Raw genomic sequence first — 57,671 nt, 5'->3', positions numbered from 1 at the left:
GTAAAACACACCAACAAGCTTTAAAAAACCAAAATTCTTCTGTTATAGATGAACAAAACCATATCGGTCCGGAAAAGATTGATTGGGATAACATACAGGTCAAGCTTGACACGAATCAAACGAAACAGTTTGTTACACTGTACAAAAATTTAATGGATTTTAATGATCGGGAAATTCAACATAAACTAGTTTTTCCGAGATTGGCATTTGCCGGGGAAAAAGACACTATTGTTTTTGGAGAAAACTTCGGCAATGTAACAGTTGATATTGTCGGTATTCTTCAAAAAAACAAACAGGAATTAGAGCACCTTGGATGGGATATAGAAATCTTAAAAGGACATGATATGGATCACACAAAAGCTATGCAGCCTGTAACGGTCCTGTCATTGATAAGGCCCTGGTTGATTAAAAATTTGAATATAACCCGTTAAAAATAAATAAATCAGCAATTCAAAAGGCGCTTATAAAAACGTTTTGAGAGCCGTAGACAACTGGCAAGATACTTTCGACAAAAGGCCGGCTGACGCTTATACAGAGTTCATAAACAGCATTATTAGGCAAGTTGAACGAATGGGTAGAGGATATTCATTTGCAGTCTTACGGGCCAAGATACTGTTTAATGAGAATCTCCGTAAGAAACGCAAGCCACGATTTTCAAATGCCTTCAACAAAACTATGTTCGATACTTTCAATTGGCATGAAGTAGCAGACCACGTTATAACAAACAACTTTGGTGTCGATTTTTCTATATTTATTAAGAAATTGGAGAAGAGTGTCTTATCAGCTCTTTTCCGCCATTAAAATCCGAATACCCATATTTAACAAGCAGATCGGAGACCTCCTCCGGTCAGCAGAATCTGAAGCTTTTACTGATCCTCAAAATTGCCGATACAAGGCGATTTTTGAGGACTTTACTTTATTATCAGGCATTCTTGCAGAGTAAACACCGGGCAACGGGCTTTCAGGATTGGAAGCCGGACAGATCAAAAGGTAATTTCGTATAGCTGGCCTCAGCGGTTCAGCGACTAGTCAAAACTTCGAGGCCATACTCTGGGGGGCTTTTAGAAATTGGTGAAAATGTAGTACAATAGCAACGGTTGTGTGAAGATTACATAGTGCATGCCTGTGTATGAGTGCTCATCTTTAAACGAATCACGAAGATTCGCAGAGGGTTGTGAACTGTGAGAGGCAGTTTTTTGGAAAGAAAAAATAACGGTCACGAAGACCGATTGACTCTTTTATTTGCTTCAGGAGTTAGTTGGCATTCGTGACTTTTTATTTTAGTTGCGATTAACATTTGCAATCGATTGTGTTGCCATTAATGGCAGCGGTAAATCGACATTGATGAAGATCATCAGCAGATTTATGCTTCAGGTCAGGGTCTGTTCGGCTGATTAATACTGAAGGAGACTGAGAGATCGGCATTTTTGGCGATCGTTTCAACACGCCGGTTTTGTTTTTCAAAATGCAGAATTTCAGTTCTTCTGCGATAGCACGGCATGAGGTATGTACAGAAGCAGCTAAAAAAGAAGGAAGGCGGGCCCGATTTCGCAGAGAAAAGGGTCCGTTTGCAAAGGAGAAGACGATCGGTTGGCTACAAAAAATAAAGTTTTAAGTCAGAAATCATTCATCTTGTTATTCATCGGTATTTTGCTTATTTCGGCGAATCTGAGAGCTCCGATTACGGCTGTCGGCCCTCTGTCAAAAATTCTTAATCAGGAAATGAATCTGTCAAACGCCTGGGTCGGGATGCTGACAACACTTCCGCTGCTCGCTTTTGCGGTTATTTCACCGTTAGTAGCGAGCGTGGCCGGAAAGTTCGGAAACGAAAGGACGCTGTTTGCCAGCATGCTTTTTCTTACTCTCGGCATTGCTTTACGATCTTATCGGGCAAATGATGGCTGTTTATTTATCGGTACCCTGATCATTGGCGTGGCGGTTGCCTTTGGGAACGTCCTTCTCCCCAGTTTCATCAAAGAGCGTTTGCCTGAAAAGATAGGAGTGATGACAGGAGCCTATACGGTTGTGATGAGCCTGTTTGCCGGTTTGGGTTCGGGCCTGAGCATTCCGATTGAAAGAGGGACAAGTTTCGGGTGGAGAGGCTCTCTGATGGTGTGGGGCTTATTATCGCTGGCGGCCGTAATTGTTATGCTGCCTTTGCTGCATGCGAAACAGCGGCAGCCTGCGCCTGCAGGCGGGCAGAGACGCCCGACGCTGTTTTTTTCGAAAAAGCTGCTGACTTCTCCTTTGGCCTGGTACGTGACTCTGTTTATGGGACTGCAGTCGCTTCTTTTCTACGTGCTGATGGCCTGGCTGCCGTCTATTCTGGTAAGTGACGGCTATAGGGCGTCCCAAGGCGGATGGATGATCCTCGTTTTGCAGATTATTTCTCTGCCCGCTTCATTTCTGGCGCCCGTTCTGGCTTCCCGCCGCCAAAGCCAGACGGGATTGGCTGTTTTCGCCTCCGTACTTTATGTGATCGGCTTTGCCGGGATGCTTTCGGGAAAATGGATGATCCTCTGGATCATCTTCCTTGCTTTGGCAGGCGGCGCATTAATCAGTCTGGCGCTTTTATTTTTTACGTTAAGGACACATACGGCTCAGCAAGCTGCCGAACTCTCGGGAATGGGGCAGTCCGGCGGTTATTTGCTGGCAGCGCTGGGACCGGTTTTCTTAGGGTTTCTGCATGATTTGACAGGCGGCTGGCTGGTTCCGGAAATCATTTTAACTTTTCTCTCCCTTATTATGCTTGTCGCCGGAAGCCGGGCGGGAAAAAATAAATACGTCGAATCGCATTGAAAAAAGGGCGGGTTCTCATCTTTTTGCTGAGCGGTTCCGTGGCGATTCTATCATTTTTTCCATGTTTCCCGGCGCATGTTCGGATGATCGCCTTGGCAACTTTTTAAATTTCTTAATAAGTCACCGGTCATAGTAGAAGCCGGCTTCAGGGAAATCGTCTTAAAGACGAAATAAAAAATGGCGGTTTTAACGTTTCGGGGAGCCCTAAAAGGGATAAACTAGCAGCACTGCAAATCGAATGACCTGACGTTAAAACGATCATTGACCGGTTGAAGAGAGGAAGGATCACAGGTGGATAAGGGCATCAGACGCTGGCTGATCATGGCGGTCTTTATTGCGACGTTCATGACTTCAGTTGAAATAACGATTGTGACCACGGCGCTGCCTGCTATTATCAGCTCCTTGCATGGACTAGCCTACCAAAGCTGGATTATGAGCGCCTATTTGCTGACCACGGCGATTACGACGCCAATTTACGGTAAATTGGCAGATGCGATGGGCAGAAAGCGGATTTTCCTATGGGGAGTGTTGCTATTTATTTTAGGTTCCGGCTTATGCGGCGTTTCCCCCTCTATTTTATTATTGATTTTATCGCGGGCACTGCAAGGAATCGGTGCCGGGGCCGTCATGCCGCTGACCTTTACGATTATTGCCGATAGCTACAGCTTTGATGAACGGCCGCGAGTGATGGCGTTCAACAATACCGCCTGGGGGATCTCGGCGCTGGTTGGCCCGCTGATCGGCGGCTTTCTTGTGCAGTATCTGAACTGGCACTGGGTGTTTTTTGTCAATGTACCTTTGGGCATCATCGTGTTTTTCCTCACCCCGGTCGGTTACCGCGAATCGGCCGGAAACCGCCGGAATTTAAAAATCGACCGGGCCGGCATCGTCTGGCTGGCCGCCGGACTGATCAGCCTGCTTCTGGCCGTTCAGCTATTGGACAGTTCTCAGAAACGTTTGTTATGGATCTCGGCCGGCCTGCTCCTTGCCGCCGCCGGTGCCTGCGGGCTGCTGGTCCGTCGGGAAAGACACTTCAGCGATCCGTTAATTGCGCCGTCCCTGTTTGCCCGTCCGACCTTTACCGTACAAATCATCACGGCGCTATTGCTGAGCGGCATTTTAATCGGCTATCAGATTTATTTTCCGATCTGGCTGCAATCGCTCTATCGCTTGCCGGCGACGATTGCCGGCCTGGTAGTAACATCCAGTTCAGTCATGTGGCTCCTGATGTCATTTGCCGTCGGTCCGCTCATTACCCGCTTTGCCCCTAAAAAAATTACACTTTGCGTGGTGACCCTCCAGATGCTGGCTTATCTGCCGCTGATCTTTGCCGGGCGCCAATTTCCATCATGGGCGTTTTATGTCATTGCTGCCATTTCCGGATCCGGCATGGGAATAGTGATTAGTATGAACACCATTTTATGCCAGCATCTGGTGGGGAAAAATCAGATCGGCAGTGCGACTTCATTATTGACGTTAGGACGGACGCTGGGTCAGACGATCATGACCGGAATCTTTGGCGCCCTGTTTAATTTCAGTATCCGTTCGCAATTGCAGGGCATCCCGTTCAGCTGGGTCAATAACGTCATCAGTTCAAAAAACGGGGACTCGTACGTGGCCCGCCGCAGTTTTATTGACGGTATCATTTTAAATTCTCTGCACATGATTTTCTTATCTGCCATCCTGCTGTTCCTTGTGGTGCTGATCGTTAATTGGCGCGATCCGAATAATAAAATCGTGAAATGACTATCCCGCCGGCCGCAGTACTTGTAAATTTCTTTATACCGGCGGTTCGCAGTCAGGATGGCAATGAGTGGTACGCCGTCTATCGAATGGTGCTGCAGGAGATGATCCACTGCTTGGAAATGTTAAATGCTGCTGAACGATTGCCGTACATAGGATTCATCCTCCTTTTTCAAATTCGTTTTACTATTGCGTGCTTATAAATCTATTTCATTTTAACCGGAACTTATAAGTGTCGGCGAACAGATCGCCGGTTATCTTAAATTTTCGGGATGCCGGAGCCGTAAAACCGCATCGGTTTTTCCTTTAGCTTTTCTTTTAAATGGAAGCCGCTTCGCTCCAATTCTTCCAAAATAAATATATAATTGAACTGTATTAAAAAATAGATGGCAGGAATGAAAGGGATAGCTTTCTTGTCACTGTTCATGACTGCGGTACCGATGATTATTAGAGCCGGGTTTTAATTTTCCCATTGATGACAGTGTAAATTGATTTTCATCAAATGATATAGGACAGGACGTGGTTGGATGTATGATCCTAGCGGTACGACAAGTATCAGTCAAATGAGCCCACAGGAAAAAGCTTTATTCGCCGCCTATGCTCAGCTGACGGTTGGTAACCGGGTTCAGGCTGAAATTGATGGGCTTCCCGTAAATAATTCAGGCGATCAGTTGACATTTACAGATTTTGAAAGAGATATGAGTGATCATAAAGTTATTGATCAAAAACTGGCAAGAAATGTTTCGAGCCAAGTACAAAACGAATTGACACGCGATCAGACGATGACGGGCAATCCGTTCTATGGAACGATACTTAATCTTGTACAGAAAGCCTATCAGCTTGGTCTTGTTGACCAGAACAATCAGCTTGTTTCAAGAAGTCAGGTTCTGTCGGATTATCAAAATTCAGTATGACTTTACTTTAATGAAGAAGATAGAGCAGTTCTTTGCGTAAGCGTTGGGCCGGCTCTTTTTTATCGGCAGTTAACGATGAAGAAGGGCAGGACCGCAGCCAAGTATCCGGATTATCTTCTTGACAGAGAAAAATAGCTATAATACAATAGTCTTTACCGACGGTCATAAGGATTCATTCTCCGTGGTACATAATTAATACCCTTGATCAAGCACTCGGGAATAGCCATAAAGGGGCATTCCCGGGTGTTTTATATTTTATGGGCAAGGCCGGGATAGGTATAGGAAACTTGAAAGATTGAGGCCGTCAATCGTAAAACATATCCTATTGATTGCACTTTAAAGAAGCATCGGCCTCCTGTAACAAATGATCGAAAGCGAAGAATCCGCACCATTTTTTTAACGAAGGGCTGCTGCGGAGAATAGAGAGGCGTATTATCAAAAGGGGATAAGAATAACGAACTAATGAAAGGAGGATTCGGATCGCTTGGAAAAGCCGGCAGAAGCGTCCCGCCCGGAAGGAGCAGGACGATCGATGGCGGCGATATCAGCCGTGCCGTATTCATGGGAGCAGATAAATGCCCTCTTTCTCAGCTGCGGCGCGTAGGTCCGAAAATCGATCAGCAAAGAGATCGCCGCTTTCAAATTTTCTTCAGCTGATTGTATTGCATCATTTTTACCGTTCCGGTGGGTTTTCAATGAAGCATACCCTCTTAAAATGGTTGACAAATAGCAGACCCTTTCGATTATACTGAGATTGATAAGTCTGAAATGATAAAGGTGAAAAGTTTGTTACATAAAATCGCATTGCTGGCCGATGTTCATGGGAATACAACGGCATTGGAAGCAGTTGTCGCAGATGCATTTCGCGAAGGGGCTACCGAATACTGGTTTCTGGGGGATTTAATCATTCCCGGACCGGGATCGGCCAATTTATTGGCCATCCTGAAGAAATTAAAGGTATCGGTTTTTGTCAGAGGAAACTGGGAAGATTGTTTTCTTGACGCGCTGAACGGCCACATCGATCTTAATGACCCGACGGATGTCTATATTGCAAGGCAGGCTCAGTATCAATACGAACATTTAAGCAGTTCCGAAATCGCGTTTATGGAGGGGTTGCCTTTATATCTCACTAAGCAAATTAATGGGATGAAAATGGGTATCTCACACCATCTGCCCGATAGAAACTGCGGCGGTGACCTTGCAACGGATCAGGATCAGCAAAATTTCGATCGCCTTTTTAGTAAAGATCCTTCTGATCTTGCTGTTTATGCACATATTCATCATCCGATCATGAGGTACAGCAGCGCAGATCAGCTCATCATCAATCCCGGTTCTATCGGACAGCCTTTTTCTAATTGGACGGGGCACCGTCCCGATCTGCGGCCGGAGTATGCCATTATCGAGATCGACGAAACCGGTCTGCTGCAAACGCTATTTAAACGGGTAAGCTATGATCGGGACAAAGAAATTCAGGAAGCAAAGAGACAGCATCTTCCTTATTTTGAGCTCTATCAGGAACTCTTGATGACCGGTCGCATCCATACGCATGATAAACAGCGGCTCGCAGAGATCAATCGTCGCTATGGTTACAAGAAAGAAGTCATCGAGTTTTTAAAAAAGACGCCGTTTAACACGAGGAAGCGCTAAGAATAGGCTTTTCTGTTGTTATGGCGTGCGTACTGGATCAATAGGGCAAGCTGCTGCTTTCCAGCCTGGTAACGGGCCTGGCGATCGGTTCAGCCCGGTGCATGCCGGTGCTATGAGTCAGCTTGACGGGGCCGCCTGACCGCCGGGGACATCCCTCAGCCGGTTTCTAAAAACGTTCAGGGAAAATCGTGACCGATGGCCTTGGAGATAGCGGGCCATCTGAGCCAGGGATTGATCAGGATCCCTCATACTTGTATATCGTGTGCCGTTCTGTGCCAAGATAAAAATATCCCCCCATGAGCGATACCCCTGTCTTTGGCTGTGCGGCAGCGCCATGGTGCAGGAATCATTCGCAGTTTTTATCTTTCTTCGTCGTTGCAAGTCACTTTCAATCTCTGATAACAAATGTCCCCCTTGAATGTTCCGATTGGTTATCTCTTTTGCCGGTTTGCATCGTTTCTCCGGTTCAGTTTATGAGCCGATGCCTGCAGCTGAGAACAAAACGCTCAAAATTTTTGACGACAGGTTTTTCTTTCGGGTCATTCGGCAAAACCATCATCAGTGTTCTTTTGATTTTCGGAGTCAAACGAATGATTTGTATATTTTCCCACTTTATATGGGTAACCTCTACTAAAGGAATCATTGCGATTCCTGCCCCTTCTGCAACAAGTCCGAGTGTTGTATCCAGTCTGTGGGCGCTGAATTGGCTGAATTTAGGAGTAAATCCGGCTTTTGCGCAAGCTTCAATGGTTTCTTGCTGTAAGCTGGTAAAAGGAATAAACGTTTCATCTGCCGTTTCTTTTAAATGGATCGTTTTTTGTTCAGCCAGTGTGTGGCCGGAACGGGTAACGATGACGAATTCATCATCAATCAACGGACAGGATTTGAGCTTTACGCCTTTTGGCTTCATTTGATCATACAAGGTCAGTATCGCCGTATCAATTTCCTCTTCATAAAGCATTGGGTATAAATCAAAATATTCCGCTTCGCGAATTTCCAATGAAACGTTAGGATACTTCTCGATAAAACACTGAATAAGAGAGGTTATTCCATATTCATTCAAAACGGGGATGGTTCCGATAACAAGATGGCCGGTCGTTCCATCGACAAACTTTTTCATTTGTTTATTTATTTCAGCCACTTCATTCAGAATGTATTGTCCGCCCTCGACAAACTTTACACCTGCCCACGTCAGGCAGACGCTCCGTGTCGTGCGTATGAACAATTTAACTCCCAGTTCCTCTTCAATTCGTTTAATTTGACGCGAAAGCGTGGTTGGGGTAATGTGCAGCATGGAAGATGCTTTATGAAAACTTTTTACCTTGGCGACCATTAAAACACACTTGATTTGGCTAAGTTCCATTGATTTCACTCTTTTCAGTCATTCTTGATCCGTCGCGTACAAGTAAATACGCTTACAAAAAATTTTTAAAAAATCTTCTCGATATTCATTAGTGTAAATCATGTTGCTTCATAAAGAGATATAAAACGGATCAGTGTCAAACAAAGTACAATATTTGAAGAGATGCTTTCCGTTTAATCAAAAAAACGTTGTGCCCTGAAGACACAGCGTTATAATTTTAGAAACATGAGTTTTACTGCTTTTATCAGATAACACTTTGACCCATCTCCAGAGTCTCCTTAAAAGCCTGTATACGGGTGCGGGCTTGTTCGGCATCCGCTTGCTGCTGATCGATTTCCAGGTAAAGCGTCGGAATATGCCGGGCTTCAAATTGTTCTTTCAATATCGGATAGTCGAATTCTTCTTCACAGCAGAATTTAAAGAGCGCGAAAATGATCCCGTCTGCTTTATTCTCTTTCACGAGATCGAGAACCATCTGTCCTCTTTTCTTTTCCGGATCGTAGGCAACGGACAGGCCTTCAATATTAGCGAACATTAGTGCAAGACGATGTATGGCATCCCTTCCCACCGCCGGGACATCCGTTGCGAACTGAATCGTTTCCTGGGCCAGATTATCACCGACAACAGACAGATTATTTTCTTCCAGGATTTGGAGAACGGAATCCGGTTCCGCCATAATTCCGGTTATGACCACTCTTTTACCTTTGAATTCAAATTTATCTGTTTCCTTCAGTCCGGCGATCAGGTCCTTAACAAGCTGTGCGTGTTTCGCCTTATCCATGAAGTAGGCGCTTTTGATGACTTTATGGCGAACAAGCGGGGTGACAATGTCCAAATGGTCATTTGCCGCCAGAACGAATTCGCGCATTGTTTGACGCCAGTCATTATAAACATCGATAGCCCCGGCGATCGCCTGATCCGTAATTTCATGTCCGGCGATTTGTTCCAGTTTTGTTTTCATTTTCTGATACTCTGTTTCCAGGAATCGGATTCCGGCTTCGATTTTACGATTAGCCGGAGGAACAATCTGAATAACCGGGAGGCTGGAGGCAACCATCATATCCTGACCGACACACTTCAACTGATCACACATGGAAGGAACAACAATGCCGGAAAGATTTTTATAGGTTCCGTTCATGTCGAATTCCATACACGCCATCAGCAGCGAGCAGGTAAAAGCGGGCAGATAATTTTTTGCATCGTTAATTTCCGTTTCTCCTCCCCAGCATCCGACCGGCAGCATACCGCCTGCGTAGATAATTTCTTCAGGAACAATTTCCGGAAGCCATCCGATCGCCTTCTTGCCTGTTTGATCAATAGAATCTTTCACTGCTTTTCCCGGATGATCGGCTGCTTCCGTTAATTGAAAAATAATACTGTTAACGACTTGGCTCATCTTTCTTTTCCCCCTCTGCGATTTAATTGGCCTTTTTGCTTTCCATGATTTCAGTCAGGCCCTGAATTCTTGTTTCAAATTGAGCTTTGGCAAAGTTGCGCGGATCCGATTGATCGCCGTCGAATCTTGCATAGGGAACACCCGTTTTCTTTTCCACTCTTCTGCCCAGTTCATACTGAAGAAAATCCATGATCTTGCAGCTTCTGTTCATATGATAGACGGCTCCGGCGCAGTTGAATTTCTTAATGACCTCGGCCCGGTCGTCGACCAGTCGATCAAGGTTAATGTTATTGAGCAGCGCACTGTATGCGCGGGCCATGCCGTCGAGATCGCCTGATTCATACTGAATGGCCCACGTATCCAGGTATGCACTGCCGACCATGTTAATTCCCTGGCTGATAAAATATTTCAGTTTGTAGCCCAGGTAATTCCAGCAGGGGATGCCGTCATACATGATTCGATGCTTTTCCTCTCCGCGGAAAGTGGTTGTTCCGTTTTTGAGGTTTTCCTTAAGTTCTTTAATCAGCTGTTCAAAGCAATCCACCGTTTCCTGTTTTCCGCGGGCACATACGATGATGGCCATATAGTTGAAAAGATCGAATCCGCCCAGCGGAGAGGGATTGTTTTGGGCGAGTGCCATGACTTCTTTCCACAGATCCCCGGCGTGCGAAGAAATATCCATTACTTTTTTGAATTTTGTTTCGTCGAATTTCTGTCCGGTGATTTTCTCCAGCTGATGAATGGCCTCTTCAAATTGGCCTTTGATGTAATCCACTGCTTCCTGGCTTACTTCGTACCCGGCATTATAAGGAGTATCGATCATAATCAGCGGAACGTTGTAATGAGCAGCCAGATTTTCATACCATTTCTTAACGGTGTTGCACAGATTGGTGCAGCAGAGAACGAAGTCCGGCGCGGGCATATTAACGCCGTCAATCGTTTCTTTATACATATAGCCAAGATTAACCCGTGCATAGGAACACAAATCGTTGGAGTATCCTTTCCCTTCGGCTTCCTGGCAGAGATCGAGCGAGCCGTGCCGGGCCGATACCGCCGCCGCATGGTTTTCGGGATAGACGATATCCAATCCGAAGGCTTCCGGAATTTCCTGAGGGAAGATGGACGTTGCCCATCCGACAAGCTTTCCGTTTTTCTTCGCCTCCAGAGCTCTTTCATAGCCGTCGTTGACTATTTTATTGCACATTTGCATTGATAAAGATTTTGGCATTCTCAACGTCCTTCTTTCTTTTTATGAATTGATTTCTTCAAGACTTGTAATCATGACTCCTTCAGGAAGCCTTTTCCCCGTATCCTGCTCCCAGGCATAGATTGCCGCTCCGATCGCCCCCATCAGCTGGGCATAAGGAGAGACTTTTATCGGAATGCCGCCAATCGCTTTCTCCATAAAACGGACCAGGTTCGAATTTCTGGCTACGCCTCCGGTCATTGTGACCTCTCTTTCGATGCCGATCCTTTTTGCCAGGCTGGACACTCGCTTGGAGATTGAACGATCGACGCCTGCGGCGATATCCTCAGGTTTCTTGCCGTCGGAGAGATGGGAAATGACTTCCGACTCGGCGAATACGGTGCAAGTGCTGCTGATGCTGACACTATTCTGCGATTGGTCGGCTAATTTAGATAATTCGGAAACGTCGACTTCCAGAACACGGGCCATGGCATCAAGAAAACGACCGGTTCCGGCGGCGCATTTGTCATTCATTGCAAAATCCATTAATTGCCCCTTACTGTCCAGCTTTAAAGCTTTGGCATCCTGTCCGCCGATATCAATGATGATCCGGACGTCGGGATAGATGTAATGCGCCCCTTTCGCATGGCAGCTTAACTCGCTGATTTGCTGATCCGCCTGATCAAAACGGAGCCTCCCGTAGCCGGTAACAACCGTTCTTGTTATATCTGTTTCTTTTAAATCCGATTGCTTAAATAGGCTTTCCAATGTCCGCTGCGGTCCCCGCGTGCCTGTGCCGGCAGCCACAATGCTGCTGGCGACGATCGAAGTGCCATCCTGCAAAATAACGCCCTTGGATGTCGTTGAGCCAATATCCATACCCATCGTGTACACGTTGCAACACATCCTTACCATTGTTGAAATTTCGGCTGTTGTCTTTTTAAATCCCGGAATCCATTCGTTCAGCCTTTAAACGTTAAGCTGCTGTCGGGAGGCAACCGATAATCAGACTTTTAAGCGCTGCATTCCGCCTATGGACTTCTCCAGCTTTAATTGTGTAATTTCCTCTTCCGAATAGCCGAGATCCTTCATGACTGCATCCGTATCGGCACCCAGTCTCGGAGCCGGTTTCAATTCAGGAAGCCCCATATCCTGAAATTTAATCGGAGAGTTGACCAGCACGCCCGTATGGCCGTTTTCATAATGGATTTCCCGAAGAATATCGTTTTCCCATGCCTGCGGATCATTCAGAATGTCGTCCCAGGACTGAATCTTTTCAAAAGCCAGATCGGCAGCGCGGAATCGAGTATTCCAATCATTGAAATCTTTTTTGGCAATTTCGTCCTGAATGATGGCGGTCATTTCCTGTGCATGTGCCGATGCATGCGTAACGTTGTCGAATTTTTCATTGGCAATGAGGTCTTCCCGCCCGATCGCTTTGCAGAACGGTACAAGGTAGCGATTGTATTCCTGAATACATATCTCCAGCCAGATTCCGTCTTTACACTTATAGGAATTAATCAAAGGGCTCGAAGGTGCTGTCCGGGTCATCGGCCATTTATCCTTGTCACTCAGATACTTGGTTGCCGCGACCATCAGATCCGAATCATAGACACCGGTATGGTAAAGGCTGACTGTTATGCGCTCCCCCATGCCTGTTTTTGCTTTTTTGTAAAGAGCTGCGCAAATGCCGGCAGTCAGGAACAGTCCGGCCTGGTTATCGCCAAAACCGACGGCCGGATTAATCGGCGAGGAACCCTTCTCCATTAACGGCCCCATGACGCCGCCTCTTGCAAAATAAGCGGTATAGTCGAAACCTGCTTTGCCGCGGTCTTTTCCATTCTCGCCGTATCCGAGAATATGACCGCAAATCAGGCCCGGAAATTTCTGTTTCAGAGTTTCATAATCCAGACCCTCTTTTTTTAATGAGGCACTGCGCACATTTGTAACAAAAACATCCGATTTTTCAAGAATTTTATAGAGTGCTTCTTTTCCCTTCGGGGTTTTAATATTGATGCAAATGCTTTTTTTATTGGCGTTATTCGTTTCGAACAGCGGGTTTTCCTCTTCCTCGGTGGGCGTTTTATAATTCTGGCCAAAGACGCGCCCGGCATCGCCTTTCAAAGATTCAATTTTAATGACGTCTGCGCCCCATTCTGCTAGGGTTCGCGCACAGCTGGGAGCGGCAACAAAGGTCGATAATTCGGCAACCTTGACGCCGTCCAGAATCTTTTTCGTATCCAAGTTTTACATCCTCTCTTTTTTTGTCCTTTCCATTTCGCTTCACAAATTTATAAAGGCAGGTGAATACAATAGGCATCGATTTTTGCGTCCATTCTTTTAAAAATAGTTAAATCTTTCACAATCATGCCGTCACAACTTTTGAAACGCCTGTCAAAGTCCCTCTGACGCTTCCGTTCGCCCGGGAAAAATCGGGATCATCTTCGGAATCGGTATCGGCTCGATGTCATCGTCTCCTTCCTTTTAAGCGTCTTCAATTTTCAGAAAAAGCGCTCCTTTCTGTATCCGCTGATCCGGTCAAACGCTGCTGCAGAACCTTCAGGGTATCGGAAAACCGTAAGTTACTTCGTTGTTTTACGGCCGTTTCCGTGATACCTCTTACTGTTATGCATCATAGCACCGGCAATAATCGGGAGCAATTTGGAATTATACAATCAATCATTGTTTATCGTAAGATCGTAAGATATTAATAAATAATTAATAAATGGCGATTTGATTTTTATGATCCGTTTATCATGCTGTGCCGAAAAATTTTTAGGAAGATGACATTTTATCTTCCTGTCTATAGGGGATGCAGCTGCAGATCAATGGCCATGGGTCAATACCGGCCGGGAGCATAGTCTGTTTGTCTATGAGCCTGCCCGTCCGCTTCAAAAAGTGGCAAAATGCCGAAACGGTTGAATACGGAGAAAATCTGTATATTCTGGATAGCAGTCGTCAAATGCACGATCATATTGGTAAAAGAAAAAAACGCCGATCCTCAATGATCGGTGATTTAAACTCATTTTCGATTTTTCCTATAGCTCTTTCTTAATTGTATTCGTCAAAATGCAAATCCAGATGACATTGAGCCATAAACTGTTCAAAATTTTCGACAATCGGATTTATTTTGGCTATACCGCTGCGAAGAAAAACAAGATAAAGTGTTCGGCTGATTTTGGGGGACAATCGATGAATTGAGATATTCTTCCATTTAGTATGTGTGACCTTTTTCAGCGGGACGATGGCTACTCCTCCATTTGCGGCGACCAGACCCAAAGCGGTATCGAAATTATGGGTTCTACAGGAGGATACAGGCATAAAACCGGACCGCCGACAAGCATCCACTGTCACGCGAAACAAACTCGATGAAGGAGAAAATGAAATGAACGGTTCTTTTGCCGTCTCTTTGAGCTTTATGATTCCGCGGTTAGCAAATCGGTGCTTTTTGCTTGTCACCAGCACAAGTTCATCCTCTGCAAGCGGATAAGATTTCAGCTTTATTTTTTTCGGTTTTTCAGGGTCGGCAGCTGTTGAAATAAGCACATCGATTTTTCCGCTGTAGAGAAGAGGATACAAATCAAAACATTCCGCTTCGTAAAATTCAAGGGAGATATGCGGATATCTCTCAGTGAATAATTTGATGAAATGGAGCAATCCCGACTCTTTCATTACCGGCACACAGCCAATGACCAGGTGACCGATTGTTCCGCTGGCGTAGTTGTTCATGATATCGTTCATTTTCGAAAGTTCGGCGAATATTTTCTGAGCCCGCTTGATAAACTCATTTCCTGCTTCGGACGGCCAAATATCGTGAGTTGAACGGACAAACAATTTAACACCCAGTTCATCTTCCGCTTTTTTGATTTGCTGAGAGAGAGACGGAGGAGTGACACACAATTCTTCCGCGGCCTTGCTGACGCTGTGGTGTTTCGCCACTGTCAGGACGCACTTCATTTGGTAAAAATCCAAATTTCCGTCCTCCTTTATAAGAATCTGAAAAAATATTTTAGCAACTTATCTGCATAATTCATTGCATATTTTATCACATAACAAATTATATTTATGGCTCCTATTGTGACAAAACGCGGATTCATGATTTTGGCGGGCGGCTTTTTTGATTTTATATTTTCTTTCAAATTTAACTTTTTACCCGTTGGTTCCTGTTCAAACCGGAATCTTAGAAATCAATTTTTGGCACGTATCTACGTCTCGTCGGCAGATACACTCATAATTAATGCCTTTGATCAAACACTTGGAAGAGCTGTAAAGGGGGCATTTCCGGTTATTTAATATTTTTTGAGATGCAGAAAATACGAGGATGCAGCACATTTTATTCAATTTCCCTATTATTGGAGATTGCCTGGAAAGGAGAGGATCGGGATTAGCCGACAAAAACAGCATTCTTATTTTAAAAATCAAACCCTACCAAGTCATCGAGGTTCAATATATGGCGAGGTTTTGCGTAACAAAGTAAAGAAATTCTGCCGTTTCCTGTACTGATTAAAATGATTTTGTATCCGCTTCTGTACGCCGTAGCTTTTCACTGCTCTAAAAAACGCCTTGAATTTACTACGATATCGTATTATTATAGTAATAAGAAAATGCTGATTTGAGGTTTTTCAATGGAACGGCTTTTTGAGTGGTTATTAAAGGGCGGGTTTCAGCCGCTGAGATTGTTCCCCGAAATATCTGAATTGGAAAAAACAGTGACCCGATCGGACGTTGCTGCGTTGCTCATGCTGCATCTGCATCATCAGACGACGATGTCGGAATTAGCGGCGAAACTTGGATTACCCTTAAGTACTCTGACCAGTTTATCAAAAAGGCTTGATCGCAAGGGATTGATTGAACGGTATCGATCCGTAAAAGATCGGCGTATCATCCTGATCAGGCTGACAGATAAAGGGGAGAACGTAGCAGAACGGGCCCAATCTATCATCCAGGGTATATTTGAGCGTATTCAAAAAGCGCTCAGCCCGGATGAACGTACCCAATTTCTTACCCTTGCTTTGAAGATCGTTCAGGCGCTGAAAGAAAATACAGAGAACGGCGAAGATGAAAAACATGCTTCGCTTCACAAGATACGCATTGATGATTAGTGCATTCGCCGCTGTTTTTTCGTTGATAAATACTACGATATCGTACTATATGGAGGGTTCTTATGAGAATTATTATTTATACGGGAAAAGGCGGTGTCGGGAAAACCAGTGTTGCAGCCGCTACCGCCGTGCGATTAGCCGATGAAGGATACAAAACTCTGATTTTGAGTACGGATGCCGCGCATAGCCTGTCTGATTCATTTGACGTTCAAATCGGATACAAAACGACAAGAATCCGTGAACGGTTATGGGGACTGGAGGTAGATAGCCTCCGTGAGACGGAAAAATATTGGGGAGCGGTTCAAAAATGGTTTTCGAACCTGATGTCCTGGGCGCAATTGGATGATCTATCGACTGCAGAAATTCTTGCCTTTCCGGGAATGGAAGAGCTATTTAGTCTCATGGAAATCCAACAACAGGCGAAAAGCGGTCAGTATGATGCTATCATTGTAGATTGTGCGCCCACGGGTGAGACGTTAAGGCTTCTCAGTTTTCCGGACTTGCTTAATTGGTGGCTGGAAAAAATCTTTCCGCATGAACGCCGTCTCTTAAAGGTCGTGCGTCCGGTTGCTAAAATAGTGACAGGAGGTTTTGAACTGCCGGATGATCAAGTGATGAGCAGTATCGGAGCATTCGTAGAAGAATTAAAAGAGCTGAAAAAGATTATTTCAGATCCGAAAATGACTTCGGTACGCATTGTTATTAATCCGGAGAAAATGGTGATTGCCGAAGCGAGAAGATCCTTTACCTATTTAAATATATCGGGGTTTAACACCGATGCGATTATCATCAATCGGGTAATACCCGATGAAGCCGGAAGCGGATATTGGTCCACCTGGCGGGAAATACAAATGAAGTATGAAAAGGAGATACATGAGTCATTCAGGCCGCTGCCAATCCTTAAGATTCCGATGATGGAATCGGAGGTCTGCGGGCTGTCGATGCTGAAACGGATCGGGGAAATGGCTTTTAAAAATTATAATGCCGCTTCCGTGCTCCATCTTGGGAGAATTCAGGAGGTCCGTAAAGAAGAGGGACATTATATTTTAGAACTGACAGTGCCGTTTGTACACAAAGAACAGCTTGAATTGAGTCAAAAGGGCGTTGAGCTGACGATACAGGCCGGTCCTTATAAGCATAAATTGATATTGCCGCGGTCCCTGCTGAGTCGGCCTATTTCTAAAGCCCGTTTTATCAATCAGAAATTGATCATCACATTTGAAGACACGGGAACATCGTTTCAACGGGAGGATGAGCGGGATGGATAAAATGAAGCAACGGACAACGTTTATGATTCTGGAAGATCTGGCTGAACGGTCTCATAGAGCCTTCATGTCGTATGTTCCCGAAGAAGCCAGAAAACATTTGCTTTTATCGCGTAAAGAAGTTCTGCTCGGTATAGATGTTATCCTGCAGCGTGCTATAGACAGATGTGACGAGCAAGTTATTGCCGCCGGCAGAAACAAGAACCGGCAATCCGGCCGGTCCATTGATATTACCGACTAGGCAGCAGAAGAGATCATCCGGATTTTCGGATGTCAGGATCACTTCTAATCTATAAATTTTGATAAGGAGATAGAAACGCGGAACTGAAATCATGATTCTAAATAAAAGAGACACACAGTGTTTTTCGTCACGCAGGAAAACCGGAAGTAATCTTTCACCGACTAATCATTCAATCCTGCCTGCGTCCACAACTGTTTATGGGTGAAGTTTTCCATGCGAATGAGATCAAATCGCAAAGTCAGCGCTATAGCGCTGACTTCCTTTATTTTCTCGCCTTGTGCCGCTGCAAAGCCGATCAGCTTTTCTATAATCAGGACATTTGTCAGTGCGTCAGCTTCAATTTCTGATATTTTATTATTATTTTGTCCGATTTTACATAGGAATCTGTTCATGATCTCAGGGCCGCCTCCTCACAAGTTCCCTGATAGAATATAAGAAGCTGCACGAGGTCCCTCGCAAGATTCTCATATTCTTGATTCACTCAATCAACAGTCCAGTACGCCATCATTTCCAGAATCAAATCGAACGTAACTTTTGGATCGCTGTTCATAAATTCCCCCATTTTCGTATCGTGCTTTTATTTCAATGAAGCGGCTCCGATAAGACGAGGTCGGATGGGTGTATCCAGTTTAATCATATAATCAAAAAGACCTGTTCCTTAGAAACTAAATTGTCTCATTTCATAGACAGGAATGTTAGAATTAATACTTTATAATCATTAATTCAAACAGAATATGGCGATAATCACTATGAGAAGATGGTTAATTTTTCCGCTTGATTATTTTAAGAGACGTTGAAAGAGATCATTTCTTTATTAGACATTTGCTGCAATCAGGCGAAATAGTTAATAAGTACAGCAAAGCGATCGGACAGGAATTAAGAATGGGATGGATTCATTCTAGCCGAAGGCCATCTGAATAGCGATCCGGAAGAACCTGAATCGTTGTATCGACCGGCCCGATTTTGAAATTGACAAAGAGACAACTGGGTGAGCAGGAAGAGAATCTAATTGAATGATGGGCACAAGCCCGAGAAACTGAAAAATCCTTTTTAAAAATAGTTTTGAGACTTTTCGTGCTCAAAAACAGGGGGGACTTATTGATGCTCGTTCCGTTCAGTACAAACGTTTCAAATTATCAAACATTAAGTAATTTAAGCTTTTATTTAAAGGGCGAACAGGAAGAGGAAATGAACAGACTGAATTCGACCTACTTGAGTCAGCCGTCGCAACAAGTTCAAAAAATACAAAATGAAATTGAAGCTATTGATCGAGAAATTGCTCAACTGCAGTCAACTCAAACCGATATTCGTGCGAATAAGCAAATGGAGAATAGCCCAACAGCTCTTATTTCCTGGCAATCATCTCAAGGAGATCTGCTGACAATCAGCAAAGGCAGCGTTGCAAGGAATCATCAACTGACTGCCGATGGTCTGTACTGAGTGTGCCTTACAAAGCACAAAAATTTAACAGCTGAATTTCAGCGGAAATAAATTCCGGCAGGGAGGGGTGCAGATCAGGCAAATCACAGCGGTTTGCAGCTTCCTTCCGGGAACAGGAAGGAAGTTTACCGGCTTTTCGGCAATTCTGCGGCCATCATTTCCAGATGACCGAAGTCTGCGACTCTGCCCTAACTTGTACTTACAAGCGGCACAATGAAATGGCTCGGCTGTTATAAAACGGTTCAGTGAAACAGGCATGGGCAAATATCTTCTATAATTATACATGACTAATGCCAGGGCACTAAATTTTCTTCCTTTTCGCTCGGTCTGTCTTTCCTTTATCTTGTTTCGGGATCCGCATTTTCTTTATTTCGAACAAATTTTTCTGGGGAAAAGGTCCCGTTTCAGACTCTGTCAGGGTGAAATCCGGAGTTATCAACGAAAAAACAGTGTCAGCCAGTTGACAATCGGGTTCCACAGATGTGGATACTCCTTCTGAATCAGGTGCTTAACTTCTTTTACTGAAATGTCGTCAAAACTGCCTGCTTGTGAATCTGATACAATGACTTTTATACTCCTTGCTATGTGCCCAATCGCGATATGTCCGTTTGCATAGCCGCCGATGGCTACATGGGTTGCAATAGCTGCTCCGCCGATTGAAAACATACCGATTGACAATCCTCCCAATGTCATGATACCGGCTGCGATACCGCCGATAGCAAGCGTACCGATTGATAATCCCCCGATAGAGAGAAGCAGTCCCAATGCCGCCCCTGCGAGTCCGATCAGCCCGATTGACAGCCCGCCGATGCAAAACCCCACCCATTGCACCCCACCGATAGATAGAAGACCGGCAGATACTGTACCAACGGCCAGAATTCCTTTGGCCGTATAGAATCCGGACCCGACATTAATATGAACAAGAGGCAGCCCGAACAGCGATTTTCTGCTCTTATATTCATAGTGAAAGGGCGAAAAGAATAACGGCCGGTGCTCCTCAAATGTCCATTGATCAGCCGACGTTTTCGTCTTAATTAAGCCGCCGATGCTAATATGAAACGAGTCACTGAGCAGGATTAATTTGTCCATGTCCGGAAGGGATTGTCCCGATTCCCATTATGAAACGGCTTGTCTTGAAATACCAAGCATCGCGGCCAGTTCTTCCTGAGACATGCCGCTCTTCTTTCTCAGCGCCCGCAGTTTTTCCGGAAAAGCCATATTTATCACCCCGAATTCAGAATATCAATTTTAGGGATTGACGGCTGCCATTCCAGGCTGACAATTTGTCAACCGGCTGTTGCGTTTTCCATTTTAACGTCATTGGACCGGAAAATCTGTCTCTGTATATTTGTGTGATAAGCAATCCATAAGAAAAAAAGCCGCTTTAACCTGAGAAAAACGAAATAAGCATTTTTATACTTACTCTGGAGTGAAAAATTTTTTGCATGAACAAAAAGGAAAAACATTTACCCGTTATTTTATGATTCCGCCTTGTCAAATCTGATTTGTCTGTTTAAAGTCGCAACAAGAGGCTCGGCCGGTCCGGGAAGATCGTGATCATTCATTTCCGCTTTTCTGACGGTAATCCCCTGACAGATCACCGGTCAGCCAATGTTTTCTGAACAGGGCTTTACGAATCTTCCCCGATACGGTTTTCGGAAAATGATCGACAAAATAAACATGGCGGGGCCGTTTGAAATCCGTCAGGTATTTCCGGCAATAATCCTTTGCCTGTTTTTCCGTCAAGTCATCTCCATCTTTCAATGCAATAAAGGCTTCGACAGATTCTCCCCTGATTGGATTGGGCAATCCGATCACTGCCGCTTCTTTAACGATATTGAAAAAATCGCGATCTTAAAATATTTCACTATTTTTTGAGCCTAAACAAAGCAGTGACGGCACCCATCCGGCGGCACTAACTGCTGAGCGGATCGGATCAGTCACGGGACCGGATTCGCTGTTCAATCAAGATTCGCTCTGAACTTAAAAATAAGCGGCGAACGGGCGGCAGGCCTCCGCTGAATCCCGGGAGGAATCATTTAAAAATGATCGTCCCCTCAGTCCGGATACAGAAAAATTAGAGTTAGGAATAAAATATTCTGCAGTCCATCCAATCTGTCAGTTAGCTGGCGAACCGCTGACTAATGAAAAAAGGAGCCCCTTACCCGCTATGATCCCATTTACGGGAACAGACAGCCAAAGTAAGGAGCCCCTTAATCATCTGAAAAAAAGAAATAACACTGCGGTTCACTAAAAATCAAAATCTGCTCTTCAAATCGTTCGCTTTCTTCCGCGGCCGGACTGTTTCTGGTCCGGACATTTGACGGCCGATTGCGGCCGGCTGATCTGCGGAACGGCCGCAATCCGGCCGCGCCCTGTACTTCAGCTTATGTCACTGCAGCGCTCCGACGAATTTTTGTATGCTGTATTTTAGCCTGTTTCACTGATCAATCAATGATTTCTGTTTTCCAGCCGGCGCGCCTCGCGTTCGAATACTTTGAACAGCGGCGGGGAAAAAATCCCGAAAGCCAGATTTCCGGCTGCGTGATAGAAATCGAATGGCAGGCCGGCGAGCCACATGCCCCATACAGTGACCCAATTTGCCGACATCATGAAATAGGACAGCGCCATGATCAGGCCGAACAGGAAACCGGACACACCCAGCCATAGAATGTAAATCCAGTTGCGTTTCGGAAGCAGCGCTGAGATAAGCCCGATCATGCCCCAGGCCAGCATCTGGAAGGGGGTCCAGTAGCCGAGCCCAAGCATCAGGTCGGAAACGAAAGCGACCATCATGCCTTCCGCCAGTCCCATTTTCCAACCGAAGAACCAGCCGCTGAGGATGATGATCAAGGTCGCCGGCTGAATATTAATCCCGTGAATGGCCAGCCTGCCGGCGACGGCGGCCGCGGTCAGCAATGAAAAAACAGTCATTTTACGAATGGTTGGCAATTTATCCGCTTCCGCTTCTTTGGTACTGGCTGCCGGTTCCGCACGGAATTATTATCTAACCGGGCAGGCACCGCCGACGCAATCCGTCTGACCGACGATCTCCAGATACTTTTGATCCGCCGTCTGACCGGGATTCATTTCATTGTAGATATCCTGAACGCTGCCGATCACCTGATCCTTCATTCCCAGGTATTGGGCCCTGTTAATCGGTTCTTTCGGAGCCTGGACGAAACCGTGACCGCTGTAAGGAAGCAGCGACGTTGATTTGCAAGACTTTCGGTACTGGCGGAACAGACCCGCGATCCTGTCCTTTTCTTCCGGATGGAATGTGATCGTACAGCTTACGGAGTTGTCCGACCAGTACGTCTGCAGGAAGGCCTGCGTTGCGAACTGTTCTTCGATCGATACGTCATTCGCTGAGACAAAGTCATCCATTTCGGCTCCTTCGGCTTTGACCGGGAACGAAGCAACGAGCGTATGGTCGGAATAGGCATCCTTCTCGACCGGATATCCGGCTTTCTGAATGGCGGGGATCAGCGGATCGCTTTCCTGAAAACGGATTCTCTGAATGATGTACTTATCAAAGCTAAAGTGCATGCCTTCGGACACGCCTGCCAGTTTTGAAACGGTTCCGGACGGCTTCACGGTCGTGTGTTTAATCGACCGGCTGCAGCCCAGCGTCTCGGAATAGTCCTTGTCCGCCTGGATAACGGTTTTGTAGAACCCGTCGACCGTGCGCGCAGCCGCTTCGTTATAGACGGGAATCTGCCGCGCGTCTCCGGTCGCCGCGTCCGTTTCCTTGCGAAAGCCCGTCACGAGACGCTGACCGAACTTCTTCAGGATCCAGTCCTGAATGCTGCTCATAGAAATTCCGATACGGCGGTTCTTTTCAATAATCTTCCGCGAGACTTCCCAGTCATATCTTGAAAAGGTCACACGTTTTGCATAGCGGGTTGCCAAGGTGAACACTTCGTCCATATTCCAGTTCTGCATCTCGGCAACCAGCGGGAAAACTTCGAATAAGTTGCACGGCTCACCGTTGCACAGCGAGATTTCGCCGCACGGATTCGTTCCTTCTGCCTCGCCGTCAATACCTTCCTGCCGTCCGTCGGCGAGCCGGCCGTAGTTATGAATGATGTCCAGATTGACAATGCCGGGTTCGCCGTTCTTGCTGATCGAATCGGCGATGGCTTCATAATCTTCAAAATCGGAACGGACAATCACGCTGTTATTCGATGCCCAGCGATGATCCATCAGCTTTTCCTGATCCTGCTTCATGGTGACAAATCCGTTATCTTCCGGGCCGCCTAATGCAATTTCGGCGCTGCGGCGCACATTGCCGGCGACGACAGTCTTGCCGATCAGGTTGCAGATGTCCGTGCAGTCGACCGACGTCAGTCTGCGGCCGTAAGTGCCGCTCAGCACCTGATTGATCGAAAACAGCATCTCGACAAACGGTGCCGGCCCGGCAGCCACGCCGCCGAATCCGTGGATTCTCTTTCCCTTTTCACGAATATTCGTGACATCGATCACCACCCGGTTTGCCTTGCCGGTGATCTCTGCGAAGTGGGCGTCGATCAGCAATGCATTTGATTTAACCCATCCCTCACGCGAATCGGCCGTTTCGGCGAGCAGATAATCTTCACCCCTGTGCACTCGGTACCAATCATCGGCGTCAACGGCACCGGCTTCAATTGCTGCGCCGTAATCGCGGTTTTTTTTGCCGATCAGGACGACCAGCTCCGGTTTCTGATCGATTTCCGGTATCTGATCGATGTTCTTCTCCAACACAGAGAATCCAACGCCGCCGCCTTTCATTAATTCGTCAAAAAGAAAAGAGAAGGGCATCGAGACAGCTTTCCGATCCTTCGTCAGATAATCGGGAACAATGACGCTGTCTCCGTACGCCTGCGGGCGGATAGCAATAAACCAGCAATTGTTCAATGCGTCGCCGACCCTTTTCTGATAATCCGTGCCGGAAATCCACAGATTGCGTCCCGAGGGCGTCGAAGCGAGGCCGTATATCAGTTTAAACAGCCGTTCCGCCTCATGCTGCAGCTCGAGGAATACATCGGCGGGAACGGTCCCGCCGTGCAGACGCGGATCGAGATTGACGTTACCTTCGACGACACGTTTCACCGTTTCCGCCCAATTTTCGTGGCGCTGCTTATTCTCAAGCCATCTGGCGTAAGTCCGTTTATAGGTCACCCAGCCGAGTTCGCCCCAGTGTGGTTTAACTTCTTTTTTAATGCTTTCAATATAAGCGTTCGATAGCTCAATTCTCATCGCTGTTCACCACTTTCGACTTGTATATTCTCATATTAACTACATATGGGGCTGAATGCAAGGACGATATACTATATATGGATCAAGGAATTATTAAAAAAACGGGAGGGAAAGCCATTCTTCCGGTCGAATTGAGAATCAGTGAATTTTTTTCGCAGGCAGGCTTCCCTTCATACGGCTTGTAAAATCGCAATTGATGATATATGCTCGATGAGCAAATAAAATATAAACGTCCATTGAAAGGATGGAATCAGGTGAAATTCCTGAACGATCCCGTCACGGTCAGAGTCCGATCTTTCCTTTCAATCGTTAAACCGCTTGCGGTAGACAGGTTAGGTTAATAAGGAGCCTCCATTCTATTTTGAGCGGAGGCTTTATTATAAGGGAGTCCGTGAAAATGAAACGCTTAACGGCGCTTATATCCGCTTGCCTGATCGTCATTCTTCTTCTGCCCGTCACGGCTCTGGCAGCGCCATCTGACGGGTTTGCTGCACGTCTGGCTGGCCTGGAAAGCCATATCCGGTCGACACAGCTCGCTCAATCATTGCAATCGGATCAGCCTGACGACTGGGCCGTCATGGCACTTGCCCGGGACGGGGCGCTGAGCCGGGCCGATCAGGCCGCCTATTTGAGCCGGCTTCAATCAAGAAAGGATCTGTCGGGTACCGCTTTGGAGAAAGCCATTATCGCGCTTAAGGCTTTGAAACAGGATCCGACGAATTTCTACGGCCGGAATCTGATCGGCGAACTGGGCAGAGACACTTCGTTGAATTCTGCAAATTCTTTTTCGGCCGATATTTATGCGTTGGTTGCTCTCAATGCCTATGAGGACAAACTTCCCGCTGGTGCAGTGAACACTCCTGCCAATCTGATTCAGAAAATAGTATCCAGGGCCGATCCGAATGGGGGATGGGGGTACATGGATCCGCCGGCCACTATAAAAGCTGACGTCGATACGACCGGTGCCGCGCTGGCCGCTCTCGCCCCCTATCAGAACCGCCCTGATGTAAGGAATGCAGTTAATAAGGCAGTCCAATATCTTGCCCGCGTCGAATTGCCGGACGGCGGATTCTCCAACTACGGTGAAAATTCCGATTCAACAGCCGAAGCGGTTATCGGCCTGACGTCCGTCGGCGTCGATCCGACAGCCGGAAAATTTGACAAACAAGGCAGGAATCCGCTGAATATCCTTTATACTTACCAATCCGGGAAGGGTTATAGATGGCAGCCGGGATTTTCGGAAGATCCGATGACAAACGACGAGGTTCTTAAGGCTTTTGTCGCTTATAAAGTGTTTCCCGGCGGCGGGAAATTGTTTGCTTTCCCCACAGCGAAGGCAGCGGCGCCCGTGGAAATGAAACCGGCTTCCGGACTCGGTCAAGAGACGGCCTCAGGAAAATCCGCCGCCGCGGTTCCGTCCGCAATCGCTTCTTCTTCAGCCCGGAAAGCGGTGACCGCCGGGAAAGTATCTTCAACCCGGGATACGATTCCGACTGTTCCGTTCTCCGAAATCGCCTCCCATTTTGCAGCGGAAAAAACCGGCAGCGGCCTGCTTTCAAAAGCAGAATCCGTAAACACCCGGCCTGAGAATAAAATAGCTGAAAAATCCCCACTGGCAGCGGCGGCCGGCAATAAAGAGAATACGGCACAGACTCAGGCGGCACAAAGTACGGCCGTCAATCCAGTTTTATTGATCATCGGAATCCTTGTTGTTCTTCTCGGCGCAGCATTGCTGATTTTCAGAAAGGCCATTTGGAGACGAAGAACATGAAAAAAATCATACTCCATTTTATTCTTCCCATACTCATTATTATTGTCGGAATCGGATTGATTATCGGCAGCTTTCATGGGCAGACCGGAACGGCCGCCGTCCATTCATCTCCCGCTGTTTCGCTGGATTCATCGGGATCGTCTGCCGATCACGGGAGTGACGGCGGACCATCGCCGTCCAAAACGGCGCCCAAAAAGAATCAGCCGGGACAAGAACCGTCTGCCGCCGGATCGGAACCCGGGCAGAATCAGACCCGAAACAGTACAGTGTCAGGGGCGGTTTCAGGCACCGCCGCGGGGCATGATGCCCGGAAAACGGATCAGTCGGCCGCCGTCCAGCCGCCCGCCTCTTCTCATGCTTCGCCCGGCTCTTCGGAAAATCAGGGAACGGTTTCCGTTGCGATAGAAGGTCTGAAGGGTTTTAATTCACGGGGATCGGTCGCCTATCAGGCGAATGACAGCGCCTTTTCTGTCTTGCAGCGCTTTGCCAGGGCGAAACATATTGAGCTCAGCTATTACGGCTTTGGCAGCTCGATCTACGTCAGCAGTATTAATCATCAGAAGGCCGGCCAGCTATCTTCCGCCAGCGGATGGATGTATTCCGTAAACGGGAAAACGCCCAACATCAGTGCCGGAGCTTATCACGTTCAGACGAATGAAACGATTAATTGGTATTATTCAAAATGAACGTCTATGACAATCAGGGGCTGCTGCCCGTCCGGCGCGCAGAGACGGGGAAAGGGGAGGAAGCATCGTTGCGGAATCCCTCCGCAGGGGTGCGTACCCATTTGTATCAAGCGGACTGTCCGATCATGTGATTTGGAAACCTGAAAGGCATCGGGCAGAATGCGCGGCAAAAATGAGCGCCGCAAAAAGAGGCCGGGCAGCGTTTTTAGGTGTTCTAATTAGCCTGTCTCACACATAGGATGATTGAATGTGATTCAAAATCTGATTGTGAGGCGATACAATGAACACAGAGGAAAAGAAATTGAAATACCTGTCCGACCACGGATGGAAGCCGGTTACATACTTGGCAAGGAGCCGGACGGATATTGTCTGGCGCTTCCAAAAAAATAATCAGTTTGATCAGCTGGAGTCAACGCTCACGATGCTTGAAATCAGCCGAATGGGATTCGGAAGCCTGGTCAGACACTGCGAATATATTGAAAAGCGTCTGGACAATGATCTTAAAAGAATGGAAAAATGGAAATTAATAGAGGCAAAATGAACAAAAAAACTTTCATACAGGAATACGCATTTCCCTGCAGAAATAAAATAAATGGGAGGTGCTGTGACTTGCAAGCGATTGACATTCCACGGTTTGACTTTGTTGAGTTAAGTAAGAATACAAACATGGAGCGCTCGGAGCATACTTACTTTGTGACAACCGACATTAATGAGGCTGCTGAACATTACCTTCAAATGATGCGGGGAAATAAACCCGTTTATATGACCATCCGGACCATAGACGGCAAGACCTGCGTGGCGAAGTCGTATCGGCTTAACGGTGATTGTGCCAGACCCGAGATGATCCGGGTGAATGCAGACCCGGATCTGACAACCGGCGCTTTTCATATCTTTACGGATGAGTTTATTCACGCTGTGGAAAAGAAATTGAGCTGAATTAAAGTTCATTTGCGTTTCAGGATGCCGGATAACGGTGTCCTGTTTTTACATACATTCTCTGCCGGAACGGAAAGTCGTGGGGCCGCAGTTCCCGCTTGCCTGTAGCAAAGGCGGGCTAAAATGTCTGCGTGTATGAATCACAACGAGGGCGCCGGCAGCAGCTGTACTAAACGTTTGCAGAATCGGGCCTGAAATCCGCTAAAAGACGGCCCGATTGTTTTTTAGTCGATGATTCAAATCAATAAAAAATCTGCCGATGCCGGGTGGCGGAACGACAGAATAGAACGTTCGATTCCGCGGAAAAAAGCGGATTTAGTGTTTCAATTTCATCTCTTTATTTAGTTCTTGTTCTGACTGTCCGGCAGCCGCCATTTTACGATCACTAGATCGCTGTCTTCCAGGGCCTTGATCGCATGCTTTTCACTTGAGTCGAAGCGGGCAATCTTTCCGGGAATCAGGACTTCCGGCTGTTCTTTTACTGAGAAAATCACTTTCCCTTTAATCGGAATAACCGTGACGACAGCTTTTTCCCCGCTGTGCTCTGGGACTTCCCGGCCGGCTTTCAATGGCACATGGATAATCGTTTGTGACGGATCATGGTAGAGCCTTTCCTTTGCCGATTGAGATTGAAATGAAAAAACATCCATTCTTTATTCCTCTCTTCTATCAATTATTGACAGGGCATCAACAGCTTTAATTGATAACCTTTACCATTTATAATAAAAGCAGGACGGGGAGGATACATTGATCCAGGTCAAAATTAATTCCAAAAAATGCAAAGAACGACTATTCGTCAGAGAGCGTTCAGATCGGACTAAAGAGGAGGTTTATCATGCAGCAATTGCCCGCGGCCGGATGGCTGAAAGGACTGTCTGAAGAAGCCCTTCATCATATAGAAATAAAAGGGGTCTTTCGTCATTATCCGTCTAAAGAAACGGTTTTCCTGCAAAAGAGCGAGCTGACCCATTATTATATTGTCGTTAGCGGGCTTGCTAATGCCTATCGTCAAAATGAAGACGGAAAGAGATGGACTGCCGGTTTATTTTCAAAAGGAGATCTTTTCCCGCATGTCGGTCTGCTTGATGATAAGCACGAGTACCCTGCAAATTCTGAAACCTTATCGGAGTGCACACTTTTAGTCATACCCCGGAATGAAATGAGAATGATTTTTGCGTCCAATCCGCAGATCCGGCTGTATCTGACTCTGTTTCTGACTGAAAAGAGCCAGGATCTGATCGCTCGTTTTTCGGATTCGGTGCTCGGTACGGCAGCCGATCGTGTCCTGTCTTTTCTTAAGAAGTTAGCCTGCAACTCAGGCATCCGGGAGAGCGATGGCCGCTATTTGATTGATCTCGGCCTGACGGAGCAGAATATTGCCGAGTATATCGGCGTAACTCCCGAAACAGTCAGCCGGGTATTGAACAGGCTCTGTGAAGAAGGAAAAGTTGAAAAACTCGCGAGAAAGAAGCTGCTGGTCCGTCTGCAGACATGACGGCAGACGGAAAGAGTTCTTCGTTTGGTAAGTTTTCATCGTTTACAACGGCCGAGCCGTGTCCCGCCAATAACAGAGACAAGGTGCGAAACGCCGTCTGAGATATGGAAAGGAGCAGAAAACGTGATATGAAAATTTATACAGGGCGCGGAGATTTCGGCAAAACCGATACATTAAGCGGAGCGCGTCTCATGAAAAACAGTGCGCTCATTCAACTGAACGGCAGTCTCGACGAGGTTTCCGCGTCGATCGGCTATCTGTCTTCTCTAATGGGCACATCCTTGCAGAGAAAGCAGAATCGGGAAGACGCGGACAAAGAGCTGCAAAATCTGACCTGGGTTCAGAACGTACTTTATCATATCGGCGTTGAGGTCAGCTCAAGCTTTTCACAGATTTACATCGATGCGGGTTATCTTTCCGCTCTTGAATCTAAAATCGATCGGCTGGACCGGAGTGTCGCGCCGCTGACTGAATTTATTTTATACAGCGGTTCTGTCCCGGCCGCCTACGCCCAGGTGACACGGGCGACTGTCCGCCGCTGCGAGAGAGACTATGTCATGCTGCTGAGCGATCTTAACAGAACGGATACCCCGCCGCACAGCTATATCTTTATCAATCGTCTGTCGGACTATTTCTTTATGCTGTCCCGTTACCTAAATCAAAGCGCTCATATAAAAGAGGAGAACGTGACCACGTGGAAACGCAAGGAAAATCCGGGCACGGCCGTGCATTTCGATAAAAAGTAGCCGCCGTTATCCCGCTGGTTTCCGATGAGTGGAAGAACTTGCCTGACGACCGCTGAAAAGATTTCGGAAGTAGTGTATACATGGGAGGTATCCCGTCTCATGGCTGTTCAAGAACAAATCAGAGCGGCCGGGCCGGAAACAAACGTCAATCATTTTTTCAAAAGATGTCTGATGGAAAACACGGGATGCTCCAGAAGCATCCATACGCCGGCATAGCGCATCACTGCTTTGATTTTTCCCCGATAGATCGGCTTGTAACAGTGGACCTTGCAGTTGGAGCAGGCCGTTTTTTCCTCGCCGAAGCGGCAGTAGGACAGCCTTTTCAATGCGTAATTTTTCAGATCCAGGCATTCATCGCACAGCTCTTTCCGGTGGTGCTTTCTTCTGCAGTAAATCTCGATCATTTTGGCAACCGTTTCTTTTTCTTTTTGAATAACGGGTCCGTTATTTAATGCTCTTCTTACCATGACTGAAAGCCTCTTTTCTATCACTGCCTAAGATATGTAGAAAGATAAAAGCGCTTTTTCATGCCTGAATAATGTAAGCGCCCTATCGCTTATATTACAGGGAAGCCGCTTAGAAGAATATGATATGGATCAAGTTTTCAACGAGATACGATGCGGAAAGCGGCAGGGACAGAAGCGTTCTGTAAAAGGCATGAATTAAGGTATCGCTGAAAGCCTGCATCCGAATTGGCAACAATCCCGGTTGTTTCGGTTTATCGGCGATACGGGCAAATGTATTTAAAATGAGTTGTTTTTATGTACGCTCCCCCTGAGAGCCGGGGAGAAAAGGTTCATGAGCATCTTTTTTTGATTTTATGACAGGGAATGCTGACACCCGCGTAATTCCGGGACTCCCTCCGGCCCCTGCCGATGCTGAAGCAGAATTCGTTTCATGTTTTCGGAAAGCGGCACAGCTTTTTCCTGCCGGTAGTCGAACTGCACTAATGTTATGCGGCCCCGTGCATGCCAGCGCCGTTTTTCATCGGCAACCGCGTGTTCGACATTGAAACTTGAATGAGCGATGGCGCCGATCCACGAATATACCGTAATCTGGTCGCGGTAAGTAGTCTGACGAAGAAAATCGCAATGTGAGGAGGCCATGATGACATGAAAATCATTTAAATCAAGATCAGGTGTGAACAACCGGGCAATCTCGCGCATTCCTTCTTCAAAGTAAGTATAATAGACAGCATTGTTTACATGGCGCATGCCATCGCAATCGCTCATACGAACCGTCATACGGGTCTTAAACATTACATAATTCCTCCTGCAGTCAGTTAGGATTTCTGTTTCAACTATTTATCTATTCCGCCCGGACCGCCATTGCGCGGCAATAGACGATCGTCTGCTCAAGCAGCAGTAACGGTCCGACAGGTTTACTTCGAACAGCCCCTTTATCTTATGACACATCGAAAAAGATAAAAGCCGAAGAATGAAATAGAAGTTTTTAAATATATTATAGAATATAATTCTATGTCCATCTTTTAAATGAAAGTTTGTCTGATGATGCTCAGGGAATGCGCCCCGGCAGGCAGTCCGAAATAAGCCGTCATCATGATCGGCAGATTTGGTTGCCAATCGATCGAAACCTTGCCGCCGTTCAGATGCGCTTTTTTATTATTTCCGTCATCCGCAGGCGGAAAAACATTTTCAGGAATCTCTCTTTCCCGGATTCGTCGACATTAACTGGAATTTAAATAGGGCCGAGGGTATAATCAGTTTGTTGCATTTAAACGGTCATACTTGCCGGCAGAGTGCCTGAATATATAACAATACTGTTCTACACGGAGGAAGAATGATTATGAGCGGATTGATTCATTTATTAAATGAATATGGATATCTTACCCTTTTTCTGTCGTTAATGTTTGAGCTCATTCTCATACCCATTCCAAACGAGGCACTTATGAGTTATGTCGGCATTTTGTCTTTCCAAGGCAAGATGAACATTGTTTTATCCTATCTTTCCGCCGGGATCGGGGGCATTTTCGGGGTGACGATCTCATACTGGATCGGATATAAACTGGGACTCCCGTTCTTCCGCAAATTTGGCCGCTATATACATATGGGTCCTGAAAAACTGGAAAAGGTTTCAAAATGGTATGATAAATATGGGAAAGTGCTGCTGATTTTTTCTTACTTTGTCCCCGGCATTCGCCATATAGCGAGCATTACGTCCGGCGTGATCCGTCTTCCGTTCCGATCATTCTGGATCTTTTCCTATATCGGTGTCTTTCTTTGGACAGGCACTTTTATTTCGCTGGGGTATGTACTCGGCCCGGAATGGGACAAGTATCAGGGCGAAATCAAAAAATGGCTGGTATTGGCCAGCATCTTGATCGGCATCTTAGTTCTTTGTTATTTTGTTATCAGAGCGAACCGGCGGTTTATCAAAGAATCCGGCCGGCTGCTCTTTCAGTCTGTTTTTAAACGATACAGAAGCTTTTTGAAAATAAAATTGTTCATTTTTTTGATCCTGATTCTGTTTGTTTCCCTTTTCACATTAATGTTGGGAATGATTCAGGATTTTGTCAGCAATGAATTTGAGCCGTTCAACACGGTCTCCAGAGCCATCATTTTCTCGCTTTTCAGTGCCCGCTGGCAGACGATAATGAATGACTTCTATGCTCTGTCTTCGCAGACTGCCCTGATCGTCGTTTTTCTGATCACTGCGGTGACTATTTTTATCAATCGCACCAATAAATGGCTTGAGCTGCTTTTCTTTGCGATAACGGCAGTCGGAAGCTTTCTTTTTTCGGGAGGAATCCGCTGGCTGTTTCGCTTTATGTTAAGCGGGAAATATATCAGTTCAAATTTTCCAGACTGGCGGGCTATGATTTTAATCGTCTTTTACGGCTTTTTCCTGATGATGCTGATCCGTCATCAGCGGAGTTATCTGTTCGGGACGATCCTGTTTTTCTTATATCTATTCTTTTTGCTGGTTTATTCCATTTCCGGAGTCTATGTTTACCATGTCAATCCCAGTGATTTAATGGCCGGCTACGTCTTCGGCGCGGTCTGGCTGAGCGGGATGATTTTCTCTTTAGAACTGTTCCGCTTTTTATCTCTGATTAAAGAGGGCTCAAAATAACGGGGCAAGTATTCCGGCGCAACGCAAAAAAATTTCTGCGCCGGCATGCAGCGGCCCGGATTCAGATGTGCAGGAACTGAAGGCCGCCGCCGATCTCCCCGTCCGTGATCGCTTCGCCGCTTTATCATGGCTTCATTCGGATTCCTTTGACAGAAGGAGACAGGCAAAGTAAAATAAATTTATTGATAGCGGCTGACGGAACAGGGCACCGGAGAAGGTGTCCTTGTCTATGACTAAAAACAACGGGCGGATTTTCAGCGGAACAGGAAGAAAATGAGTGCGGCCGACGAATAGTTCTGTAGTTAAGCCGATCGGCTGAAGAAGCGGTTTGCACTCATAGGGGGAAATGAGTTTGGCGAAGGAAACAGTGAATAAAAAAGGAACGAAAAGCAATCTGCCGTTAAGGCTCAATATTTTATTTTTGATCGTTTTTCTGGCGTTTGCCGCTTTGATCGTCCGCCTGGGCTTTGTTCAAATTGTGAACGGCGCGCACTATAAGAGCATTGTCAACGGCAACCATAATCAGACGGCCAGCATTGCATCGGCCCGCGGGAAAATTGTCGACGTCAATGGGGTGCCTCTTGCAAGCAATAAGGCGGAACTGGCAATCGTATACATACGCAACGCCGGCATTGACGCTCAGAAAAGCCTGTCCATTGCCCGGAAACTGTCCCAGCTGATCACGATGGATAATCAGGCGCTGCAGCTGGTGACGACACGGGACAAACAGGAGTATTATGCGCTGACTCATTTTAAGAATCTGCAGCAGGCTTACAATACTTATCTGTCGCAGAAAGAACAGAATGCGCTCACTTCCAATCCGACCAATGAGTACAACGTCCTGCTCAGCCGCATCCCGAAACGCGTCCTGACCGGTTTCACAGCCAAAGACATGCAGGTGATGGCGATTCAGCATGCGTTTAATCAGGCTTCTAACCTGAATCCGTATATTATTAAAAGAGGCCTGAATGTAAATGACAAAGAATATGTCAATGTCGTGGACCACCTCAGTGAATTTAACGGGACGATACAGACTGCCGACGTTTCTTCGCGGGTTTATGCTTCGAATGTGCCTTTTTATGTCGGGACGGTCGGACAGATTCCTGCCGAGAAGATCACTAACTATCTGGCGGAAGACTACAGCCGGAACGATATGGTCGGCACGAGCAATCTGGAGGAGGAGTATGAGTCTTATCTTCGCGGCGTTCCGACAACCATGACTTATCATACGAAAAACGGGCTGCCGGTCGGCAATCCGACGGTCAAAGCAGGCCAGCGCGGCGACGATCTGCAGCTGACCATTGACAGCCGGCTGCAGAGTGCGGTGCAGCAGATTCTGATTTCGAACATTCAATCGGCGCGGGCGCAGGCCGGAAACGGCCAGAACAACAGTGCCTATGCGGTCGTGATGAATCCGAAAACCGGGGCAATCCTGGCCATCGGCGGTGAAAAAGTAGTCAACGGCAAATTTGTCGATGCATCGAATGAAGCGGTCAACGGCCAATTCGCCATGGGATCCGCGGTCAAGGGCGCAACCGAGCTGACCGGATTCCAGTACAACGCGGTTCCGTCCTATTTCACCGATATGCCGATCCAGTATCCGGGCCAGAATGCCAATAACAGTTTTAAGTCATGGGAAGTCAGCGGGTTAGGCACCCTGACGCCGGAGCAGGCTCTCGAGTTCTCCTCGAACGTCTTTATGGCCAAGGTTGCCTCGAACATGGCCGGGATCATTCTGACACCGTCAGGAGGGCACTATCAGGCGACGCTGCCTTCGGCGAGCAGCCCGCGGTTCACCCGGGCGGTCGAAAATCTGCGCAATGGCTACAGCCAGTTCGGACTCGGCGTAAAGACAGGCATTGATCTGCCGACCGAGGGAACCGGTTATAACGGCGGGATGCCGGATAATCCAGGTCTGATCCAGCAGTTTGCAATCGGCCAGTTCGATACGTACACACCGCTTGAAATGGTCCAGTATATTTCGACAATAGCCAACGGCGGCTACCGGGTTCAGCCGCATCTGCTGCAATCGGTCCACGCGCCGAGCAGCGATCCGACCCGGCTCGGTTCAACAGTCTATACGTATAAAACGAAGGTTTTAAATACAATCAACGATACGCCGCAGCAGCTTCAAACCGTGCAGCACGGACTCTATCTGGTGACGCACGGCCCGGCCCAGAATGCGACCGGAATTATGCTTGGAACGGGAGCCAACGTCAAATATAAGATCGCGGCAAAGACGGGCACCGCACAGATCGACGCCAATGACCTGAGCCTGTACAATGAAACGCTTGTTTCATATGCGCCATACGACAATCCGCAGATCGCCGTGGCGGTGGTCGTACCGAGTGTCCGGACAGGGATCCAGAACAAACAGATCGCATTGGAAATTTACCAAAAATACGACAGCCTCTACCATTACACGAGCGGTAATGGTAACTGAAAAAATTGCTTCAGAAGCAAACGATCTGCCGTATCGTTTTTCTTTATTAGGTTTGCTGAATATGTCTGAAGGAGTTAATGAGCAGGATTTCTGAGCTGTTTTATTATATCTCCAAGAGTTTCAGCCAATTTCAGATAAAGTTCTTGCACATGGAGCGGATAAGTTGTACAAATATCAGGAATATCCTGGCTATTTAGACTTGTTCAGCAATCATGTCCAATCATGATTGCGGCGATTGAATTCGGCCGTCTGATTGCTATCAGCAATTTTGAATCTCAAATGCCTCACAAGGAAAAATGCTTGAGGCACAAAAAATGAACGCCTCTTTTGTTGCCAATCGATAAAGAGCGCGTTCATTTTTAGCATTAAATAATAAATTTAATCATCGATCAAAAGCTTTTTACAAAATAATGCATTTCAAAACCTCATCGCGAGACCATCGAAAGTGTTGAATTTCCTCCTAAGTGCCTGTGCTGAGACGGCGGGGACAAAAGAGGACAGAGGGCAATCTGCGGCTCCCATGCTTGCCACTTCTTTTACAATGCTTGAACTTAAAAAAGAATACTTGTTGCTTGACATAATGAAACAGGTTTCAGCTGATGGATTCAATTGCTTATTTAATGAAGAAATCTGTAACTCATATTCAAAATCTGAAATAGCTCTCAGGCCCCGTAAAATGATGGAATAATTCTTTTCCTTGAGATAATCCGCTAAAAGGCCGTCAAAACTGTCAATGCTGACATTGGCCAAGTGTTTTGTTGATTCGTGCAGTAAAAATTTGCGCTCCGGCACCGAGAATAATGGATGTTTCGCTGTATTGTTCAGGACGGCTACAACGAGGTGATCAAACATCCGGCTTCCCCGTTCAATAATATCAAGATGGCCAAGGGTCACTGGATCAAAACTCCCCGGATAAACAGCAATTCGTGGCATATTTTTTCATTCCCTCTCCAAGGTAGGCTTTATAGCCTTAATACCGCTTATATTGCTTTTTCCCCATCTTTTTTCAAAGGGAGTTTCAGCAGCTTTCTGTATCTGAAATTCACGATATAACCGAATACAATCGCCAGCAAGTTAATCATTAAGGAAAAGATAAAGATGCCCTGAACATTGTGGAATTTTAAAATCAGACCGGTTAAAAAAGGAATGACGGTTTGTGCAATCCCTGTAGAGGTATACATAATGCCTGTGATTGTCCCTTTTTTTTCAGGGAAGAATTCGCAGAATACGGTCAAGCCTAATTGCAGAACACCGGCTATCGTCACACCAATAAGAAAGGCCATTAATTTTGCAACGATAAAAGATTTGGCGAGTAAAAAAAACAATGTTGCAAAAAAAGAGGCAATTGGAAAAACAAGCACTACTGTAACCGGTTTCACTTTTTTAAGAACGATTGTCAGTGCAAGAACGGAAATCACCGATCCGATACCGTACCAGCTTATAAGCTTAAGAGAACTTTCCAGGCTCATGCCAATAGCTTGCTGTCCAAATGTGGGCAGCCATGTTTGCATGATATAAAGCAGGGCAGGGGCTGTAAATCCAATCAAAATAAGTGAAAATCCCTCAATCTTAAAATGAGGCTTTGAGACAAAACGACTCTCTTTATTGGATGAAACCGGTCCTTCGGTAACCTGCATTGGCGGAAATGGAAGCTTGATTAAACACAGACTGATTAAGATGTATGCGAAAGCGGGCAGAAAAAATGCCCAGCCCCAATAGATATGGCTATTGATGAAGGCCGCGATGATGAATGGCAAAAGGGTCGACCCAAAAGAAACGAATGCTTTTATGAGAACAGTTGCCGACCCTGCATATTTGGGGAAAAACTCCATCATACAGGGATAGGTCGCCGTATCCAGACAGGCATTAGATAAACCGCCCAAAATGGCTGCGATCATTGCTGCCGGATAATTGGGGGCAAGAGGAATACCCAAAAGAAAACCGGCCATTAAGAGAGCTCCCAAAATAATCATCGGTTTTCTTCCTATTTTATCCCCTATAAATCCTGCCGCGTAAATTGTAAACAAACGCCCTACGCCATACATTGAGATAAGGAAACTGATTCCTGTCGCATCGGTATGAAATTTTCCCGCCAGGAAAGAGATATTTTGGGCCAGCATGATATAGGCCATGCCGTAAATGAAATAGTTTAAATAACATAGGGATGCCGGAAAATAATATTTTTTATTCATCGTCTAAATTCCTCCCCCTGTCTGTCTAATATTGCACTTTCCATAATCCGTCTTTATTGCAAAAAGCATAGGCGGCAAATCCTTTTTTACAATGAAAAACGCAGTCCTTGCATACCGGACGGCTGCAATAAGCATACGCATCTTCCTCCGCGAGAGCGAAAGTGACTTGAGAGAACCGGTTTAGTTTTAGATATTTAAGCTGCCCTCCTTGAGCGGTTCTTAAATAGACCCATTCAATATGATGGTCTTCGGTCATTGGATGAGGCTTGTTCCCTATTTCTACGACTGCTGCGTGGCTGGCGGATATACCGCCCGTGAACTTTAGAATCGGCAGATGGTCTTCACTTTTTTCCCCGGATGTCTGAGGAATAAGCTCCTTCATTTTCTTGCCGCAGCAACAAAAGGAAAATTGAGATTTGCTATCTTTTTCCTGAATAATCAGATTGCCGCAAACTGTGCAGATGAAAAATCTGGGTTCATCACTGATTATCGGCGGGCGTTTACTGATAATCCTTTGCCGCCCCGTTTTTATTCTTTGCTGTCTGTCATTCATATTATTTTTCATCCCCTGTATATCGTTTGTTCTGCCTTAATAAAAAATTGACCCTCTTTGGATAAGGGATTTCCAAAGAGGGCGGGAAGAGAATTGGATTGCCCTTGTTCATTCAACCGGAATATGAGTTTTTTTAATTTCTTCAATAAGAACGGGTAATATTTTATTGACATCACCGATAACTGCATAGTCCGCTATATCGAAAATCGGAGCCTCGGGATCCTTATTAATGGCAATAATGACTTTCGATGTCTTCATTCCCGAAACATGCTGAATCGCTCCGGAGATTCCGCAGGCAATGTATAGATCGGGATTGACCGTTTTGCCTGATTGTCCGACTTGATGCTGGGAAGGAATCCAGCCTGCATCAATAACGGCTCGCGTGGCGCCCACAGCTCCGTCTAATAAATCGGCAAGTTCAGCGATTCTCTGGAAATTCTCAGGGGATCCCATTCCCAATCCTCCGGAGACGACTACTTTTGCGTCTTCGAGTTTTATACCGGATTCCTGTGCGCTTGAAAGTACTTCTTTTATTCTTGTCCTGATTTTGTCGGAAGGAGTTTTAATTTTTTCCTCGATGACGTATATTCTTTGGTTGTCCCCGATTTTTTCTTTTTTCGAGATGCCGGAACGAACCGATCCGATCTGCGGTCTGGTCTCTGGACTGGACACCGTCTGTATAAGGCTTCCCCCGTGAATGGCGCGCTGCCATTCAATGGTTCCGGACGGACTGTCAATCGCTAAATCTGTACAATTTATGGCCGCACTTGTATGAAGCCTGGCAGCCAGTCCGGCGGCTAAATCATTTCCCGCGTTTGTTGCCCCGAACAGAATGGTTGAAGGTTTGTATTTTTCAATTAACAGGTAGAGTGCATTGGTAAATCCGTCGTTGCTGTATGCTGCATATTCTTCTCCTTCTACAAGAATCAGTCCGTCCGCCCCGAAATTAGCAATCGTCTGCACGCTGCTTTTTAAGTCATTGCCAATAAAAACGGCGACTATCTTTTCAGATCTGATTCTTGCCAGTTCCCTCCCTTTATTTAAGAGTTCAAGACTGATATTCTTTATTTGGTTTTTATTCTTTTCAATAAATACCCATATATTTTCATTATTCATTTTTTGTTCCTCCTGTTATACAAGCTTTGCATCAAGCATTTTTTGAAATAATTCATGTGCAGTTTCCGTATCTGACTGACTCTTAATTCTTATGCCTGCGTCTCTTTTCGGAGGAACAACTGTTTTAATAATTTTTAACGGGATACCGTCGATTTTTGTTTCGCTTTCTAAATCTGAAACATGCAGAATTTTGATTTTTGCCCGGTTAGCAGCCATTTTGCTTTTTATCGTTGCAAAGCGCGGTTCATTGATAACATCACTGGCCGTCACTAGTACGGGGAGCGATACATGGATAACCTGCAATCCGTCATCCGCTTCTCTTGTAATCACCGCATTATGATCGGACTGTTCGATCTTTGCAGCAAACGAGACATGAGGAATAGCCAGCTTTTCCGCTATCTGCGGCCCCACCTGGCCCTCTGCATCATCGGTCGCCTGTTTACCGCAGAAGATCATATCAAAGTCACCCAATTGTTTAATAGCCGCCGAAAGAAGAGCCGCTTTCGTGTATGCATCAAATGAATCTGCTGAATTCTCACTGATCAGCACGGCTTCGTCTGCACCGACAGAAATGCACTCTTTCAGTGCTTTTAATGCGTCGTCGCTGCCCAGGGACAGCGCAGTTACTTTACCGCCGGAGGATTCTTTTAACTGAACGGCAGCCTCGAGGGCGTTCTTATCGTATGAACTGATCATCTTTGCTGCTTTCGAAGCATCAAAATTTCCGCTGTCGGCATTAATTTGTAATTGTGAACTATCAATGACCTGCTTGATGCAAACTAAATAATTCATGATCATAGTTCCTTCCTTTCAAAACGGTAATTAAAAAATAAAAAATAAGAAAATCAACGCAACATTTGGCGGGCAATCACTATTCGCTGAATCTGGTTAGTTCCTTCGAAAATCTGAAAAACCTTTGAATCTCTCATCAATTTTTCTACAGGATATTCTTTGCTGACGCCATAGCCTCCGAATATCTGAACGGCATCCGTTGTGACTTTGACAACCGTATCCCCGCAAAATGTTTTTGTAATGGCACCGGCCTCAATGATAGCCTGCTGTCCTTCATTTTGATCGATAAGATCCATTGAATGTTGAACAAGCTGTCTGGCTGCTTCAGTTTGAATTTCCATATCGGCAAGCATCATTTGAATAGCCTGAAAATGGGCGATCGGCTGGCCGAATTGTTCACGCTCTTGGGCAAATTTTATACTTTGGTCAATAGCTGCCTGGCAAATGCCGACTGCTAACGTCCCGACAAATGCTCTTGATACATTAAGCGCTTTCATTGCGATTTTGAATCCTTCGTCTTCCTTACCGATTAAATGATCGGCCGGAACACGTACGTTGTCGAATACGACATCAGTGGTATTTGAAAGCCGAAGTCCCATTTTATTTTCTTCTTTGCCAACGGTAATACCCGGACGGTTCCTTTCCACAATGAAGCCGGAAATGCCGTGAGTGCCCTTTTCACGATCTGTCGAAAAGAAAACAACGTACACATCCGCTACGCCGCCGTTTGTCACAAAACACTTGCGTCCGTTCAGGATGTATTCATCCCCGTCTTTAACAGCCGTCGCCCTGATCGCTCCCGCATCTGAACCGGCATTGGGTTCGGTTATTGAAAAAGCAGCAAATGCACCGGGGACGATGATATCGGAGAATAATTTCTTTTGGTGATCATTTCCTGCCAAAATAACGCCTCTTAAAGCGACGAAAGTAGAGACGAGTGAAATTGCAAAACCGGCATCTACTTTGGCCAGTTCCTCAAAAATAATAGCCGTCGTCTTAAAATCCAGCCCCATCCCTCCATAACTTTTAGGAATCTCCAGCACATGCAGGCCCATATCGAAAGCCTCTTTTAAAAGCGCACCCGGGAATTCTCCTTTTTCATCCAAACTTTTAACATGAGGTTTAACCTTTTTCTGGGCAAATTCTCTGACCAGATCTCTTAGCTCCTGCTGCTCTTCGGTTAATGTTAGCTCCATTCTATTTGCCTCCCCAAAATCAATCCTTCTTTTCAAAGCGTGAAAACTTCAGCTCGCCAGATTAAAAAGAACACGCTTCCTTTTCGCCTACAATGGTACCGCTCCAAATAATCTTAAACAATTTGATACTGTACATCCTTTTTGGATTATACAGGCCGTGTCTAATGAAAAGCGGATCGATTACTGGAGATAAACAATAAGACATCCGTGGAATTGAATTTGTTTCACGCTCATCATTTGTGATCCGGTTTTACGATCACTGGAGAAATCGGCATTTATTCCGATTTTTTCGTTCATCTGTTGATGAAATGGAGGCATCTGTTTGTGGTGAAGAATTTAATTCAACCAAAAGGAGATCTTCTGCTGCTTTGGAAAATTTCTTCAGCCGGTTTAGAAAGCTGACTGTCGGTTAGTCATTAAATGCTGACGGTCACAGCCGCTTTCTGATCCGGTATTAAGCATGCCGAGAGGCACAGTTGGGACGCGTTCAGGTACGTGAAATCGGCGCATCTATTTTGCACTGAATCAGGGAAAGTTTTGAAAACTATTTTACTATTACCTAAAAAAGAAGGGGAGGGACCCTTTCATGAATCATTCAACTTTCTTTGGTAATTGGCTGGGGTCCAGATGGTCAAAAAGAAATTTTTTGAAATTGCGGACGACAGGTGATTTATTATTATGAGGGATGACTAAAAACAACGTCCGAACAAAATGCTGCTTTAGATGAACAATGGCGACATTTTTCCATAAAGTATTCAGGACCGTTTTTGATGAAACACAGGCGATGGCGGCGTTCTCGGAAACAAGCCCCATGCATGTATCGACATATTTTGTAGTAAAAGTGAAATGAGGCTTAAAGCCTACTGAATGGCAGGCTTCAAGCGTATCCTGGTACAGACCGGAAGTCGGCGAAAGAATGATAAATGATTCATCAGCCGCCTCTTTTAGATCTATGGTTTTTCTTTTGGCAAACGGATGATCCAGACTTGTGACAAGGACCAGCTCGTCCTCCGCGATTGGAAAGGCATCCAGCTTTTGTTTTGAACAGTCGGATTTAAAGGCGGTCAGAAAGGCGAGATCAATTTTTCCGGCATCAAGAGGCGGGTATAGATCAAAACACTCTGCCTCATGCAGCTGTATGGAAATGTTCGGATACTGTTTACCAAAAGCGCTGATTAAGTGGATGATACCGAACACTTTCATCGCCGGCGTACTTCCGACCGATAGTTGGCCCTTTAGACCCAAGGCGAACTTTTTCATTGCTTTTTCGCTGTCATCTAAATCACCGACGATTCTTTTTGTACGCTCTACGAATTCCAGACCGCCCGGGGTTAATTGAACGTGGCGGGTTGAGCGGGAAAATAATTCAACGCCTAGCTCATCTTCGAATTTTTTAATCTGTTGGGAAAGAGTTGAAGGCGTTATACAAAGTTCAGCTGCTGCATTTGTAAAATTCTGATGTTTGGCAACGGCAAGTACATATTTTATTTGGTAAAGTTCCATTCCCCTTTCTCCTCTCATCAATGAAATTATAAAAATACGACACTATAAAATCTTGAAATAGATCCAATGGCAAAAAAATGAATTACAGATGCTGTGTAAGCCTTTTCATTGTGCCCCGTCACGTTTGCCACATAATATTTTATCATTCAAAAATGAGAATTTGTTCACATAATTCGCCGATTTGAAGCGGCTATTAATTGTTTATAACCAATAGTTATTGTCAATCAGATTAAAATAAATAATGGCATGCTTTTTAATAAGAATAATTTGTCTTGAATTGTTCAAAAGGATAAAATGGGGCTGCAATTGTTATGAAAGCTGTGTCACAGACGTTTTATTAAGCACCAGTAATTCCTGATTGAATGAGAGGCAAACGGACTGTCGCCTTGAAGAGAAAATGCCATGCTTATCATGGAATAATTTATGTTTAGCGGCGGTTTTGAATTCGATTTCGAAACTGCCGTTTTCTTTTTGGAAAATTGGACTGCAGAGGGCATGATGGCTGCGCTCCTTTTTTTTATGCCATGCTGTCAGCAGTCGGCATGGAAATAGGAAGTTCAAACAGCCGGCACTGCTTGCTGACGGTCACCAGTCTATATGTAATGGACTTTCATTAAAAAAATAAACACGCTCAGACGGTTACAGCGCGCCTATCAGTTTTTTGTGCCGGATCAACTTGAAATCAATCCCTGTAAAGCCGACTAAAAAAAAATAATCAGTTAACAACCAATAGAAATTAATCAATCATGTTAGGACAAACAATGCCTGCTCTTGTTTATAGAAACAAATTGTTTTGGATTATTCAAAGAAATAAGATATAAGCGAAATCGGGATGTGAACGGTTTCGCGGCTGCATCCCGTTTCTAAAGTATTTGTGAAAACGCTTTTGCGGAGGTGATCGTTTATTGTCAGATGTTTTTAGGCTTGGCGCTAAAAATAAAAAAATGTGGAGGAGAAGAGAAGTATGAAATTAAGCGACGAAGAGCTAAATAAGTTGATTACGCACACACGTAAAGTGGTTGAAGAGGAATTGGAGCCTCTTCAGCCGGAGATTGAACAAACAAATGTTTTTCCGGAGGAGTTCTTTGATATTTGTCGTAAAAACGGCTTTTTTGGACTCACTGTTCCGGAAGAATATGGCGGAAAGGGACTAAATGTCGAACAATTCTTCCCGGTACTGGAACAAATATGCCGGGGTCCCGGCGGCATGAGAATGAATCTGCACCATGCAAACGGCCTGGACTGGCGGATCATGTATGAACACGGTTCAAAGAAATTAAGAGATAAATGGATGCCGAAACTTGCCAATGCCGACTTATATATTAATTTTGCCTTGACAGAACCGGATTGCGGTTCCGGAGCGGATATTCGCTCGACTGCCGTTAAGAAAGGCGGCAAGTGGGTTATTAATGGGGAAAAGACGCTTATTTCTCATACGGATATTGCAAACGGCACCTATGTCATTGCTGTGACCGATGAAAACAAGCGGAAAAAAGGCGGGCTGACGGCATTCTTCGTAGAAACAGATCTCCCCGGATTCAATGTAGAACCAATGCCTCATATGATGGGATGCCGCGGGGCCGGACATGCTTATTTACATCTTAAGGATGTCGAGGTTGATGAGGACCATGTTCTGGGCAATGTCGGAGACGGATTGGATATTTTCATGGACGCCTTGGCTCTGTCGCGTGCTTCAATTGGTGTCAGCTGCCTTGGCTTGTCGCAAAGGTTCCTGGAGTTGGCGATTGCAAGAGCAAAGGACAGAGTCACCTTTGGGAAACCTCTGGTCAAACGTCAGGCGATTCAACAAATGATTGCGGACATGGGAACGCAGGTTTACGCACTCCGCAGTATTTTATGGGATACGGCCCGTCAGTTTGACCGGGGCGAAAATATTGAAATGAAATCCTCAATGTGCAAACTGCACGGGATCGATACGGTACGCACGGTTTCTGATTCATGCCTGGAAATCTTCGGAGGCATTGGATATTTTGAGGATAATCCGTATGGACCGGTGGAAAGGATGTATCGTGATGCACGGGCGCTTTGGTTCGAAGAGGGACCGCGCACGGTTCAGCGGTTAACAGCCGCGCGGCCGCTTATTGAAAACGGCGGAAATATCGAATAATAGCATAGTATCATGGCTCTTTTTATTTGGATAATTGCAGGAAGTCCGCTTCCTGCATTCTTAATTAATTCTGAAAATCTGAAAGTCTCATAGAATGAATGCTTCAGCTCTTAAGTTTAATTGTTAAAGGAGATTGGTGAATGATGAAACCTCTTGAAGGTGTAAAAATCATAGAAATGGATGCATTTATGGCGGCGCCCACCGTGCCCCGAGTGCTGGGCGAATGGGGAGCCGACATTATTAAAATAGAACCGCCGAAAGGCGATCCTTGCAGAACTCAGGCGGGAGTCTTTAATATGCCGTACTCAGACGAAGAAAATCCGGCATTTGACATTGCCAATGTTAATAAAAAATTTGTTTGTATTAATTTAAAGACCCAAGAAGGAAAAGAAATCGCATATAAACTTCTGGAAACAGCCGATGTTTTAGTCACCAGTTTCCGGACAAAAGCTTTGGAACGAATGGGTTTTTCCTATGAAGAATTAAGCAAAAGGTATCCAAAGCTGGTTTTCGCCCAGATTCTTGGCTATGGGGAGAAGGGTCCGCAGAAAGATGCCGCAGGATTCGATGCCACGGCCTATGTATGCCGGGGAGGTATATTGACCTCAATGACTGAACCCGGTGAGTCGCCGCTTAATGAAGTCAATGCCTACGGCGATTTTCAGGCGAGTATGTGCCTGGCCGGGGGCATTTGTGCGGCTCTTGTCGGAAGACAGAAAACGGGCAAGGGAGATAAGGTAACCGTCAGCCTGCATCATACAGCGCTGTTTATGATGAATGTCGCTATTGTCGCTTCCGAATTCGGAAATAAGTATCCGAAATCGAGAAGACGGGTAGCCAATCCTTTTAACAATACGTACAAGTCGAAGGATGGCCGATGGTTTGTCTTTTGTGCCCCTGAATACAATCGCGATTATAACAAGGTGATGAAAATGCTGGATCGTCCGGATCTCGCCGACAATGAAAACTACCGGACAATAGAGCGGGTTAACGAACTGAAGCTTAATTCGGAAGTAATTGACATTATCAGTGAGCAGATGGTGAAGAAAAACCTTGATGAATGGATTCAATTATTTAAAGAAAACGATATTGCTTTTGAAAAAGGCTACACGCCGGATGAAATTCTGGCAGACGAGCAGGCATGGGCGAATGATTGTCTCAGAAAAGTAAAATATCCGACCGGAAATGAACGGGTACTGATTACTTCGCCTGTACGCTTTAAAACAGTAGGAAATCCGGAGATGCGATTATCGAAACCGCTCGGTCATGACAATAGAGAGATACTGTCGCAGTACGGTTATTCTCCGGACGAGTTACAGAAACTGGAATACGACAAAGTGATTATCAGCAAAGATCATAAAACAGTAAATGAGTAAGCGGCATGTACGGATAAATTGTTCTAAGGAGTAAGTTACTATGGCTGATGAAAAGTTTCAAGTAATCGTTATCGGTGCCGGATTAGCAGGCATCGCCGCAGCTTACCGTCTGGCTAAGGCGGGAAAAGAAGTCGTGCTTGTTGACAGGGGAGAATCTCCCGGAGTAAAAAATGTGAGCGGAGGCCGCCTGTATACCTACGCCTTAGAAAAATTGATGCCCGGGGAGTGGCAGAATGCTCCTCTGGAACGGGAAATCAAACGGGAAATGTTGATGATGATGACTGAAAAGGACAGCATGACGGTCGATACATCTTTTCAATCCACCCAATCGAAATCATTTTCCGTTTTGAGAACCCGGTTCGATGCATGGCTGGCTTCAAAGGCGGAAGAGGCCGGGGCGATGGTCATTTCAGGGACAACCGTAAACAGTCTTGTTCTTCGTGAGGGAAGAGTCTGCGGAATTGAGACAGGCGGCGAGGAACTGGAAGCGGATTTGGTCATTGATGCGGAAGGAGTGAATGCTTTGCTTGCGGAACGAGCGGGCATGATACGGAAACTTGCGATTTCCGATATTGCGGTGGGTGTTAAATGTGTTTACGGATTATCGGAAGATGAGATCAATGCCCGTTTCAATCTTTCCGCCGGGGAGGGTGCCGCCATGCTGTGTGCCGGCGATTGTACAAGAAAAGTAAGCGGCGGTGCCTTTTTCTATACGAATAAAGAAAGTATTTCGGCAGGCATTGTGGTAGATGCGTCTGCGTTAAAGGAATCCGATTTTTCCGTAACGGAGATGATTGAACGGTATTTGTATCATCCCTCAATTGCCCGCTATCTTGAAGGCGGCAAATTGATCGAGTACAGCGCCCATCTGATTCCGGAAGGGGGCTTCCGCTCATTGCCCCGTCTGTGCTCTGATGGATTCCTTCTTGTCGGAGATGCCGCCGGGCTCGTTATTAATCGCGGTTTTACAGTCCGTGGCATGGATTATGCAATACTCTCAGGAATGGCCGCGGCGGATACAGCCATTGAAGCTATTGAGGCGGATGATTTCTCTGAAAATTTATTGAAATCCTATCAAAACAGACTCGATCAGACAGTGATAAAAGATCTGAAGACATTAAAGAATTCTCATGATTATATGGGTCATTCGAAACACCTTTTTAATACGTATCCGGATCTTGCCATCGCGCTGATGAAAGATCTGTATACCGTTGACGGAACGCCGGCGAAATCGGTAATGACTGCGGCCAGGCAGTCCATAAAAGGAAAAGTGTCATTGTTCGGTATGGTGAAAGACGCTTTTAAAGGAAGTCGATCTCTGTGATACACATGAAAATGGATAACTGCCTGGCTCAAAATAAGTTTAATAGTGATGATCAGCATCCACACATCGTTATTGACCCGGAGCAATGTTTAACGTGCGGGCACAAGGCATGCACGAGATGCTGTCCGGCGGAACGGTATCAGTGGGATGAAGAAAATCAGAAATTGACTTTCGATCATGTAGGCTGTCTGGAATGCGGAAACTGCCGGTTAGTTTGTGAAAGACTGAATCAGAGTCTCCCCGGTTATTCATGGAATTATCCTGAGCAGGGTAAGGGCGTTGTTTTCAGGGAAGGCTGATCGATTCTTTGTCTTTTAAAATCAGCCCGGGGAGGAGGAGTTTGATGTGGATTTGGAAATGAAGCTGAACCGTTCTCAGATAGACAAATATCGGCGCGAAGGGCATTGGGGCGATGCGACATTAGCGGACTTGTGGAGAATATCTGTCCTCAGTTTTCCTGAGAAAACGGTAGTTAAAGACAACCATGGACTGCAGCTGACCTATAAGGAGACAGACAGGGCGGCTGACAGAATAGCCTCTTTTTTGATAGAGGCGGGTATTCAAGCGGGAGATTTTGTATCCGTACAATTGCCGGGATGGGCGGAGTTCATGATGATTTATGTAGCCTGCTTAAAAACAGGAGCCGTCATCAATCCGCTTTTGCCTAACTTCAAGGGAAGCGAACTGACTTATATTCTTAAAAAATGTGAATCAAAAGTGCTGTTTATTCCTTCGCAGTTTAGAAAACAAAATTATCCATCAATTATTGCACAGATCAGGAAAAATGTTTCATCTTTGCAAAAAGTGGTGGTCGTTGAAAAGGGAACGAAAGCATGGACTCAGTGTACGCTGGCAAACATTCTGAAATCCTGCGAGCCATTCTCTCAGTACAGTCCTCTGAAGGCCAATGATTTGGCGGCTGTCCTTTTTACCTCAGGTACAGAAGGAGTGCCGAAAGGCGTCATGCTGACTCACAATAATATTATTGCCAGTGAGCGTGCATTTTGTGCAAACTTTCATCTGAATTATCTGGATACTGTATTTATGCCGGCACCGGTTGCCCATGCCATTGGTTTTCACCATGGGCTGACAGCCTCTTTTATGATTGGCGCAACCTGTGTGCTGCAGGATGTTTTTAACGCGGAGGAAGCGCTGCGGCTCATTGAGCGCGAACCGTGCACGGCAGGAATGGGCAGTACACCCGTTGTCCACGATTTATTCCTCGCTCTGCAGAGAAACAATTATAATCTTTCCTCCCTGCGTTTCTTTCTATGCGGAGGTTCTCCGATTCCAAGAGAAATGCTAAAAACGGCGAGGAACAGAGGAATCCGATTGATGGGCGTGTACGGTTCAACGGAAAGCGTCCCGCATACAGCAGCTAAATTAGAAGATTCCGCTGAGAAGATCTTCATGACCGATGGAGCCTCACTTGCAGGGATTGAAGTGAAAATAGTCGATAAAAATCACAGTAAAGTTCCGCCGGGTGTCGAAGGAGAAGAAGCTTCACGCGGTCCCAATGTTTTTACCGGTTATCTGAAAGAACCCGCTCTGACAGACAAAGCTTTGGATAAAGACGGATGGTATTACAGCGGCGATTTAGGGGTCATGGACAAAGACGGTTATATCCGGATTACAGGAAGAATTAAAGATATTATCATCCGGGGCGGAGAAAATATCAGCAGTTCGGAAGTCGAAGGCATTCTGATGCAGCATCCCAACGTCCGCGAAGCAAGCGTAATCGCGATGCCGGATAGCAGACTGGGTGAAAAGTCCTGTGCGTATGTCGTTTTGAATGACGTCAAAAAAGGTTTGTCATTAAATGAGGTTATTACATTTTTTAAAAATAAACAAATCGCTATGTATAAAATTCCTGAACGCGTGGAAATCGTAGATAGCCTTCCCCATACGGCATCCTTAAAAGTCAAGAAGTATTTGTTGAGAGAAGACATTAAACGAAAATTGAAATCCAGTGTATTTGAGTAATTCTTTTTTTGTGGATTTTTGAAGAATAAGGAGAGAGATACGATTAAAGGGAGTGAGCAAAAATGATGGAACGGAGCAAGTATTTTCCGGTCGCGGGCGCGGTATATCTAAACTATGCCATGCTTGGAATTGCGACTGTTATCATATCACAATACAGTAATTATTTTGAGAAAGCATGGTCAACCAATCTTGCAGGAATTTCGCAAGTGATCTCGATGGTAGGAATAGCCCGAATCATTGTCATCTTGTTTGCGGGACCGGCGTCTGATAGATTTGGCCGTAAAGCAATTGCAATTACCAGCTGCATCTCAACTTTGATTTTCTTTGTAGGATTGATCATCAGTCCGAATATCATTGTTGCAGATATTACGGCCTTGTTTTTCGGCATCTCCCAATCTGTTGCCGATACTTCATGCTATCCGATTCTGACGGAAGCATTTCAGGAAAAAGCACCGTCAATGATGCCTCTGGTTAAAGCAGCCATGTCTCTTGCACAAATTGTATTGCCCTTTCTTATTGCGGCGTTTCCGACTGCAGTACCGCTATTAATTATTTTTGCTGTGATCATGGTTCTTAATGCTGTTTTCTTTGCACTATGCAAATATGCGCCGCAGACGATCGAAAAAATAGACAAAAAAGTAGAGACGAAAACTGCAGCAAACAAAGATAACGCCGAACCCATTGTAAAACGTTCAATATGGCTGGATGGCGGTCCACTTGTTTTTATCGGTTTTTCATCATGTATCACTTTTTACTTATTTATGCAGTATATCCCTGCTTTCGGGACGAATATTCTGCACCTGTCAAGCAGCGCGGCAGGGACTCTTCTCTCCTGGTATGCGACGGCATCGTTGATTTCGGTGTTTGTGAGTTCGCTTATCGTCACTAAAGTCAAGCCGATCACTATTGTGCTTCTCTACACGGTGATTTCAGTTATTTTCCTGTTTATCTTAGTATTGTTCCCAAGCGTCATGCTGGCCAAAATTACCGGCCTTATCATCGGCTTTTTCGCGGCAGGCGGTGTATGGCAGCTTGGCCTGTCCATTTTAACCACATATTTCCCCAACGCAAAAGGCCGGGTGACCAGTTATTACAGCTGTGGAGCGGCTCTATCGTATTGGATCGGGCCCGCTCTGTGCGCTATTTTAATAACAAATAAACCGGGGAGTGTTGTTAATGCCTTCTGGCTGGACATCATCATTACACTGATGGGAATTGCTGCCGCGGCACTCGTTTTTGCACGGGATAAAATGAAAAATAAAGAACCGGCAGAAAAATTAATGAATATGTCGCATTGATCGCAATTCTAAAGTGCCGGAATCCGGTGCGTTAAATTTAAGGCTGACAAAATCAAGGTCATGTCGCCTACGATTCACTGGTTAAGTCAAAAAGTCCTTCCTTCAGAGAAGGATTTTTTGACTTTTACTCCTCGCTTAACAGCGGCCCGCCTCAGTCAGTTTACTTCAAATTTTTAGTGATCAATCACGAGGGAAACCACTGTCATTTTCACTATTTTTAAAAGCAATAACCTAGAATAAACAGATTGTATTGGAAATTTATCAGAAATACGACAATACGACAGCCTCTACCATTACACAAGCAGCAATAGCAACTGCGATAACTAAAATATTTGAAAGCAGTTATTCAAGCAGAACAAACGGTCAAGACTTGAACCTATAGGCCTTGCCGTTTTTAATTACCGGGAACCAGGCTGCTTTATTGCTCCTCGGCAGCTGGCGGCAAAGAGTGTTGTTTTGTGGTGGCAAAATGATAAAAATGTTATTATCTGTTATCTGTCTATAAAATTTTTAGCCGGGAAATACATGAGACTGCAGTTGTGAAAAAAGATATTTTAGGGAGGCATTGCGTCAGTTGGGATGGGCGGCGATTATCCCGCAAATAGAAGAAGAGGATACTTGTCATATTAACCCTGTACGCTAAACATTTAGTAAGAATATTATCAATATATACTCGATAATTTATTATTTATCGTCGATAATATGCAATAAATAATTATTAGTTTACCATCATGTATTGATTTAATGATCAATATATGATATAAGNCTTGCTTCGGATCCGCAGATCCGTTGTTTCCGTGTTTGATTCCTCAGCTGTTTGAATTGATTGAAGGGTGGGCCCCTTCTCAATTGCGCTTGGCTTTTGTTCAGTTTTCAAGGAACATTCCAAAAAGCTATTATTCTCGAAGACAGCGTTATAGATTTTAACAAAAAAATTAACTGCTGTCAACCGAGGCTTACGATGATACAAAGTAATTATACCTTCATAATCATCATCTGTCAATAAAGAGTAACAACAGCGACTAAAATAATATATCATCCTTATCAACAGATGTCAACAATTTTCATACGATTTTTATTCGTTTTTAACCCACTGGCCCTGGCAGAGCAAAATATAGAGCCGGCACAATACATCGTCGCCCCTGCATGCTCCGTCCCCTGCAAATCGGCTGCTCTTCAATATCCAGTTTCCGGGTGCAAAGGAAAAGTAACGTTTTTTCTAATCATTGACAGCCTCCGCATCAGTTTGCCTTCTTCAATCATCAACATAATTCATATTCCCGGGAAGAAAAGCGACGCCGGACCCTCCAGAAAGCGGCTTAATCATGAAATTCCACTGTGAACCTCCAAAAAATCCGGGACTGCAATCCAGCACTTCACGGCTTTTCGAAAATTATCCCTCGAATGAAAATCTGTCTGGAAGAAGATATATTTTTATCTTCAGCCTGGTACTTTCTTTTTTATATCGGCGGTATACCGATAATGATTGCCATCTTCGTTATCATCACAGACGTTTCCGGTCTGATTCACTGTCTGATGATCATCCGCAACATAAAAGGACAAGCCATATGATATAATGAAGAAAGTCTTCAATCGAAAGAAGGTGACAGCCATAATTGATTTACTGACCTATATGCTGAATGACCCCGCACTCCCGACACTCTTTCTTATTTTAGGGCTTTCGATGCCTTTTCTTCGCATTCTCCGTTTTGGTAAAGCCCGTCCGTGTTCGCTTCAGTATTGCAGCGAATATAAGCCGCACTTGCCGATCAGCGTCTTTTTTCGAACACACGTTCGCTTCATTGATTCTTTCCTTCTCTGGTTGTCACATATCATGTGCAGAAAAGAAAGCTCGGGCAATGACTCGAAACATCATAAATTTCCTTCTAAAACTCTGAGTGTATGATTGATACTTTTTATACTCGAAGACTGACGAAGAATGAATGCCGTCAGCCGCATTTTTAGGAGGAAAAAATTTGGGACAGCTAGTCGCACCTTTTACAACAATGATTCAGTTTGCCGCTTCTTTATTCGGGAATAACTACGGTATGGCAATTATCACCCTGACCATACTGATCAGGCTTGTGCTCGCGCCGTTGATGATGAAACAGTATATTCAGCAATTTGATTTAAGAAAGAAAATGAAAGCTGTACAGCCGGAACTGGCAGACATCCAGGGAAGGATGAAAAAAGCGGACGATCCCGCTGAAAAACAAAAAATCCAAGCGGAAATGATGAGCGTATATAAAAAGCACAATATTAATCCGCTTTCTGCTGTTGGCTGCCTGCCGATTCTGATTCAGATACCGATTCTGACGGGTTTTTATTACGCCATAAGAAATTCACAGGAAATCGCTTCCCATCACTTTCTGTGGTTCAGTTTGGGACATACTGATCTTATTCTGACAGTTGCAGCCGGAGTCGTCTATTTTTTGCAGTTCAGAATCAGTCAGAAGCTGATGCCTGCGGGCGACGACAGCCAGCAGCAGTCGATGCAGTGGATCGGTCTGATCTCTCCGGTTATGATTGTCTTTGCTTCTATGTCTACTTCCGCGGCTCTTCCGCTTTATTGGATCGTCGGCGGTATCTTTCTGATCGTCCAGACTTTTGCGGCGCAGGCAATGCTTAAATACCGGGCAGGACACCAGCCGGAAACAGAAAATGACTAGTTGCCGTTTCAAAGCGCCGGATACTAAAATCAAACAATTATTCCTTGAGAGACTGCTTCGTCAGCCGACTCATCGAAAATAGCTGTTTTAATTTCAGCGGCCATAAAAATATCAATCGTCATGCTTTTTTAACAACCTGTCCAGATCGTGTGAATTTTTTAAAAAACAGCCCTGTCCAGCAGAAAGCATGCAACTTAATCAAAAAAAGCGGGTCCCCGGGATTCTCCGGAGATCCGCTCTTTTTTGCTCGGCCTAACACGCTGCTTATTTTTCTTTGCCGATGCTCTGTGCGGTAATAACTTTTTCGATGGCTGCGGCGGCTTCGTCGGCATCGGAGCCTTCCGTCGTTACCGTGAATTCAGCACCCTGCATAATGCCCAGAGCCATTACACCCATAATACTTTTCAGATTGGCTTTTTTGCCATTGTATTCAATATTAATATTCGATTCGAATTTACTTGCTTCGCTTACCAGAACCGTTGCAGGACGGGCATGAATACCTGTTTCATCAGTGACTATAAACGTTTTCTCCATTTTCACTCGCTCCATTCCATATTCAAAATAAATTTAAATCAACAGGCGGCATCCGATTTAAAGAATGCACCCGCAATTAACAAAACAGCAATTAAAAGGCAGCAATTAAAAGACAACAATCAACAAAGCATGACTTTATTTTATCATTACTAAGCGGTCATGTCATGGAAAACAAGTAAAAAAATTTCTAAATCGACGAATGAAAAGATGAAACGGCTGATCATCATCCTGCAAAAAGCACGCTGTCTGCCCATCCAGGCCCTTCTCTATCACTTTTCCCTGTTTTTCCACGTTCATTCAGCCTGTTTCATCTTATGAAGAAACGCAAAAAAAACACCCATCCGATCCTTCGATCGTAAAGGGTGTTTCCTTTTATCTACGGTAAACGATAATATTCACTTTTTTTCTTCCCCATTTAATCGCCTGTGCGTGAGAACGGAGATGAACATCAATAATATGTCCTTTTATTCTTCCGCCGGTATCTCTGGCAACAGCGGTTCCGTACCCGGGAATGTATACTTTCGAACCGAGCGGAATAACACGCGGATCAACAGCAATCACCTTTGCATTCGGATTTTTTGAAAGATCGAAACCGGTTGCCGTCCGGCCGAGTTCACAGTAGGCCGTTGCCTGAACCGTTAATTTTACGGATGAACTCTTTGCCGAAGCGACATTTGAAAAACCCGACAGCAAAAACACGACTGTTATCAGCAACAGAATCATTTTCTTCATTATTATAAGCACCCTTTATTTTCTTTACTTTGGCTACTTTTTACTCTAACAGTTGAATATAACGGTTATATTTCAAGCAAATGCTTGTTTCATTACATTTTTGATGAAGGCAGGATTTCATATATTCTTTTGAAAGTTATAGTTTTATTTTGAAATTTTAAGGGCTCGGCGATCTCCGTTTTATAATATATTTATACGAGGTGATGTTAGGTGGAAGCACACAGATATCACAACATGGAAAAAAGAAAACCGTTTATTATCCGGCATTGGTTCGGCATCATTGCTTCCGTTTTAATTCTTGCCATTATATGTGCAGGAAGCTACACCATTTATTATGTTATAGAGAATCATCCGATTGAAAACCGTACAACTTCTGCACTATCCGCCCCGAATCCTGTTGCAGAGCGCCTGTCGTGAACGGATACCGCTCTGATGTACAAGAAAATATCATTCGCTAAATGATTGCCATTTAGCAAATGATTTTATTTTTAATGTCTTAGATTCTGCATCATTGCTTCACTAAAAAAATGAAAATAATTGACTAGCCTGTATTTTTCCCGAGACATGGAGATACAGAGTTTAATTGCCCACTCCGGCATGGCACAACAAACGGGAACCCTTTGTTTTTCCATGAAAGTGCAGGAGATGGGCCATTCATCCCTACACGAGCCGAAGAGATCATGATGTCCGTCTGTAATCAATGCCGACTCCGTTATTTTCTCCTTCATCCTGCTTTGCGTACGCCGCCGCTTACAAGAACATAGCCCTTCTTTAGCAAAATCATGTTCGTCATTTTAGAGCGTTCGAAAATCCCGTATCTTCATAGATAACTTTTCCTTCAAATGCATCATCACAGATAATAGTCGTCATTTATTTATATTCTCCGGATAACCATATTTTTTAACGAGTGATCCTGTTTTTCACAGATGATGTTTCATTCAGATTCCATGCCGTTGCTTCCGCCAACGATTAAACGGACAGGATATTCTGTTAGTTTGGACACCTCCAAACTGATTTCTACACTGTCTGATTTTAGGGTTAAAACGATTATTTTATCCGTATATGTCAAGAGATGCCCAGTTTCTGATGAGATCGGTTTTTATTAATAAATTTCATTATTCTCTTTCTATTTATCGATTAATACATTCATAATTTCTGCCGAACAGGGTAAACCTATCTAAATAAGGAGATGAAAATATGTCAAGATCAAACGATGAAATCATGACCGAACTGGGAACCGAGGCCGTATTAAATTATGAACGAATCACAGCCATGCTATATATATTGATGGATAAAGGAATCATGACCCGGGAAGAGTTTGATGATAAATTTAAGGACATACATATACATTTTGAAGATCGCATCAAAGAAATATTCGGTGATGATGTTGAAGTCGAATAAAAGAAAGTACCCTTCACTTTGATGGGTACTGAGATTGACCGTCGATTACATCTCAGGAAGCCGTATCATTCCTCCCTCCTGATTTTATCAACGTCCTCAAATTTCATTTTCTCGGCATTGTATTCCCTTAATACCTGCTTTTCTTCTTCAGATAGCTCTTCATTTCCAAATACTTCGTCATAAGAAACTGTTTGGCCATTTTTAAGATCATCCTCAGCCTCTTTAATGGCCTGTTCTTCTTCAGCGGTCAACGGTTCATCATCATAAGGAATTAGTGACTTTTTATATTCAGTAATCATCTTATCGATTGCCTTCACCTGATCATTAGACATATTCAGAATATCCTGGATTAATCTTTCTTTCAAAGTCGGTTCATTCATTTTTCAATCTCCACTTTTCTCGACATTGTCACTTTCGCTTTTGAAGATGAACAGTTAGGCCTGTCAAAGCGGCAGTTACTAAACCGGCAGCCTCCTTATTAACTGGACTATAGATCCAACCGATAGTCATAACCTTTATGCTTTTTCAGTATGGTTTTCAAAACAAGGAACCTTACCGTCATATCTCAGAAGAAAAATATTCTGATGATCCAATACTGGAGAGTGAAAAGTTCTGTGTAAATAATACAAAAGGATAACCCTTAAATGGGATTTTATGGTATCCTCTCTTTACCACAAGCGAGGAGAAAAAATCACCAAGGGTTATCGCGTTTCTAGTTTAACCCGTCGTATGGTGATTGACTAGTGCCATGTTAAAATTTATGGATTCTTTTTTTTGGTAATTCCGTTCCTGTTTCCATAGATTCGCTGCTTTCAAATGGTTTGTTGTTATTATTACTGGAATGATGGTTCGTTCTGATTGTCTTGGTGTGACCTCAATCATCCGTGACTTATCACTTAATCCGGGTTGTTACGAAACGCTTATTCACTTTTTTCGTTCAAGCGCTTGGTCTCTAGATGATCTGCGTCAACAATGGCTGCGTGTCGTTCTCAAACACGCACCGCTCCGATGTGAAGGTGATGCTGTGATTCTCGTTGGTGACGGTGTCAAACAGGCTAAAGAAGCACGGTTTATGCCGGGTGTAAAGAAGCTTTACCAGGAATCCGAAGATGTTTCCAAATCAAGTTTTATCTTTGGTCACCTCTGGGGCGCCGTTGGCGTCCTGATTGGCAACACTAAGAAAACGTTCTGCCTACCACTGTTTCTCAATCTTCAAGACGGAGTGAAAACCCCTTTTCATTGGAATGGAGCGAATGAGCGTCAAGAGTCACATGTGGTACAGATGATTGATCAAGGCTTTGCGGCAGCCAAAATTTTAGGCCATGCGTTATTTCTGCTTGATCGATACTTTCTGTCCGTTCCCGCACTTC

51 protein-coding genes, 3 pseudogenes and 1 riboswitch (1 of these 55 running past the window's edge) are annotated in these 57,671 nt (G+C 45.1%); of the genes and pseudogenes, 28 read left to right on the top strand and 26 right to left on the bottom strand.

Features of this window, described 5'->3' with window-relative positions:
- From OYT88_RS03185 to OYT88_RS03170, 5 genes and pseudogenes are all read left to right on the top strand, one after another.
- Positions 1 to 431 (top strand): annotated as a pseudogene (locus tag OYT88_RS03185) (alpha/beta fold hydrolase) (it extends 438 nt beyond the left edge of the window).
- Between the two features lie 13 nt (positions 432 to 444).
- A pseudogene (locus OYT88_RS20805) lies at positions 445 to 801 on the top strand (ISL3 family transposase); the annotation flags it as partial.
- A 789-nt stretch (positions 802 to 1,590) separates the two neighbouring features.
- On the top strand, positions 1,591 to 2,799 hold the full coding sequence (locus OYT88_RS03180) for a CynX/NimT family MFS transporter (protein WP_274397946.1): 1,209 nt from the start codon (positions 1,591 to 1,593) through the stop codon (positions 2,797 to 2,799).
- Between the two features lie 291 nt (positions 2,800 to 3,090).
- A complete protein-coding gene (locus tag OYT88_RS03175) occupies positions 3,091 to 4,545 on the top strand; it encodes an MFS transporter (protein ID WP_274397945.1) in 1,455 nt (484 codons plus the stop codon).
- Positions 4,546 to 5,069: 524 nt separating this feature from the next.
- Positions 5,070 to 5,456 (top strand): YolB family phage-derived protein, encoded by a 387-nt coding sequence (locus OYT88_RS03170; RefSeq protein ID WP_274397944.1) that lies wholly within the window; start codon positions 5,070 to 5,072, stop codon positions 5,454 to 5,456.
- Between the two features lie 459 nt (positions 5,457 to 5,915).
- Here OYT88_RS03170 and OYT88_RS03165 read toward each other — a convergent pair whose 3' ends face one another.
- Entirely contained in the window at positions 5,916 to 6,182 is a 267-nt protein-coding gene (locus tag OYT88_RS03165; protein WP_274397942.1) for a hypothetical protein, read from the bottom strand.
- A 60-nt stretch (positions 6,183 to 6,242) separates the two neighbouring features.
- Between OYT88_RS03165 and OYT88_RS03160 the strand changes: the two genes are divergently transcribed.
- Positions 6,243 to 7,103: a metallophosphoesterase family protein gene (locus OYT88_RS03160; protein WP_274397940.1), complete on the top strand. Its 861-nt coding sequence runs from the start codon at positions 6,243 to 6,245 to the stop codon at positions 7,101 to 7,103.
- A gap of 466 nt (positions 7,104 to 7,569) precedes the next feature.
- Here OYT88_RS03160 and OYT88_RS03155 read toward each other — a convergent pair whose 3' ends face one another.
- From OYT88_RS03155 to OYT88_RS03130, 6 genes are all read right to left on the bottom strand, one after another.
- Positions 7,570 to 8,466: a LysR family transcriptional regulator gene (locus OYT88_RS03155; RefSeq protein ID WP_274397939.1), complete on the bottom strand. Its 897-nt coding sequence runs from the start codon at positions 8,464 to 8,466 to the stop codon at positions 7,570 to 7,572.
- 244 nt (positions 8,467 to 8,710) lie between these two features.
- Complete coding sequence (locus tag OYT88_RS03150; protein WP_274397938.1) at positions 8,711 to 9,862, bottom strand: 2-hydroxyacyl-CoA dehydratase subunit D; 1,152 nt, start codon at positions 9,860 to 9,862, stop codon at positions 8,711 to 8,713.
- 22 nt (positions 9,863 to 9,884) lie between these two features.
- A complete protein-coding gene (locus tag OYT88_RS03145) occupies positions 9,885 to 11,090 on the bottom strand; it encodes a 2-hydroxyacyl-CoA dehydratase subunit D (RefSeq protein WP_274397937.1) in 1,206 nt (401 codons plus the stop codon).
- Positions 11,091 to 11,111: 21 nt separating this feature from the next.
- A complete protein-coding gene (locus OYT88_RS03140; RefSeq protein WP_274398294.1) occupies positions 11,112 to 11,933 on the bottom strand; it encodes an acyl-CoA dehydratase activase in 822 nt (273 codons plus the stop codon).
- Positions 11,934 to 12,053: 120 nt separating this feature from the next.
- Positions 12,054 to 13,292: a CaiB/BaiF CoA transferase family protein gene (locus OYT88_RS03135; RefSeq protein ID WP_274397936.1), complete on the bottom strand. Its 1,239-nt coding sequence runs from the start codon at positions 13,290 to 13,292 to the stop codon at positions 12,054 to 12,056.
- An 807-nt stretch (positions 13,293 to 14,099) separates the two neighbouring features.
- Positions 14,100 to 15,020 (bottom strand): LysR family transcriptional regulator, encoded by a 921-nt coding sequence (locus tag OYT88_RS03130; RefSeq protein WP_274397935.1) that lies wholly within the window; start codon positions 15,018 to 15,020, stop codon positions 14,100 to 14,102.
- A gap of 653 nt (positions 15,021 to 15,673) precedes the next feature.
- Here OYT88_RS03130 and OYT88_RS03125 point away from each other — a divergent pair.
- From OYT88_RS03125 to OYT88_RS03115, 3 genes are all read left to right on the top strand, one after another.
- Positions 15,674 to 16,150 (top strand): MarR family winged helix-turn-helix transcriptional regulator, encoded by a 477-nt coding sequence (locus OYT88_RS03125; protein ID WP_274397934.1) that lies wholly within the window; start codon positions 15,674 to 15,676, stop codon positions 16,148 to 16,150.
- 62 nt (positions 16,151 to 16,212) lie between these two features.
- Positions 16,213 to 17,418, top strand: coding sequence for an ArsA family ATPase (locus OYT88_RS03120; protein WP_274397933.1), 1,206 nt, complete (start codon positions 16,213 to 16,215; stop codon positions 17,416 to 17,418).
- A complete protein-coding gene (locus OYT88_RS03115; protein ID WP_274397932.1) occupies positions 17,411 to 17,656 on the top strand; it encodes a hypothetical protein in 246 nt (81 codons plus the stop codon). Before OYT88_RS03120 ends, OYT88_RS03115 begins: the two co-directional genes overlap by 8 nt.
- A gap of 161 nt (positions 17,657 to 17,817) precedes the next feature.
- Here OYT88_RS03115 and OYT88_RS03110 read toward each other — a convergent pair whose 3' ends face one another.
- Positions 17,818 to 18,048, bottom strand: coding sequence for a hypothetical protein (locus tag OYT88_RS03110; RefSeq protein ID WP_274397931.1), 231 nt, complete (start codon positions 18,046 to 18,048; stop codon positions 17,818 to 17,820).
- A gap of 709 nt (positions 18,049 to 18,757) precedes the next feature.
- On the opposite strand from OYT88_RS03110, the gene OYT88_RS03105 reads away from it, so the two are divergent.
- Positions 18,758 to 19,096: a hypothetical protein gene (locus OYT88_RS03105; protein ID WP_274397930.1), complete on the top strand. Its 339-nt coding sequence runs from the start codon at positions 18,758 to 18,760 to the stop codon at positions 19,094 to 19,096.
- A gap of 435 nt (positions 19,097 to 19,531) precedes the next feature.
- Here the strand turns inward: OYT88_RS03105 and OYT88_RS03100 are convergent, their stop codons facing one another.
- From OYT88_RS03100 to nrdJ, 5 genes are all read right to left on the bottom strand, one after another.
- Positions 19,532 to 20,185 (bottom strand): hypothetical protein, encoded by a 654-nt coding sequence (locus tag OYT88_RS03100; RefSeq protein WP_274397929.1) that lies wholly within the window; start codon positions 20,183 to 20,185, stop codon positions 19,532 to 19,534.
- A 27-nt stretch (positions 20,186 to 20,212) separates the two neighbouring features.
- The gene (locus tag OYT88_RS03095) at positions 20,213 to 20,314 is read right to left on the bottom strand and encodes a helix-turn-helix transcriptional regulator (RefSeq protein WP_274397928.1); all 102 of its coding nucleotides are present in this window, start codon (positions 20,312 to 20,314) and stop codon (positions 20,213 to 20,215) included.
- Positions 20,315 to 20,653: 339 nt separating this feature from the next.
- Positions 20,654 to 20,932, bottom strand: a complete 279-nt coding sequence (locus OYT88_RS03090; protein ID WP_274398293.1) for an AMP-binding enzyme — start codon at positions 20,930 to 20,932, stop codon at positions 20,654 to 20,656.
- A 615-nt stretch (positions 20,933 to 21,547) separates the two neighbouring features.
- Positions 21,548 to 22,048 carry an ECF transporter S component gene (locus tag OYT88_RS03085; protein WP_274397927.1) on the bottom strand — a complete coding sequence of 167 codons (501 nt, stop codon included), beginning with the start codon at positions 22,046 to 22,048 and terminating at the stop codon, positions 21,548 to 21,550.
- 51 nt (positions 22,049 to 22,099) lie between these two features.
- Positions 22,100 to 24,334, bottom strand: a complete 2,235-nt coding sequence (gene nrdJ / locus OYT88_RS03080) for a ribonucleoside-triphosphate reductase, adenosylcobalamin-dependent (protein ID WP_274397926.1) — start codon at positions 24,332 to 24,334, stop codon at positions 22,100 to 22,102.
- Positions 24,335 to 24,551: 217 nt separating this feature from the next.
- A riboswitch (adenosylcobalamin (AdoCbl) riboswitch) is annotated at positions 24,552 to 24,676 on the top strand.
- A 55-nt stretch (positions 24,677 to 24,731) separates the two neighbouring features.
- Between nrdJ and OYT88_RS03075 the strand changes: the two genes are divergently transcribed.
- From OYT88_RS03075 to OYT88_RS03060, 4 genes are all read left to right on the top strand, one after another.
- Positions 24,732 to 26,105: a prenyltransferase/squalene oxidase repeat-containing protein gene (locus OYT88_RS03075; protein WP_274397924.1), complete on the top strand. Its 1,374-nt coding sequence runs from the start codon at positions 24,732 to 24,734 to the stop codon at positions 26,103 to 26,105.
- Positions 26,102 to 26,791: a DUF4430 domain-containing protein gene (locus OYT88_RS03070; protein ID WP_274397922.1), complete on the top strand. Its 690-nt coding sequence runs from the start codon at positions 26,102 to 26,104 to the stop codon at positions 26,789 to 26,791. The genes OYT88_RS03075 and OYT88_RS03070 overlap by 4 nt, the downstream gene beginning before the upstream one ends.
- 280 nt (positions 26,792 to 27,071) lie before the next feature.
- Positions 27,072 to 27,332 (top strand): hypothetical protein, encoded by a 261-nt coding sequence (locus OYT88_RS03065; protein WP_274397921.1) that lies wholly within the window; start codon positions 27,072 to 27,074, stop codon positions 27,330 to 27,332.
- Between the two features lie 68 nt (positions 27,333 to 27,400).
- Positions 27,401 to 27,727, top strand: coding sequence for a hypothetical protein (locus OYT88_RS03060; protein ID WP_274397920.1), 327 nt, complete (start codon positions 27,401 to 27,403; stop codon positions 27,725 to 27,727).
- A gap of 341 nt (positions 27,728 to 28,068) precedes the next feature.
- Here the strand turns inward: OYT88_RS03060 and OYT88_RS03055 are convergent, their stop codons facing one another.
- Positions 28,069 to 28,377, bottom strand: coding sequence for a cupin domain-containing protein (locus tag OYT88_RS03055; RefSeq protein ID WP_274397919.1), 309 nt, complete (start codon positions 28,375 to 28,377; stop codon positions 28,069 to 28,071).
- A gap of 185 nt (positions 28,378 to 28,562) precedes the next feature.
- Here OYT88_RS03055 and OYT88_RS03050 point away from each other — a divergent pair, with 185 nt between their 5' ends.
- Together OYT88_RS03050 and OYT88_RS03045 are read left to right on the top strand one after the other, a co-directional pair.
- Entirely contained in the window at positions 28,563 to 29,222 is a 660-nt protein-coding gene (locus OYT88_RS03050; RefSeq protein WP_274397918.1) for a Crp/Fnr family transcriptional regulator, read from the top strand.
- A gap of 128 nt (positions 29,223 to 29,350) precedes the next feature.
- Entirely contained in the window at positions 29,351 to 29,968 is a 618-nt protein-coding gene (locus OYT88_RS03045; RefSeq protein ID WP_274397917.1) for a cob(I)yrinic acid a,c-diamide adenosyltransferase, read from the top strand.
- A 149-nt stretch (positions 29,969 to 30,117) separates the two neighbouring features.
- On the opposite strand, the gene OYT88_RS03040 is transcribed toward OYT88_RS03045, so the two are convergent.
- Positions 30,118 to 30,435: a nitrous oxide-stimulated promoter family protein gene (locus tag OYT88_RS03040; protein ID WP_274397915.1), complete on the bottom strand. Its 318-nt coding sequence runs from the start codon at positions 30,433 to 30,435 to the stop codon at positions 30,118 to 30,120.
- 351 nt (positions 30,436 to 30,786) lie between these two features.
- On the bottom strand, positions 30,787 to 31,227 hold the full coding sequence (locus OYT88_RS03035; RefSeq protein ID WP_274397914.1) for an acyl-CoA thioesterase: 441 nt from the start codon (positions 31,225 to 31,227) through the stop codon (positions 30,787 to 30,789).
- A gap of 547 nt (positions 31,228 to 31,774) precedes the next feature.
- Here OYT88_RS03035 and OYT88_RS03030 point away from each other — a divergent pair.
- Positions 31,775 to 33,061: a VTT domain-containing protein gene (locus OYT88_RS03030; RefSeq protein WP_274397912.1), complete on the top strand. Its 1,287-nt coding sequence runs from the start codon at positions 31,775 to 31,777 to the stop codon at positions 33,059 to 33,061.
- 352 nt (positions 33,062 to 33,413) lie between these two features.
- Positions 33,414 to 35,504: a peptidoglycan D,D-transpeptidase FtsI family protein gene (locus OYT88_RS03025; protein ID WP_274397911.1), complete on the top strand. Its 2,091-nt coding sequence runs from the start codon at positions 33,414 to 33,416 to the stop codon at positions 35,502 to 35,504.
- 417 nt (positions 35,505 to 35,921) lie between these two features.
- Here the strand turns inward: OYT88_RS03025 and coaD are convergent, their stop codons facing one another.
- The 7 genes from coaD to OYT88_RS02990 form a co-directional block, all read right to left on the bottom strand.
- A complete protein-coding gene (gene coaD, locus OYT88_RS03020; RefSeq protein WP_274397910.1) occupies positions 35,922 to 36,437 on the bottom strand; it encodes a pantetheine-phosphate adenylyltransferase in 516 nt (171 codons plus the stop codon).
- Positions 36,438 to 36,484: 47 nt separating this feature from the next.
- On the bottom strand, positions 36,485 to 37,696 hold the full coding sequence (locus OYT88_RS03015) for an MFS transporter (RefSeq protein WP_274397909.1): 1,212 nt from the start codon (positions 37,694 to 37,696) through the stop codon (positions 36,485 to 36,487).
- Between the two features lie 25 nt (positions 37,697 to 37,721).
- Positions 37,722 to 38,249: a desulfoferrodoxin family protein gene (locus OYT88_RS03010; protein ID WP_274397907.1), complete on the bottom strand. Its 528-nt coding sequence runs from the start codon at positions 38,247 to 38,249 to the stop codon at positions 37,722 to 37,724.
- A gap of 108 nt (positions 38,250 to 38,357) precedes the next feature.
- Complete coding sequence (locus OYT88_RS03005) at positions 38,358 to 39,365, bottom strand: electron transfer flavoprotein subunit alpha/FixB family protein (protein ID WP_274397906.1); 1,008 nt, start codon at positions 39,363 to 39,365, stop codon at positions 38,358 to 38,360.
- Between the two features lie 15 nt (positions 39,366 to 39,380).
- Positions 39,381 to 40,157 (bottom strand): electron transfer flavoprotein subunit beta/FixA family protein, encoded by a 777-nt coding sequence (locus tag OYT88_RS03000; RefSeq protein ID WP_274397905.1) that lies wholly within the window; start codon positions 40,155 to 40,157, stop codon positions 39,381 to 39,383.
- 53 nt (positions 40,158 to 40,210) lie between these two features.
- Positions 40,211 to 41,353: an acyl-CoA dehydrogenase family protein gene (locus OYT88_RS02995; RefSeq protein WP_274397904.1), complete on the bottom strand. Its 1,143-nt coding sequence runs from the start codon at positions 41,351 to 41,353 to the stop codon at positions 40,211 to 40,213.
- Positions 41,354 to 41,944: 591 nt separating this feature from the next.
- Positions 41,945 to 42,856, bottom strand: coding sequence for a LysR family transcriptional regulator (locus OYT88_RS02990; protein WP_274397902.1), 912 nt, complete (start codon positions 42,854 to 42,856; stop codon positions 41,945 to 41,947).
- Positions 42,857 to 43,820: 964 nt separating this feature from the next.
- Between OYT88_RS02990 and OYT88_RS02985 the strand changes: the two genes are divergently transcribed.
- The 7 genes from OYT88_RS02985 to OYT88_RS02955 all read left to right on the top strand — a co-directional run bounded on the left by OYT88_RS02985 (position 43,821) and on the right by OYT88_RS02955 (position 53,634).
- Positions 43,821 to 44,984 carry an acyl-CoA dehydrogenase family protein gene (locus OYT88_RS02985; protein ID WP_274397901.1) on the top strand — a complete coding sequence of 388 codons (1,164 nt, stop codon included), beginning with the start codon at positions 43,821 to 43,823 and terminating at the stop codon, positions 44,982 to 44,984.
- Between the two features lie 140 nt (positions 44,985 to 45,124).
- Positions 45,125 to 46,360 carry a CaiB/BaiF CoA transferase family protein gene (locus tag OYT88_RS02980; protein WP_274397900.1) on the top strand — a complete coding sequence of 412 codons (1,236 nt, stop codon included), beginning with the start codon at positions 45,125 to 45,127 and terminating at the stop codon, positions 46,358 to 46,360.
- Positions 46,361 to 46,400: 40 nt separating this feature from the next.
- Positions 46,401 to 47,684, top strand: coding sequence for an FAD-dependent oxidoreductase (locus tag OYT88_RS02975; protein ID WP_274397899.1), 1,284 nt, complete (start codon positions 46,401 to 46,403; stop codon positions 47,682 to 47,684).
- Between the two features lie 5 nt (positions 47,685 to 47,689).
- Complete coding sequence (locus OYT88_RS20875) at positions 47,690 to 47,983, top strand: ferredoxin family protein (protein WP_443029708.1); 294 nt, start codon at positions 47,690 to 47,692, stop codon at positions 47,981 to 47,983.
- Positions 47,984 to 48,029: 46 nt separating this feature from the next.
- Complete coding sequence (gene fadK / locus OYT88_RS02965; protein ID WP_274397897.1) at positions 48,030 to 49,667, top strand: medium-chain fatty-acid--CoA ligase; 1,638 nt, start codon at positions 48,030 to 48,032, stop codon at positions 49,665 to 49,667.
- A gap of 62 nt (positions 49,668 to 49,729) precedes the next feature.
- Positions 49,730 to 50,965: an MFS transporter gene (locus OYT88_RS02960; protein WP_274397896.1), complete on the top strand. Its 1,236-nt coding sequence runs from the start codon at positions 49,730 to 49,732 to the stop codon at positions 50,963 to 50,965.
- A gap of 1,976 nt (positions 50,966 to 52,941) precedes the next feature.
- Positions 52,942 to 53,634 (top strand): membrane protein insertase YidC, encoded by a 693-nt coding sequence (locus OYT88_RS02955; RefSeq protein ID WP_274397895.1) that lies wholly within the window; start codon positions 52,942 to 52,944, stop codon positions 53,632 to 53,634.
- A gap of 264 nt (positions 53,635 to 53,898) precedes the next feature.
- On the opposite strand, the gene OYT88_RS02950 is transcribed toward OYT88_RS02955, so the two are convergent.
- Positions 53,899 to 54,168, bottom strand: a complete 270-nt coding sequence (locus tag OYT88_RS02950; RefSeq protein WP_274397894.1) for a phosphocarrier protein HPr — start codon at positions 54,166 to 54,168, stop codon at positions 53,899 to 53,901.
- A gap of 372 nt (positions 54,169 to 54,540) precedes the next feature.
- Positions 54,541 to 54,900 carry a 3D domain-containing protein gene (locus OYT88_RS02945; RefSeq protein WP_274397893.1) on the bottom strand — a complete coding sequence of 120 codons (360 nt, stop codon included), beginning with the start codon at positions 54,898 to 54,900 and terminating at the stop codon, positions 54,541 to 54,543.
- A gap of 210 nt (positions 54,901 to 55,110) precedes the next feature.
- On the opposite strand from OYT88_RS02945, the gene OYT88_RS02940 reads away from it, so the two are divergent.
- Complete coding sequence (locus OYT88_RS02940) at positions 55,111 to 55,317, top strand: hypothetical protein (protein WP_274397892.1); 207 nt, start codon at positions 55,111 to 55,113, stop codon at positions 55,315 to 55,317.
- Between the two features lie 780 nt (positions 55,318 to 56,097).
- Positions 56,098 to 56,301 carry a hypothetical protein gene (locus OYT88_RS02935; protein ID WP_274397891.1) on the top strand — a complete coding sequence of 68 codons (204 nt, stop codon included), beginning with the start codon at positions 56,098 to 56,100 and terminating at the stop codon, positions 56,299 to 56,301.
- Positions 56,302 to 56,366: 65 nt separating this feature from the next.
- On the opposite strand, the gene OYT88_RS02930 is transcribed toward OYT88_RS02935, so the two are convergent.
- Positions 56,367 to 56,681 (bottom strand): hypothetical protein, encoded by a 315-nt coding sequence (locus OYT88_RS02930; RefSeq protein WP_274397890.1) that lies wholly within the window; start codon positions 56,679 to 56,681, stop codon positions 56,367 to 56,369.
- A 461-nt stretch (positions 56,682 to 57,142) separates the two neighbouring features.
- On the opposite strand from OYT88_RS02930, the pseudogene OYT88_RS02925 reads away from it, so the two are divergent.
- Positions 57,143 to 57,671 (top strand): annotated as a pseudogene (locus OYT88_RS02925) (hypothetical protein); the annotation flags it as partial.

Source organism: Sporolactobacillus sp. CQH2019, from assembly GCF_028765345.1.
Taxonomy (GTDB): Bacteria; Bacillota; Bacilli; order Bacillales; family Sporolactobacillaceae; genus Sporolactobacillus.
Note: the sequence above shows the minus strand (reverse complement) of the source record. Positions and strands in the feature narration are given on the sequence as shown.

Coding starts and splice junctions, on each gene's coding strand:
- OYT88_RS03170 (WP_274397944.1), top strand. CDS start 5,070: ATGTATGATCCTAGCGGTACGACAAGTATCAGTCAAATGAGCCCACAG.
- OYT88_RS03155 (WP_274397939.1), bottom strand. CDS start 8,466: ATGGAACTTAGCCAAATCAAGTGTGTTTTAATGGTCGCCAAGGTAAAA.
- OYT88_RS03150 (WP_274397938.1), bottom strand. CDS start 9,862: ATGAGCCAAGTCGTTAACAGTATTATTTTTCAATTAACGGAAGCAGCC.
- OYT88_RS03145 (WP_274397937.1), bottom strand. CDS start 11,090: ATGCCAAAATCTTTATCAATGCAAATGTGCAATAAAATAGTCAACGAC.
- OYT88_RS03140 (WP_274398294.1), bottom strand. CDS start 11,933: ATGGGTATGGATATTGGCTCAACGACATCCAAGGGCGTTATTTTGCAG.
- OYT88_RS03125 (WP_274397934.1), top strand. CDS start 15,674: ATGGAACGGCTTTTTGAGTGGTTATTAAAGGGCGGGTTTCAGCCGCTG.
- OYT88_RS03120 (WP_274397933.1), top strand. CDS start 16,213: ATGAGAATTATTATTTATACGGGAAAAGGCGGTGTCGGGAAAACCAGT.
- OYT88_RS03115 (WP_274397932.1), top strand. CDS start 17,411: ATGGATAAAATGAAGCAACGGACAACGTTTATGATTCTGGAAGATCTG.
- OYT88_RS03110 (WP_274397931.1), bottom strand. CDS start 18,048: ATGAACAGATTCCTATGTAAAATCGGACAAAATAATAATAAAATATCA.
- OYT88_RS03105 (WP_274397930.1), top strand. CDS start 18,758: ATGCTCGTTCCGTTCAGTACAAACGTTTCAAATTATCAAACATTAAGT.
- OYT88_RS03100 (WP_274397929.1), bottom strand. CDS start 20,185: ATGGACAAATTAATCCTGCTCAGTGACTCGTTTCATATTAGCATCGGC.
- OYT88_RS03095 (WP_274397928.1), bottom strand. CDS start 20,314: ATGGCTTTTCCGGAAAAACTGCGGGCGCTGAGAAAGAAGAGCGGCATG.
- nrdJ (WP_274397926.1), bottom strand. CDS start 24,334: ATGAGAATTGAGCTATCGAACGCTTATATTGAAAGCATTAAAAAAGAA.
- OYT88_RS03075 (WP_274397924.1), top strand. CDS start 24,732: ATGAAACGCTTAACGGCGCTTATATCCGCTTGCCTGATCGTCATTCTT.
- OYT88_RS03070 (WP_274397922.1), top strand. CDS start 26,102: ATGAAAAAAATCATACTCCATTTTATTCTTCCCATACTCATTATTATT.
- OYT88_RS03065 (WP_274397921.1), top strand. CDS start 27,072: ATGAACACAGAGGAAAAGAAATTGAAATACCTGTCCGACCACGGATGG.
- OYT88_RS03055 (WP_274397919.1), bottom strand. CDS start 28,377: ATGGATGTTTTTTCATTTCAATCTCAATCGGCAAAGGAAAGGCTCTAC.
- OYT88_RS03050 (WP_274397918.1), top strand. CDS start 28,563: ATGCAGCAATTGCCCGCGGCCGGATGGCTGAAAGGACTGTCTGAAGAA.
- OYT88_RS03045 (WP_274397917.1), top strand. CDS start 29,351: ATGAAAATTTATACAGGGCGCGGAGATTTCGGCAAAACCGATACATTA.
- OYT88_RS03040 (WP_274397915.1), bottom strand. CDS start 30,435: ATGGTAAGAAGAGCATTAAATAACGGACCCGTTATTCAAAAAGAAAAA.
- OYT88_RS03035 (WP_274397914.1), bottom strand. CDS start 31,227: ATGTTTAAGACCCGTATGACGGTTCGTATGAGCGATTGCGATGGCATG.
- OYT88_RS03030 (WP_274397912.1), top strand. CDS start 31,775: ATGAGCGGATTGATTCATTTATTAAATGAATATGGATATCTTACCCTT.
- coaD (WP_274397910.1), bottom strand. CDS start 36,437: ATGCCACGAATTGCTGTTTATCCGGGGAGTTTTGATCCAGTGACCCTT.
- OYT88_RS03015 (WP_274397909.1), bottom strand. CDS start 37,696: ATGAATAAAAAATATTATTTTCCGGCATCCCTATGTTATTTAAACTAT.
- OYT88_RS03010 (WP_274397907.1), bottom strand. CDS start 38,249: ATGAATGACAGACAGCAAAGAATAAAAACGGGGCGGCAAAGGATTATC.
- OYT88_RS03005 (WP_274397906.1), bottom strand. CDS start 39,365: ATGAATAATGAAAATATATGGGTATTTATTGAAAAGAATAAAAACCAA.
- OYT88_RS03000 (WP_274397905.1), bottom strand. CDS start 40,157: ATGAATTATTTAGTTTGCATCAAGCAGGTCATTGATAGTTCACAATTA.
- OYT88_RS02995 (WP_274397904.1), bottom strand. CDS start 41,353: ATGGAGCTAACATTAACCGAAGAGCAGCAGGAGCTAAGAGATCTGGTC.
- OYT88_RS02990 (WP_274397902.1), bottom strand. CDS start 42,856: ATGGAACTTTACCAAATAAAATATGTACTTGCCGTTGCCAAACATCAG.
- OYT88_RS02985 (WP_274397901.1), top strand. CDS start 43,821: ATGAAATTAAGCGACGAAGAGCTAAATAAGTTGATTACGCACACACGT.
- OYT88_RS02980 (WP_274397900.1), top strand. CDS start 45,125: ATGATGAAACCTCTTGAAGGTGTAAAAATCATAGAAATGGATGCATTT.
- OYT88_RS02975 (WP_274397899.1), top strand. CDS start 46,401: ATGGCTGATGAAAAGTTTCAAGTAATCGTTATCGGTGCCGGATTAGCA.
- OYT88_RS20875 (WP_443029708.1), top strand. CDS start 47,690: ATGAAAATGGATAACTGCCTGGCTCAAAATAAGTTTAATAGTGATGAT.
- OYT88_RS02960 (WP_274397896.1), top strand. CDS start 49,730: ATGATGGAACGGAGCAAGTATTTTCCGGTCGCGGGCGCGGTATATCTA.
- OYT88_RS02950 (WP_274397894.1), bottom strand. CDS start 54,168: ATGGAGAAAACGTTTATAGTCACTGATGAAACAGGTATTCATGCCCGT.
- OYT88_RS02945 (WP_274397893.1), bottom strand. CDS start 54,900: ATGAAGAAAATGATTCTGTTGCTGATAACAGTCGTGTTTTTGCTGTCG.
- OYT88_RS02935 (WP_274397891.1), top strand. CDS start 56,098: ATGTCAAGATCAAACGATGAAATCATGACCGAACTGGGAACCGAGGCC.
- OYT88_RS02930 (WP_274397890.1), bottom strand. CDS start 56,681: ATGAATGAACCGACTTTGAAAGAAAGATTAATCCAGGATATTCTGAAT.